The organism is Limnoraphis robusta CS-951 (assembly GCF_000972705.2).
This window is the reverse complement of record NZ_LATL02000068.1, coordinates 1-57671: the sequence shown is the minus strand read 5'-3', so window position 1 is coordinate 57671 and position 57671 is coordinate 1. Positions and strand designations below refer to the sequence as shown.

The following is a 57671-nucleotide window of genomic DNA, read 5'->3' as shown; positions in this document are numbered from 1 at the left end:
CCGGAATTCTCATTCCGACTATTATCACCTTAGTGACAGACCGTTGTTCCCCCGATGAACGCGGTCAATTCTTTTCTCTTTGTATTGGGGGATTTGATATCGGAATTGCGATCGCCGGGCCTTTATTTGGTTGGATTGCAGAACAAGTTGGCTACTCGAATATGTATCTTTTTGATGCCGGGTTAGCACTCATCGGCTTCATCATCTTTATCACCCAGTCTAGCCGCAATATTCCCGACTCGATTAAATTTGCACTGGGACAAGTCGAAGATATTTATGTGTTCAAAAATGAATCCTGAAGTGGGGTTTTCCCGACCTTTTTTTCGGAAAACCCTACAGGCTGTAAAATCCGAAATGGATTGTTCGGTTGTTCTCACTAACTTCTCGCTTTCCTTTTCCTACACTAGCAAATAGATAGAAAGTTTAGAGAAAGTCATAGAGGAGAACAAGATGAACCCAGCAGATAACAATAGAAACAATCAGTCCAACTCAACAACCAGTTGGTTAAACGATGAGTCTAGCCGTCAAAATGTCCTGTATGAGTATATTCAATCTCTTGACCCCGAATCAATCACTCAACTCTCTAAACCGAATCCCGAAGTTCGTCAATTAATGGAGTCTCATCTCAACGGCGTATTAGGTCACTTACCCCCCCAACATTTTGATGTCTCTATTACCACCAGTCGTGAAAGTTTAGGGCAATTGTTAGCCGCCGCAATGTTAAATGGTTATTTTCTACATAGCGCTCACCAACGGATGAGTTTAGAACGAGCTTTACCGGGTTCATTTAGTCATCAAGAACAGTCTTCAGAAGCAGAAGAACATTACTAATTTTAAACCTGTTTCAAACATTTTGGGTTTTGAAAGGTTTGTTAAAATCAACCGTCTAGGGTGCAAAATGCGCCCTAGATTTTTTTGTTGTGGAATAGGCCCCTACTGGGAAACAAAGAGCTAATACTTCCTGTGCTATTATATAGTTAATAAAAATTTTAGATTTGCCTTAACAAATCTTGACAAAGTGCCAGACAGAATGTAAATTATTTTGTGAACCTGCCATCGGGCGGGTGAGATAGCTTGGTCTGTTAGTAATATTTCTGGCTGAATCACCTGATTTTGCTTAGGCTTCTCTGTATCTGAAGATCAAGAATGGTGTTTGAATATTTATCCTTAAAAAGGTCAGAATGAAAAAACGACTTTCAGCTAGTATTGTTGGGCTTGCGACTCTCGGAAATTTTTTGATTTTATCGAGTGTAGAAGCGACTTCTAAAAATAATTTGACTGTCGAACTGAATGGTTTAAAAAATCAAACAGGTCAAGTTTGTCTGAGTTTATTTTCCAGTGATCAAGGCTTTCCTGATAGTAAAGAGAATGCTTTGCAAAGCGAATGTGTTCAGCTTGAAAAAGATAGCCCGAAAATTACCTTTGAAAATTTGATTCCGGGAAATTATGCTGTTGCTGTTTTTCACGATGCCAATAGTGATCGTACCCTGAACGTGAACAGTTTGGGTATTCCCACCGAAGGCTTTGGCTTTTCTCGCAACCCCACCATTCTCGCAGGCCCCCCTAAGTTTGGGGATACTTTCGTTGTGGTTGCCACACCGCAAAATAATATTCAGATTAAGTTACAATATTTTTGGAATCTTAAGTAAAAATCAAAGAGCTAGGGGTGTATTGTCTGACCTCTAGCTGAATTAATTGTATTAACTTTTTACGGATGTTGAACGGGCTAGGAGGGATTCGAACCCCCGACACCGTGGTCCGTAGCCACGTGCTCTAGTCCACTGAGCTACAAGCCCTTACCAGCTTTGAGTTTGCAGGTGAAACTTCACCTCAACTCGTTGCCTGAGTTATCATCATAACACATTTTTAGAAAATGACAAACAAAAATGACTTTTTCTTCGCCGCAAGAGCCACAACGCTTAACCCATCTCAATGACACCGGAGAAGCCAATATGGTCGATGTCTCTGCCAAGCTTCCCACTCGTCGAGAAGCAGTTGCAGCCGCTCAGGTGCGAATGTCTCGCTCTACCTTTGAGACGATTGTAGCGGGCAATGCCCCCAAGGGAGATGTGATCACAACTGCCAAACTCGCTGGAATTATGGCTGCCAAACAAACCGCCCAGTTAATCCCCTTGTGTCATCCCTTACCGTTGAGTAAAATTGAAGTTCAACTGACCCCTGATCCTGAACTGCCAGGGTATCAAATTCGCGCTCAAGTGATCACAAAGGCAGAAACCGGGGTAGAAATGGAAGCCTTAACTGCCGTCTCAGTGGCGGCGTTAACCCTCTATGACATGGCAAAAGCCCTGGAAAAATCAATACAAATTGAATTCATTCGACTGTTAAGTAAAACCGGGGGGAAGTCCGGAGACTATGAGCGATCACTAGAAGAAAAACAACAAAAATAGTTCTCAGCTAACATTTGCTGGGAATTCTTTGTGAATAAATAAATAATGTAGTAAATGTTCTGCCCGAACTTCTCGCTCTAGAATAGACATAGAACTGCTAAGGAGCCAAAGAAATGCCACCGCGTTGGCCTCGAGAACCTGACCGTAAAGATCCCGCCTATCGCCGCTTGGATGACCGGATGAATTTTGCCGTTCATGTCGCCACTTTTGCGGCGTGTAATTCCGGTATATGGTTTTTTCAGAAAATACAAGCAGCAACTTGGCCTTGGGCTGTTTGGGTAACGGGAGCTTGGGTGTTGATCCTGGGGGTTCATGGGATTTACATTTTTGCGATCGCCGATTATTCTTCGACCACACCTCAACGACCCGGTTAGAGATGGATTGTCTAGAATAAAAGGATTAACAATAGATTGCTCTGAAAATTTCACGCTTATTGTGTCAGTCACCCTAAAAATTAGAGTTATGCCTACTACACAAGACATCGAAAAATTAGCCTCTGCAATTGGTGAAAGCGTTTATATTGATGTTGCCAAATGGCATCTTTACTTATCAGATGCTCATCTGCATACCCAAGTCGCAGAACAGCTATATCCTCTACTCGAAGAGGGGAATATAGAAGCGGATAAAATTGCTCAAGTTTTGCAAGACATTTCTGTAAAATTAGGGGGAGGGAAATTGACCGCTTCACTGGCGGATTTAATCCCGACTCCAGTGCAGAACGATCTAGTAAGACTGTTAGAAGAATATCAGCGTCAGATGTAAGCTTAGAGTTTATCCATCAAACAATATCAGTATTAACAGCAAAAAATATGGCAAACGACAGACAGGCTTGGCAGAATCCAATCAAAGGAAGCTTAGGACTTATCAGTTTGATGGCGATCGCTAGTGTCCTGAGTATGATTTCACCGACAACGGCTCAATATCGTCCTGATCGCCCGACCTTTTTCAGCGATGGCGATCGAAAACTCGATCAAGAAATTCAGCGTCTTGATCACCCCTCAAAACAGCAGCAGGAACCGATTCTCCGGTTTGAACAAGCCCAGAACCCCGGACAACCCCTCACCCAACTGCCCGGAAATGTGATCGTGGCAATGCCCGGTGCTTCCCCCAGTGAGAGAAGGGAAATTCTTGATACTTTGGGCGGAAAGCTAGAATTTACCGTATTGGCAACTCGTCAAAGTAATTCTCAGTTTACAGTCGCTTATTCGCTACCTTTGACCTCCACTCGTTTAGGTGAACCTCAAACTTTATTTAACCAAATTCGAGACAGTTATATAAAAGGTAGACCTGTACAGTTAGTCGGAGAACGAAATATATCTCTGCAACGTTATCCAGGTCGAGAAGTGAATTTATCAAGCAGTCGTGGAACCCATCAATTTAGACTCTATCTCGTGCAGCAACGAGTCTACATTTTAGGAGTCAGTAAAGCCAAAGATGGAGGAGCAGCGACCCCGGATATTAGTCAATTCTTTAACTCCTTTCAATTGCGCTCTTAACGAAGGTCAACAAAACGGAACTAAATTAAGGTAAGCTAGACTCGGTTAAAATCTAGCTCGGTCTGAATCGGACACCAATGAGAAGAAAACTGACTCAAATTTCACTGAGTTTAGCCTTATCTATTTTATTTCCTTTACCTAGTTTAGCGGCAACGGTCTTAGAAGACATCAAGACAACAGGAGTTCTCAAAGCCGGAGTCAGGCAAGATGCAGCGCCTTTAGGGCATCTATCTTCCAAAGGAGAATGGGAAGGATATTGCATTGAATTAATGGAGTTACTGGCAACCCGGCTGCAAAAACAATTGAATTTGAGTCAACCCATTAAAATAGAATATATTCAGTCTACCCTGGAAAATCGCGAACAAATTGTTAGAGATAAAACCGTACATCTCGAATGCGGCCCCAACACGGTAACTCGCACACCGCAAGCGGGAATTGTTTACTCAGATCGATTTTTAGCGACTGGGGTGTATCTATTAGTCCGACCGGATAATAAAGCTTATATTAACCCATCAGGTGCGTTAGAAAATATCTCCATCGGTGTGCTTCCGGCTTCTCTAACTGAAAGGTTTATTACCAGTCGATATTCCCTCGCTCAACCCGTTGAATATTCGGGAAACTCAGGCCGAGAAACCGCCGTTCAAGATGTTCTCAGTGGCAAAATCAACGCCTTCGCCAGTGACGGACTTTTATTAGTCGGAGAAGTGTTGAGACAACCGGAAGTGAGCAAAACAGATTATGCTTTAGTTCCCGATGAACCACTTACCTGTGAATTTTATGGAATGATTTTACCAGAAGGAGATATCGCTTGGCTGAATACGATTAACTCCCTAATTCTCGTTCAGGAAAGTGTCGAGATTCTCCGCCAATTGTATGGAAGTGATTCGGCCTATGTTCAAACGACAGAAGCCGCCGTAAATAAGTGTATGCCCTAGACACTGAACAGTCGAGAAACTGAAAACTGGTAGGGGGAATTCATCAATTCCCCCTGCAACTGTTCACTGTAAAGACTTCCTCCTGAATTGAGGATAGGGAAGATGTAGAGGCAATTTAGGGAATAAATTAGATAAATTCGCTAATCTGGATATGGGAGCCAATCCTGTCTTCTGTCTTTTGTCAGAACTTTTAACTTAACCCAGTGTGGCATCGAAATATGGCTTCCCCTCCCTCAGCCTAAACACAAATAGCGGATTGGACATGATGACTCAGGAGTTCCATATCTCTGTTACCCCCGTTGGGAACGATGAATACCTCGTGCGAACTGAAGAAGTCGCATCCGGTGTACCATTAGCAGAAGAACAGGTGAGCTGGCCAGTGGAAGCATGGCTCGGCTACGCTCGTCAATTGATGCAAGACCCCTTGTTGGGGGTTCTAGAAGGGCAAACTCTATCTCGATATCGCAGTCGAGGCGTTAACACCGCTTCCAAGTCGGCGGTATCCCCAGAATCAAGCCTAATTAGTCTAGTCGAACTCGGACGCCAACTGTATAACGGTCTGTTTCAAGGGACAATGCGCGAAAGTTGGACTTGCGCCCAAGCTATTGCTCAAAATAGACGCGAGTTTCTACATTTGCGCTTAGGAGTCAAGGGAAAACGTTTAACCAGTTTACCTTGGGAAGTGCTGTATGCAGGCGATCGCCCGATTGGAACCGGGCCTGATGTCGGATTTTCTCGTTACCAACCAGGAGGGAGTTCTCATTTCCACTCTCGCCTCTTAACCTCGAATCAACCTCTAAAAATTTTAGTTGCGATTTCCGCGCCCAACGATCAAGAAAGCCTACAACTGAAGCGAGAAGTTCTACATCTGCAAGAAGAACTGCAACGCGATACCCAACGCAGTTCAGAGCGCATCGGATCACGCCCAGAAATTCAACTGACAATTCTCGAACAACCCGATGGTGAACAACTCACCCAAGCCCTCGAACAAGGTCAATATCAAGTCTTTCACTACGCCGGACACAGTAATTTGGGCGTATCGGGGGGTGAACTTTATCTGGTGAGCAGTCGTACCGGATTAACTGAAACCCTCAGTGGTGACGATTTAGCGGGGTTACTCGTTAATAATGGGGTTCAAATGGCGGTGTTGAACTCCTGTCGGGGGGCTTACGCTCAGGGTTTGCATTCTGACGAAGACACCGCCCAACTCAACCTCGCCGAAAGCCTCGTTAGACGCGGAATTCCGGGTGTATTGGCGATGGCTGAACGCATCCCGGATGAAGTCGCACTGACGCTGACTCGCTTACTGTACCGCAATCTTAATCAAGGTCATCCGGTTGATATTAGTTTGAGTCGGGCGCGACAGGGGTTGATTTCAGCTTATGGGTCTCACCAACTTTACTGGGGTTTACCCATTCTTTATCTACATCGCAAGTTTGACGGGTATTTGACGGCTGATTCTTCGGAAAGTCAAACTGACTTGTTTGCTCCGATTTCGACTCAAAATTGTGGAGAATCTAGTCTTCCTCCGGTGGAGAAAGAAACTGAAAAACAGGAACAAGTTCCTGTCGAAGAAGAAATAGACTTGTTTCTTGATGAGATTGAGTATGGGGATGATTTAGCCGAAGATGGCGAGGATTTGGAATTTATTGGTGATGCTTTGCGTCAACTCAAAAGTTCTCCATCTTCTAGCGAAACGATCAATAATATTTTTGTTGAGAAACCCGAGCATATTTATCCTGTAAAAACGTCTACAGTTTCTCCAACTACAGCCGTTAAAACTTCAAATTTTCCGACTCGAAAGCAACCTAACTTTAATACTTTAAAATCTTGGCTACCTTTAGCGTTGCTGTTAATTCCGATGAGTTTAGGGATGGGATTATTTTACAGTAGTATTCTTCAGTTCGGGAAATCTCAGCCGGAAATTTCCCTTTCTAAACCGACAAAACCTCACTCTACAGAAGCGAACTCGACGAACGAACAACCGCTTGACTTGAATACTGCTAAGAGCGATTATGTATTAGGAATTGCGGTTGAACAGTTTCATAAAGGCAATCTTTTAGCAGGTGTACAAGCCACGACAGAACTGCTGAATCGTGGTGCAATTACCGAAGCAAAATCCGCTTTAGCTGCTGTACCTGTTGAAGATAGTGATCAACCCGAAATTAACTTTCTTTGGGGTCGGTTGATGTGGCAAGCGATTAATCAAGGCAGTGCTGATTATATGATGGATGATGTCCGACGCTATTGGGAAAGAGCAGTACAGCAACGTCCTGATGCTTTAGAATATCGCAATGCTTTGGGATTTGCTTATTATTCAGAGGGAAGTTTTGATAAAGCTTATCAAACTTGGTTGCAAGTTTTAGATTTAGAAGAACCCGCGTTTAATGAAAAAGCCGTCCAACAACAGCTTTCTAAAGTTCAAGGTGAAAATAAACCGCAAATTTTAACGGCTTATGCAGGGTTAGGATTAGTTTTGATGAAATCTACCGCTCAGTTACCTCCCGCAGAACAAGCTGTGCGTTTGAGTAAAGCGGTGAAATTTTGTGATAAAGTCTTGAGTGAAGCACCGGAAGAATTTAAACCTCATTTATTGAGTCAAAATTGGCTCTGGACAAATGCAATTATTCGAGATTGGCGTCTGTTGATGCGACAACAAAACTAATACTCGGAGTATTCCTGAGTCATGCTTTAAGACTCTTGGAGAGCAACTAACGAGGCCAGGACTGAATCTTTTTAAAATTTAATATTAGATGAATATTAGAAAATGAATTGTCAAATCGCATCTTCCGAGCGACAGAGTTTATCTTTGAATAAGAGTGAAAATCTTTTCGCAACGAGCAGCAAAAATTTAAAATCTACCTCGGGGAGTATAAAAGAAATTAAACTGAGATGATATTGTAAAGCGTAAGCCAGAGGAATCAAAGGATGTCGGCATGAATAAAACTGACTTAAAAACCTTACTACATACCCTACAGCAGTTACGCCAGTCTATCGAACAAGAAGGTCAAGAACTCTATGAAAAGTGGCGACCTAATATTAATCGACGAGTGTTTACAATCAGTGGCTTAAATCTCGCTCATTATCTGATTTTAAGACACCATGACTTACGACCCCTTCAACGCGCATTAATGCCTTTAGGACTGTCTTCATTGGGACGTTGTGAAAGTCGAGTGATGGAAAATATAGATGCAACAATTGCTGCTTTGGGAGCGATTTGTCAAGCTGACCCTGGGAGTTTACCTCAACGTCCTTCTAAGCGTGCATTTTTTCGCGGAGAACGCTTGCTTGAGCGTCAAACTCAAGAACTTTTAGGAGAGTCATCATCGGAACGTCGGGTGCGAATTATGGTGACTTTACCAACAGAAGCCGCAGAAAATTATGAATTTTTTGTCAAACTTTTACAACGGGGAGTTAATTGTGTACGAATTAACTGCGCCCATGATAGCCCCAAAGAATGGGAAGCAATGATTGATAACTTGCGTTGGGCTGAGTCAGAAACCGGAAAGTCTTGCAAATTATTAATGGATTTGGGCGGAATTCAACCTCGAACGGTGGATGTGATTACTCCAGAAAATGAAAAAAGTTTATATTTAGGTGATCGGTTATTTCTGAGTAAAAATAAACCTCAGCCCAATGCAGAATTTCCCTTTCAAACCTGCTGCACAATTCCTGAAATTCTCGATCAAGTTCAAGAAGGAGATACTGTTTGGATCGATGATGGTAAACTGGGAACTCGGGTTGAGTCTGTTCAGGAAGACGGTATAATATTAGAGGTCATTCAAGCTCGACCGGAAAAGGGAGAAAAGCTCAAAAATGATAAAGGAATGAATTTTCCAAATACGGAAGTTCATTTTGATGCTTTGACTGAAAAAGATTTAGAAGATCTCGATTTTATTGCGGCTCATACGGATATTATTGGATATTCGTTTGTACAAGAAGCCTCAGATATTAAGCGATTACAGGAGGAACTCGAAGCGAGAAATCCCAGTCACCAAATAGGTTTAATTGCTAAAATTGAAACTCAAGCTGCGATTAAAAATTTACCCGAATTGATTGTTCAAGCCGCAGGTCGTCAACCGTTTGGGGTAATGATTGCTCGGGGGGATTTAGCGGTTCAAATTGGCTATCAACGTTTAGCTGAAATACAAGAAGAAATTATGTGGATGTGTGAAGCGGCGCATATTCCAGTAATTTGGGCGACTCAGGTTTTAGAGAATTTGGCGAAAACAGGAATTCCTTCACGCTCAGAAGTTACAGATGCGGCGATGGCGCAACGTTCTGAATGTGTGATGTTGAATAAAGGGCCGTTTATTGAAGAAGCGGTGACGATTTTAGATGATGTTTTGCTGCGAATGCAAGCCCATCAGATGAAAAAGACTCCCCAGTTGCGAGCTTTACATTCTTGGGAATAATGAATAGCTTTAGACGATAAATTCAGTGAAATGGAGAGTATCCTCATCGATTGCTCATTGATAGAACTTAAGATAGATGACAGAGTTCGGGGAATCGTAGATACTCTCTAGAGTAGTAGAGTCGAAGTTGATCAAGCTATGATTTTTTTAGAAAATAAACAAACCGGAAACTTAGTAAAAGTTCAGGATGTAACAGCATTAGCTGACCCAAATAAGAGTCAGATTTCAGGGAGAGTTCAAGCCGGAGAAGAAGAACAACCCCCCGAGTTTATGGAAAAAGAAGAACTTATTTTTCCTTCTGGTGAAAGTTTACCTCGTTGCTGGGTAGATGCCGATTATCGTCATTCTAATTAGAGCTTTTCAAACCCACAGAAAAACGCCTTAAATCGGGTAGAGAATAAATTGAATTGGAGGTTGTAGTTCGATTCCCTGGTCGTCTACTTCCTCCAGGTGTTTAAAGAGAATTTTCCGCTTCTTCTATGGCTTCATAAAGTTGCGACTTATCCATTTTACTGCGTCCTTCTATCTCCAATTCTTGCGCTTTTTGGTAAAGTTCTCGCTTGGTGAGTTCAGATTCATCAGACTGTTGAATTTCGCGCATCACTCGCTTGACTGCGGTCGTCCATTCTGCATATTGTTCTCCTTGTTGAGAAGCCGACTGCTTTTTTTCCTCAACTTCTTGCTTTTCTTCCTCACTCAAACGTTCCCAAACTTCTTGGGGTAAATACCGTTTGGTTTTATTGTTTTTACGAGCGTTTTCATCCCCTTCTTGAGTTTGCCAATTTTGCTCTGTCCAGTCTTCTAAAGAACGTGCAGCCTCATCTTTTTCGCCTTGATAACCTCCTCCTCGTTTTTCATATTCCTGTACGAGTAACTGACTTTTTCGCGCTGACCATTGCCCCGGTTTTCCCCCTTTGTCAGACTCCATTATTTCTTGTTTGATTTGACGCCGTAACTCCGGCTTAGTATATTTTTCTGCGTAATTTTTATGACTCATCTCTGTAAATAGATTGCGGTTCTGAAATCTAGCATGAAGCAAAAATGCGATGGAAAAATCTGACTGCGGATAGATTGATTTACAATGCAAACCATCTCTGAGGAATGATTGCTTTGAGTATTTGTCCAATGACTAACGGAATTAAACTTCCTGCTAAAATGAATCCCCATCCTTGCCAGCCAGGATTAACTAATTGTAACACATTTGCTAAGGGTGAAATGTAAACCGCCATCGACAGTAAACCTGTACAAACTAATAACGCTAACCACACATAACGGTTCTGGGTGACTTCATTTCTCAACAATCCCGAGTTGGAATCTCGCATATTAAAAACGTGCCACAATCGACCAAAAGCTAAGGTTAAAAATGAAATAGTAACTGCTTGTTCTTCCTCCATTCCCAAACGAGTTAAACAGAGCCAAAATACCCCCAAAACGGTGAGCGAAATAATCACGCCATACAGCACAATTGCCATCCAATGACGGCGGGGTAAAATCGGTTCACTGCGATCGCGGGGCTTTTGTTTCATCAGGTTAGGACTTCCTTCTCCCACGCCCAAAGCTAACGCAGGAAAGACATCATTAATAGCGTTTAGAAATAAAATTTGTAAGGGTAATAAGGGTAAGGGTGCTTGGACTAACGAAGCCCCAGCCACCGCAATAATTTCACCCATATTTCCCGAGAGCAAATACAGGGTAAACTTGCGAATATTCCCAAAGATTGCCCGCCCCTGTTCAACCGCAGCAACAATGCTCGAAAAGGCATCATCTTGTAATACCATATCTGCCGCTTCTTGCGCCACTTGAGTTCCTCGCTTTCCCATTGCAATACCAATATCTGCTTTCTTTAATGCGGGTGCATCGTTAACACCATCGCCTGTCATGGCAACAATAGCATTATGCTCTTGATGTAGGGTGACTAAATTCAGTTTTTGTTCAGGACTAACGCGAGCAAAAATAGAAACTTGTTGTAATTCTTGCTTTTGTTGTTTAGATAAATTATCGAGAGATTGCAGTTCATTGCCTTGTCTTGCTTCGGCTTCTTGTTCAGTGATTAAGCCTACAGCCAAGGCAATATTACGAGCGGTAACGGGTTGATCTCCTGTCACCATGATCACTCGAATTCCTGCATCATGGCAAGCTTTTAGGGAAGATTTCACTTGTTCTCGGGGGGGATCGAGTAATCCAACTACGCCTAAAAGGGTAAGATTTTCGTAGGGTTCTGCTTCTGAATTGTCTGTATTTTTAGAGGCAAAGGCAAGAATTCTTAATCCTTCTTTGGCGAGTTTATTACAGCGTTCTTGCCAAGCATTGCGTTCATCTTCGCTTAAATCTTGAACACCTTCTGCGGTTAATTGTTGAGTACAAACGTCGATAACTGACTCCGGTGCGCCTTTAACAGCAAAACGATAACCTTGTTCGTCTTCGTGAATAGTTGTCATCATTTTAGTGTCGGAATCAAACGCAATTTCTTTAACTTCTGGATAGGTTTCTAATAGGTTTTTGCGGCGAATATCTCCTTTGGCTCCGGCAACTAATAAGGCGACTTCCATCGGATCACCAAGGGGTTTATCTTTTTCTTTGTTAAGTTCGGGTAAGGTGGCTTTATTACACAAAACTCCCACTTCTAAGAGGGAGCGCAAACACTCGTTTTGTTGGGGATCTATTTTTTCTTCATCTTGGGTGAATTCTCCCTCAATTTTTAACGCTTCTCCACTCACTTTTAATATTCCAGAATATAAGGCAATTTGCGCCACACTCATTCGATTTTCGGTTAAGGTTCCGGTTTTATCGGTACAGATAATATTGGTGGCTCCCAGAGTTTCTACCGCCGACAAACGGTTGATTAAAGCATTACGTTTTGCCATGCGCCACATTCCTCGCGCTAAGGCGACAGTCGCCACAATTGGAAGTCCTTCGGGAACCGCAGCCACAGCTAACGCGATGGCGGTTTGAATCATCAAAAATAATTCTTCCCCCCCAATTATTCCCGCCCCGGCTACTAAGGCTACAATTACTAATGTTACCCAAATTAAATTTTGACCGAGTTTATCAAGTCGTTGTTCTAAGGGGGTAGATTCTTGTTTAGCTTGCGCCGTCATTGAGGAAATATGACCGAGTTCGGTATTCATTCCAGTTGCAATTACAACTCCTTCGCCCGAACCTCGTGTAATTGCTGTTCCTTTAAACAGCATATTTGTACGTTCAGCAAGGGAAAGATCGCCTTCTAAAGCTTCTGTTGTTTTACTCACAGGAAGGGATTCTCCGGTTAAAGCAGATTCATCAGCTTGCAGCTTAGATGCTTCCAAAACTCGCACATCTGCCGGAACTAAATCACCACTTTCTAGGATAACAATATCACCCGGAACAAGTTCTTCAGCCGAAATTTCTTTAACTTTTCCCTCTCGTCTAACTTTTGCTTTTGTGTGGCTGAGTTCTTGTAGAGACTCCATCGAATTGACGGCTTTTAGTTCAGTAAAAAAGCCAATCACTGCATTTAAAAGAATTGCAATAATAATAGCAACCCCTTCGACCCAATCTTGAAAAGAAAAGGAAAGAACTGCCGCAATTGCTAATAGTCCAATGATTGGACTTTTGAACTGATCGATAAAGATTTGCCAGTTACTACGACGCTTGATTTCTTGTAAACTGTTAGGGCCGTACTTTTCTTGTCTTTTTTTGACGGTAGAAGCGGAGAGTCCCTGGTTGGTTTCAACGGAAAGTTTATTCAGGTTTTCTTCTGCTGAATGGGAGCTTGTCCAGCGAAGATCGAACTGTTCTTGCTGTTCTTTAGTTTGGGTCATAGGAGGTTAACCTAAAAGGGATAAAATGTGAAACTTTTAACTTTTATGAGGCTAACTTTTTAGTGGGATAGGAACGGTTGTTTTTTGGGGAGTGATGGAATTTAGACTGACTTTGGCGATCGCAGCTAAACCTAAAGACTGATAGTTGTATCGTCCTACTAAAAAGTCTGATAAGGTTTGCCGACAGTCCGAGCAAAACCAACAGATTTTGTGCTGACAAACATGACGAGTTAATTCTCCTGAACAGAGAGGACAGATAATCATTTTTTAAAATGGTTTAATGAAAGGGTTTCAGATTGAAGCTGATGGGAGATTAAAAATCACTCCCTTTTCGAGAATCTATTAATGGGGTTAATTTTGTCTTCTACATCCCGGTTTTTTAACAAAATTTCATTTTTTTAAAACAACTTTTAATATAAACTTATTCAAATAAAAATTCCTCTATCTTCAGACAGAGGTTCAACCAACACTTAAGAGAGATATTTATGTTGAGAAAAGTTAAGATTAATAGTGAGAAAGTATAATCTCGTTGTCAAGTTTACATCTTTCAAGAGGAAGAGTTTATCAAAACAGAGGGTCATTTGAGCAGTCGGGAGATAAATCCATCTTCTGACAGAAGAAGTTACTGGTTTTCGATGTTAAATTTATAAATAATAGATTTTTCACTTTTTTAATAGGTCGATATAGTAAGGTAACACAGGAAAAACAGAGCGAATGACATTATGAGTTACAGTAAAGTATTAGCTGCATTAGATCGATCTTCCCAAGGAGAAGATGTATTTGAACAAGCGTTTGATATCGCTCACACTCAAAAAGCTGAACTCTTGCTGATTTTTTGCTTACCCAGGTTGGAACAAATGCCAACTGTAGCACCAGCAGAAACAACAACCGGAAGGGGTTTACATCCTTTGATGAGAATGTATCCTTCTATGACGGAAAAAGAGGTATTACAAGCTACCGAACAAGAGATTAAAACAGCGAGAGAACAAGCAGAGACGTGGCTGCATAACTATCAAAAAAAGGCTGAGGATAAAGGAGTTAGGACTCAATATAAATGTGTTCTGGCTGGGGGAAATCCCGGTCAACAAATTTGTAAAACAGCGCAGGAATGGAATGCAGATTTAGCTGTTGTGGGTCGTACAGGTCGCACAGGTTTAAAAGAAGCTTTGATCGGAAGTGTGAGTAACCATGTGGTTCACCATGCGCCTTGTTCAGTGTTAGTGGTGCAGAACAAAAACTGACTGGAGTATTGCTTTCTGAAAAGTTAAAAGTTTGTTGAAAATGAGACGAGATTGGAGAAATTAATGATGACAACGAATCAAATCGCTAAAATTCGCCAGTATGATCAAAGCATTTGGATGGATTATCTAAATCGCAGTTTGATTGAATCAGGAGAACTCGAAGATTTAATCAAAAATCTAAACATCCGAGGAGTCACTTCAAATCCGGCTATTTTTAAGGCTTCTATCATTGGAAATAAAAGCTATGATGCTGATATCAAAGCGGGAATTGAGAAAAAGCAGTCGGTAGAAGATATTTGCGCTAACTTAATTTTTGATGATATTCGCAAAGCCTGTGATATCTTTCGTCCAATTTACGAGGAATCACAGAAATTAGATGGTTATGTCAGCATCGAAATTCCACCCTCTCTGGCGCGAGATACTCAAAAAACAATTTCTGAAACTCAACGTTTCTTTAAGGAAATTAATCGTCCGAATGTGATGATTAAAATCCCAGGAACTCCTGATGGAATGGCGGCTATTGAACAGGCGATTTCTGAAGGAATTAACGTTAATATTACCCTGTTATTTTCAGTTGACAGTTATCTAGCCGCCGCTCAAGCTTATATTCGCGGACTAGAAACGCGAGTCCAGAATAATCAACCCATTGATTCAATAGCTTCGGTTGCTAGCTTCTTTATCAGTCGGATTGATGTAAAAGTTGATGAATTGATTGATCAAAGAATGAAAAAAATCGGCACTGAAAACTTGAATGAAGAGGCGCGTTTGAGTCAAATAAAAGGGAAAGTCGCCATTGCTAATGCTAAAATCGCCTATCAAAAATATAAGGAAATTTTCGGGAGCGAGCGCTGGAAAGCATTAGAGGAAAAAGGCGCAAATGTTCAACGGTTACTCTGGGCGAGTACGAGTACCAAAAATCCTGAATACAGCGATGTTATGTATGTCGATGAATTAATCGGGAAAAATACAGTGAATACCTTACCACTAAAAACTCTTGAAGTTTGCGCCGATCACTGTCATCCTTCAGCCGATAAAATAGAAACAAATGTGGATCATGCTTATCAATTGATGGAAAGTCTGCAAGCTCCTGATATTCAGATTGATTTAGATCAGGTGATGGCTGAATTGTTGGAAGAAGGAATTGATCAGTTTACTCAGCCTTATGATGAATTGATGCAGTCTCTCACAGATAAAGCGCAACAACTCACCACCGTCTAGAAACAAATTTCGTTTAACTGAAATATCTTAAATCGGGGAGGTTATCAACAACCTCTTTGTTTTTTTGTAAGGTATTTAGATTAGAGCTTCGTCTGTTTGCTGGACTTGTTCATAAAGCTTAATGTTTGAGAAGATCAGGATTTGAGAAAGAATACTGAGTGGTTGAACGGTTCACCGGGGTCGGAGGTTGAAACTCTGATTTGAACATTAGTCTTATAAAAATTATAATAAAATGCACCCACACCATTCAATCACCTTTTTAAAATGCAAGATATTAACTTTATTTATTCCGAACCGATTGATCTGACGAACTGTGATCGCGAACCTATCCATATTCCGGGAAAAATTCAACCTCATGGAGTTCTCCTCACATTCCAAGACATTGATCTGAGCATTTTACAAGCCAGTCAAAATACTGTTCGTTTTTTAGGCATTGAAGCTCAGTCGCTACTCGGAAAAAAATTAAATGAGATTTTTTTAGATGAGGATATTCAGTTTCTAACCCAAGCAGCTTCCAACGTTGATCTCGATTATTTTAACCCCTTTGAAATTAGAACAAAAATTCCCTCTCCTTATTCTAAATTTGAAGGGGTGATTCATCGAACAGATGGTGTTTTATGTTTGGAGTTAGAAATCCAATCCGATTCTCAAAGAAGTTATCCCCTCAGCTTTTATCATTTACTCAAAGCTTCCCTCAAAAGTATTGTCAATGTTTCCAGTTTTCAAGAGTCTACAGATCGGCTAGTTTGGGAAGTTTTTAAACTCACAGGTTATGATCGCGTAATGATTTACCAGTTTGAAGAAGATGGTAGTGGAGTTGTGATTGCGGAAGCAAAAAAAGAGGATATAGAATCTTATTTAGGTTTGCATTATCCGGCTTCTGATATCCCTTTGCAAGCGAGAAAGTTATACTGTAAAAGTTGGTTACGTCTGATTATCGATATCAACTATAAACCTGTAGATATCGTTCCGGTTCTTAATCCCCTCACCAATGAACCTTTAGATTTAAGTGATTCCATGCTCAGGAGTGTTTCTCCGATCCATGTAGAATATCTCCAAAATATGGGTGTTGCAGCTTCTTTATGTATTTCCTTGATTCAAGATGATCAACTGTGGGGAATGATTGTTTGTCATCATTATCAACCTAAATCCGTCAATTATGAAACTCGCAAAGCCTGTGATTTTTTAGGACAGTTTATGTCTATTAAACTCTTTAAAAAGCAGTATAAAGAATCAGAAAAATACCAAAAAACAGTTAGAAATTTACAAAAAGAATTCAAGAAAAACTTATCAACAAAGCCTGCAAATATTATTGCTTTTCTTCATAAAAATGGCAACCGTTTATCGTCTCTCGTGAATGCCAGTGGGATTCTGATTGCTCTCCAAGATGAATTGCTCGTTTTTGGAGATACACCCCCAACTGAAGCGGTAAAAAAGTTGTTAGATTGGTTAAAACTTAATCATCAAGTCGAACTCTTTCATACCAATAATCTCAGTGAGATTTATCCCGAGTTTTCGGCTTATCAAAAGATCGCCAGTGGAATTTTAGTCATCTCTATTTTCTCCCTGAATACTTCCTATCAAATTGTCTGGTTAAGACCTGAAAGAACTCAAACCGTCACTTGGGCTGGAAATCCCAATAAACCCGTTATTTTAGCAGAGGATGGAACGATGCAACTCTCTCCGCGTCGCTCCTTTGAAGCTTGGAAAGAGACGATTAAAGGCTGTTCGCTTCCCTGGAAAAAAATAGAACTTGATGCAGCTTTAGAATTAAGAAATATACTCATGCTCACGGCTTTACAGTCTTCTCAGCTTGCCCTCGAACAAGCGGCTCAACGGGCGGAAATTGCCAATCAAGCCAAAAGCGAATTTTTAGCGAATATGAGCCATGAAATTCGCACTCCCATGAACGCCATTTTAGGCTTTTGTGACTTGCTTCAAGGATTAGTCACTGAACCCCGCCAACGTTCTTATCTAGAGTTAATTGCTGCCAGTGGGCAGTCATTACTTGATCTGATTAATGATATTCTCGATCTCTCTAAAATCGAAGCTGGAAAGTTTAAAGTCCACTACGAACCTTTAAATTTACGACAGTTAATTTCCGAAGTTAAAAAGATTTTCACCCATCGAGCTAAAGAAAAGGGATTGTCTCTGATTAGCCAAATTGATGACACGGTTCCTCAAGGCATTTTTTTTGATGGTATACGTCTGCGTCAAATTCTCTTTAATGTCTTAGGAAATGCAATTAAATTTACGGAGCAGGGTTTTATTCAAATTTCAATTCGCGCTCAAGCTTATACTCAAGAAAATCTCCCGAAAGTCTGGCTAGAAATTGCGATAACAGATACAGGAATTGGTATTGCTAAAGATCAGCAAGACGATATTTTTGAAGCCTTTGTTCAAAGTGAAGGTCAAAGTACGCGCAAATACGGAGGAACGGGTTTAGGATTAGCAATTACTCGCCGCCTCACCACTTTATTAGGGGGAACTCTAATGCTGCAAAGTGAATTAGGTCACGGGAGTAGCTTCATTTTTATCTTTCCTGAAATCGAGGTGAGTCATACACCTTTGGACTCGGAGACTGTCTCATTTGTTGATGAAGACTTAAAGCAATTTAACAGTTCAACAATATTAGCCGTAGATGACGTATACTCAAATTTACAACTGATTCAAGGTTATTTTGAAGGAACTCAACATCGTTTGCTGTTGGTACAGGATGGTCAAAGTGCAATTCAACTTGCTCAAACCGAACAACCTGATGTAATTTTGCTAGATTGGCGAATGCCAAATCTGGATGGACGAGGTGTATTTAATGCCCTCAAACAAAATGATAAAACTCAAAATATTCCTATATTTATTGTCACAGCTTCTGTTCTGCGACAAGACTATCTCGATGTACAATTTCTGTGTCAAGGCGTGCTTCACAAACCGATTAATCGCGCTCAACTGGTTAGTGCCTTAAAAACGGTTCTTCCCTCTACCCAGAGGCAATTAACTACTGCTTCGGAGACTCTAGGATCTCAACCTAATCAAACTGAAGAAATACAACAACTCCCTCAATTGATTGAAAAATTGAATCAAGAAAAAACGGTTTGGGAGCAGTTAATAATTACCCTGAAAAGGCGTGAAGTTAAGGCTTTTTATGAACGCTTACAAGCCTATGGAACGGAGCATAAATGTCAGCTTTTGCTCGATTATGCTCAAGAAATATCAGCCCAACTTGATGCTTTTGAATGGCAGATAATCCCCGACACAATTGAAAAATTTTCTCTAATTTTAGCCGAAATAGAGCGTAAAAATAATGAGTTTTAATCCCGATAAATTTCTCATATTAGTGGTTGATGATATCACTCTAAATCTGCAAGTGCTTGCTGATATGTTAGAGCAAGTGGGCTATGAAGTCACATTTGCGACTAACGGACAACAAGCCCTAGAACGCGCCAAACTTGCTCAACCCGATTTAATTTTACTGGACTTGATGATGCCGATTATGAGCGGTTTAGAAGTTTGTAAACAGTTAAAAGCCGATGCCAAATTCTGTGAAATTCCGATTATTTTTCTGACGGCAAGTGAAGAAAGAGAGCATTTATTAGAAGCTTTTCACCAGGGAGCTGTGGATTACATTACTAAACCCTTTTATCCTCCCGAACTGTTGGCTCGGGTGCGAGTTCATCTGGAATTAAAATATACTCAAGATCAACTCAAAAAAACAGCAGCCGCTTTGGAAAAGCTAGCGATTACCGATCCGCTCACTGGAATTTTCAATCGTCGCCATCTGATCTCGATTGCGGAGACCGAATTTCAGGGCGCGATTGATTATAATCGGCTTTTTTCTATCGTCATGCTTGACATCGATCTTTTTAAAAAGATTAATGATACCTACGGACATATTGTTGGCGATCGAGTTCTGAAAACGATGACTCAGGAGGTACAAAGCTTATTGCGAAAGAGGGATAGTTTTGGACGGTTGGGGGGGGAAGAATTTGCCATTGTTTTACCCGACGCTAATCTGAAAACGGCTCTGAAAATAGCGGAACGTTTGCGGCAAGCGATCGCCGATCTCTCGATTCCGATTTCTAACTCTAATTCTGACTTGAATCTTGAGATTAAAATTACAATTAGTTTGGGAGTAACCACTTATCATGTTGATGATGAAAAACTCGATGATCTGTGGATACGATCCGATAATGCTTTATACAAAGCGAAGGCACAAGGACGCAATCAAGTTTGTAGTATTTCTGGGCCTTTCAAGTCCTAAACCGAGTTTTTTTATTCTCTCGAAGTTAAGGCTTCAAATCCCGATGCAATATCGAGTAATTCTCCGGTAATTGAACGGCGATCGCCAACAATTAATTCTCGTTGACCCCGACTCCTGGGAACCAAAGCATCTATCACTTTTAAACCCGTTTGTAGGGGAATTTTGACGGGAGTGCCTACCGAATTCCCAACTCGACCGAGGAAGGCTTCCCCGACGGGTACATCCATCACTCGGCCCGTTCCATGCACCTTTGAGAATTCGGGGTCATTAGTGTTGCTTAAATACACTACTGAACGCGGGTCAGATCGGCTACAACAACGGCTTTATTTTGATATTCAGCTTCAAGTTCTCGTTGGAGATCTAAGTCCCAGGTTAAATTATAATCGCGCTCTAATTCTGACACCACAAACTGACGAACTTCTCCGGTAACTTGCACAGTTTCACCTTCAACAATCGGTTCGGCTTGATTATTCACTGAAATTACAAGCACTTGATCTTCGTCAAATAAGTCTTCTTCGTCTTGCAATACGAAGGAATTTAGACCGACAACTTCTTCAACTTCTCCGGTAATTGTAACCGTTTGACCGACAAGTTCTTCGGTTTCATCTGCAACTTCATCAACAGAGGTTGCCGTTTCCAATTCTTCAGTTTCGTTGGTTGAAGTGAGATCCTCTTGGGTATTTAGAGCGTTATTTTCAAACTGATCGCCGCAAGCAACTAAAGCACCGGATAACAGGAGCATCGCCACTGCCGACCCGCTCTTTTTCCAGTTTTTCGTAATCCGTTTGATTAAACTTTTTTCGTTGTTTTCCGATTTGAAACTGTTAATATTCATCAGAAGGAAATCCTCCCGTATACATTAGAACTAAATCGTCGGGTTAAATTTAATAACCCGATTGACTTTATATTAGTAAAAGAATGATTCAGTTCCATCTATCTAAATTGGTAAATCTTTACCCGAACTCCCGAAAGAGGGGGCGCGATTCTCTTCCTTGAGAAGCAGAGAGAAGCGTTCATCAAGGTTTTGAAAATCGGGGGTAAGGGCGGCAAAATTTTAACGTTAATTACGCTCCCTCGAACAGAAACAACGGTTCCCTGCTGAGATTGTTCGGAAGTTTAATTCATCACCAATTAATCAGGATGATCGGGGTCAGCCAGGGGAGATTTTTCAATCGCTTCTTCCATGCGTTCTGACATGGATTGTTTACGTTTTTCTTCTTTGAGATGCGCTTCACTAACCAGTTCTCGCGCTCTTTCTTGAGTGATGTCCGCTTGTTCGTCTGCATTCTCAGCTTGGGGTTCAGCCCGTTCAACCATTGACTCTTGACGCTGCTGAGAATAATGACGTTCTTCCGTCAATATTTCTCTTGATTGTTCTTTGGTACTCATAAGTTGAGTCCTCCTTTTCTTCGTTTTTTATTGAGTTTAAACTTGGTCGCGTCCGTACATTTCAGCCGGGGGACTCGTGGCTTCTACTGCGGTAAACGGTTCGATGATTTTATAGGTATGACGGGCGCCTTTCGGAACGACCCAAGAATCGCCCGGTTCCAGAATTATTTTCTGTCCTTCTAGGTACAATTCCGCCCGTCCTTTGATTACAAAACCAACCGTTTCATAGTCCCGTTCAACGATGGGTTTTCCTTCGTGGGGCTGTTCATTTTCCCACAACCGCATCGAGATTGTCCGACCGGAAACTAAATATTTCTGATCCATTTCACCTTGGGGTGAATATTCGGCGCTGACTTTTTTTACGGTTTTATCTACCATGATTTTTAACTGTGTTAATTACTGTCGGCTGGCGGCGACTTCAGCTTGCATGGGTTCGGGCCAAAGCTGTTTAATTTCATCCGGCATCATGTTAATCACTTCTTTTACTTCGCCTGCTGAAACCCGACTTGAGATCATGTTAAAAACAGCCCGAACTAAGTTTTCAATGCTAATATTTGTTGATTCCCATGCGGGTAATTGTTCTTCTACGGACTGCAAAAATTGTCCTTGGGAACGGGTCTTATCGGGGTTGGTTGCGGGTTTCCAATCTTCGTAGTAAAATCCCGTCAGCAATACGGGGAGTTGGGCTCCTAAATGGGCGGCTTCTTCTACGGTTAAGCGATCGCGTAATTTATGTAATGTAACTCGCAGTCCTTGAAATACCTGTTCTTTATTTTCGCACTTTAATATTTGGGCGATATCGTTAACCCAAGTGTGAGTTTGTTCTAATGTTCGATCAAATGTTGCTATGCCAGTCATAATAGGAGAGACGTAAATTCCTTCAATTTCTTTGCTGCTGGCTACTCTGCTTGATTTCACCTTCTTTTTTAGATAATACTCGGCTTTCCCCCTCTGTTTTCATCCCTCCTAAGGAAGATATCGACTTATAATTCCAAAAGGCTGGCATTTGGTGGTTTATTTTTGGCAGTACCGGAATGTTGATTGGGAATGTGGGTAATGCTTTTGTAATGGGGGCTAGAAACCATACAAGAAATCATAGAAGAAGATCGAATTAATTCTCCCGACCCCAAAGAGCTAACCCTCCGCCTCGCCCTCGGGCAGCTATCGCTTTTTCTTGGATATAAAAATAGGCGAAAAATGCTTGTTTGTTTATGCGATCGCTGTAAAACTTTTCTTCGCTTTCCGCGCCGCCACGAATATAGCCATCATACAACTTCACTCCGAATAATATCACATTCATGCGGGTAAAGTCAAACGCTAAAATATTCTTTTTTGCTAAAAATTTTACAGGCCCACTGAGGGTTAATTTCAACCCACCCAACTGAACAGAATTTTCTACCTTTCCCGTTTCAAAAGGTTGTTCTAAATTGGCTTGAGGAGAAACAGAAACGGAATAAGATAAATGAATTTTCACCCAGTTGGGAAGATAACGACCGGCGCCTAAAGCGGTGCCAATTTTACGGCGAGTTTTTTGAGTTCCGGTAATAAAACACAGCCGCCAAGTTCCCACAAATTGACTCAAATTTGCTGGTTGTTTCTGTTTGCTGGCGGTTTTTTCTTGTTCAACAAGTGCCTCTACAACCTGATCAGCCGCAGGCTTTTCCAGCGACTTGGTGAAGACCGCTTTGACTGCTTGAGAGAGAAGGATGGAGCTTTGAGTGAATGACGTCATCGGTTATAATAGAAATCAGAAATTCGGTGAACAAACTAACACCAAGTTTAGTGTTGAAAAGCCTCTATAAACTATAAATATAGCGTATCCTGCCGAGATTCAACCGTTAGCGAACAGCAATTCACCAATCTAGATCGAAACTGTAAAGAATTATAAAATATAGATGAAACCCATGACAAGAGGGGATAAATAGTCTTACAATTACTCTATGATTCCATATAAACTAACGCTCAAAAACTTTCTCAGCTATCGAGAAGCTAGCCTTGATTTTAGTGGACTGCACACCGCCTGTATTTGTGGGCCGAATGGGGCGGGAAAATCTTCGCTACTTGAAGCGATCGCCTGGGCAATTTGGGGCAGTAGTCGCGCCGCTACAGAAGATGATATCATTCACTTGGGAGAAACAGAAGCTCAAGTAGACTTTGCCTTCATTGGCGAGGGAAACCTCTATCGGGTGATTCGCAACCGTCGCCGAGGTCAGTCTGGAACGCTCGATTTTCAAGTGGCAACTCAAGCTTATAATGAAATTCAAAACGGAGCAAAAATTGAGTTTCGCGCCATTGGAGAACGGGGAATGCGAGCGACACAGCAGAAGATATTAGATCAGATTAAATTGGATTACGATACGTTTATTAATTCTGCTTATTTGCGTCAAGGACGAGCGGATGAATTCATGCTCAAACGCCCCAATGAACGAAAAGAAATCTTAGCCAGTTTACTCAAACTCAATGAGTACGATAAATTAGCGGATCGCGCTAAAGATTTATCCCGAGAATATAAAGGGAAAATTGAACTGTTGCAACAAACGATAGATAGCATCAAGCAACAGCTTCAACAGCAAAATGAAATGACTCAAAATATTGCGAACCTCGAAACCAGTCTCAACCAACTGAACAGTCAACAAAACACCGAACGGGAACAATTACAACAGCTACAAGCCAGCCAACACCATCGCCAAACCTGGGAAAAATTGCGTCAAGGCGAACAACAACAATATCAAACGCTCTCTCAAGATTATCAACGACTCCAGCAAGACTTTAGCACTACTCAACAACAACAGCAAGAAGTCGAAGCCGTCTTAAAACAAGCGTCTGAAATTCAAGCCGGATACGCTCGATTTCAAACCCTACAAGCGACTGAAGAAGGCTTTTCAGCAAGATTTAAAAGCTATCAAGAAGCTCAACAAAACCGTCAAGAACTCCTTGAACAACAACGGCAAATTTTGCAGAAAATCCAGCAAAAAATTCTAAATATAACGGTGCAGTTAGAAGGGTTAAGTCAACAAGAAAGTGAACAGCTAGAAGTCTTAAACCAGCGTTCAGAAGTAGAAGCCGCCCTGATCGAATTACAAACCGCTCGGAACCATTTAAATCAACTGGATGAATTACAGGTAAAAGTCACCCCTTTATTACAACAACGCCAACAGTTACAAACGCAATTAGATAGGGCATCGGCGAGTTGTAGTGCGCGTTTGGAGGAGTTATTAAAGTCCATTCGTCAACTCCAACAAAATTTGCAAACTCATCCGGAATTACAACGAACTTTACAACAAATTAATGCCCAAATTCAGGAGTTAGAAAAAAAGCAGGTTTATCAACAAAGAGTCAAAGAAAAAGGGCTAGAAAGACACAATTTTATGGAACGGTTGTGTGCTAGACAACGAGATTATGAAGCAAAATTAGCTGAATTAGATCAGAAAATTAGTTTATTAGGGATGCCGTCAAATGGGGATCAAGAAGCTAATTCGGTTCAGCCTTTATGTCCGTTGTGTGATCGCCCTCTAGATGAACATCACTGGGGTTTAGTGGTGGGAAAACATCGCACTCAGCAGCAAGAAATTCGCGATCAAATGTGGGTAGTTAATGAACAGTTAGCCGTAGCTGAACGGGAAATTAAAGGGTTTCGAGAGGAGTATCGCCAGCTAGATCAGGAGTTATCGCAGTATGAGGAATATCGAGAACAACGAGGACAAATTCAAGCGAAATTAGAAGGGATAGAAGAATCTCAGTTAAGGTTTCAACAACTAAAATTAGAAGCGAGAGAAATTGAGCGATCGCTACAAACGGGAGAATTTGCAGCAGAATTGTATCGAGAACAGCAACACCTCGAGCAACAATTACAACAGCTCAATTATAATGAGCAAAGCCACGTTTTAGCTCGGAATGAAGAAAAGCGTTGGCGTTGGGCAGAAATTAAGCAAAGTCAACTGCAAAGTGCCGAAAGTAAGTTAGCGAAAATTCAAGCTCAAAAACCAGAGTTAGAAGCGAAAAAAGCAGCTTTTGAAGAAAAGTTCACCCAACAACAAACTCACTCAGAATTACAGCAACAAATTGTGACGTTAGATCGTTCTATTGCCGAAATCGGGTATAATTTAGAAGAACATAATCAAGTGCGATCGCAATTGCGTCAAGCCCAACAGTGGTTAACTCGGGTGGAGAAGTTAAATTCAGCCCAAAAACAATATCCGCAAGTTCAGCAACGTTTAGAACAATTACAGCAGTTAAAAGCCAGTAAAGCCCAGGATATCAAAACCGTTGAAGCCCAAATATATCTCCTCGAACAAAAGCTTAAAGAAACCCCAGATCTTAGCGAACAAATTCAGCAGTTAGAACGACAAATTCAGCAGCGTCGTCAACAGATGGATCAAACGTTAGGTCAGTTGGGAAGTCTCAAACAGCAGCAAGCCTATTTAGAGAGTTTAAACACCCAACATCGCGAACAAAAACAACAGTTAGAAACCGCTCGGCGTCAATATCGCGTCTATAGTGAACTGGCGCAAGCCTTTGGAAAAAATGGCATTCAAGCCTTAATGATTGAGAATGTATTACCGCAGTTAGAAGCCGAAACCAATCAAATTTTATCGCGATTATCTGCCAATCAGTTACATATTCAGTTTATCACGCAACGGGCGGGACGCAGTAGCAAATCTTCAAAGAAAACGGCAAAATTAATCGATACTTTAGACATTTTAATTGCAGATGCACGCGGAACCAGACCCTATGAAACCTATTCGGGTGGAGAAGCTTTTAGAATTAATTTTGCGATTCGGTTAGCCTTAGCAAAACTACTCGCTCAACGCGCGGGAACAGCCCTCCAAATGCTGATTATTGATGAAGGGTTTGGTACCCAAGACGCTGAAGGATGTAACCGTTTAATTGCGGCTATTAACGCCATATCCTCAGATTTTGCTTGTATTTTAACCGTTACACATATGCCTCATTTAAAAGAAGCCTTTCAAGCCAGAATAGAAGTTGAAAAATCCCCAACAGGTTCTCAACTGAGATTATTAATGTAGTCCACTTTTTAAATTTCTAAAAAAGCCATGTCATTAATGAGATTATTACAAGAAAAACGCGATGAAATTATCAAAATTTCCGCCCAACATGGCGCCTTTAATGTGCGGGTGTTTGGTTCGGTGGCAAGGGGAGAGGAAAAAGAAACAAGCGATATTGATTTTTTGATTGATTATGATTTGGAAAAAACGACTCCTTGGTTTCCGGGTGGGCTACTGATGGACTTGCAGGATTTGTTGGGCTGTCGGGTGGATATTGTGACGGAACAAGGGTTAAGTCCTTTGATTAAAGAACGAGTATTGAGCGAGGCAAAACCGTTATGAACCCGGAACGCGATCGCGTTTATTTGGTGCATATTTTGGAGTGTATCGATCGCATTCGAGATTATACGGGCAACGATCGAGAAAGTTTTATGAATAATTCTTTGGTGCAGGATGCAGTATTAAGAAGGTTGCAAACAATGGCGGAGTCAACACAACAGCTTTCGGATGATTTAAAAGCAGAAGCGCCGGATGTTGATTGGCGGGCATTATCTGGATTTAGAAATGTTTTAGTCCACGATTATTTGAACGGCATTGATTTAGAGCGAGTTTGGGATGCGATCGCCAATTATTTGCCGGGGTTGGAATCTGCGGTTAAGCGACTCTCTGAATATTTGGAACGGAAGTCAAAAAGGAAAGATTAAAAAACAATTGAAGTGGGGTTGAAGTTCTCAGCGAGTCGAAAGAAACATAGTTTTTGCTTCTCCAACTCATACCCATACAACATCGATAACGATCTATAAAAACAAAAATGGGCCTGACGATTAGACCCATTTTTTGAAAGCTGAGGGGGTGAAAATCAATTATTTTTTCCCACCCATTCGTAAAGTTCAAAGCTTTCAGTTTGACAATGGCTACAACCTCCACATTTTTCGACTTTGTGTTGATAAACTCGACTGACTGGACGCGCCATCTTCAGAATGAATAATGTTCCGCCACTGAGGAGAAGCATCGCCATTAACCACAGGACAGAAAAAACCGGATGTTGATTAAACCGAGCAATTTGATAGAAACTCGTGGCAACAATATAAGCCATTCCCGTCGTCCAAACTGCTACAAATACCGTCCAATTTAGATTCGTTTCTCGGTACACCGCAGCCGTTGCCGAAACACAAGGAAAATACAATAATACAAACAGTAAATAAGCAAACGCTCCGACTTTTCCATCAAATCGCTTCGCCATCGCCCCAAAGGTTCCAACGGTAATTCCTTGTTCTGCGGCATCTGTCCTTTCAGGAGGGTATGCTTCATGACTAATCCTGTAAAAATTGCCGCCAAAATCCCTAAAAGATAGAGTCCGAAGACAATATTTTGACCGCCAACGGGGAAAAAAGCCGCAGCAAATAACGCATAAACGGGTAATCTCGCCCCACAAGACATGAACGGATTCATCATAATTGTCATTAAGCGATCGCGAGAATTTTCTAAAGTTCTCGTTGCCATGATCGCCGGAACATTGCAGCCAAAACCAACTAACATTGGCACAAAAGATTTCCCCGGAAGTCCAATAAACCGCATCACCCGATCCATGACAAATGCCGCCCTCGCCATGTAGCCAGAGTCTTCTAATAGAGAGAGAAATAGAAACATAAACCCATTGCAGGAGATTTAAAGCCGTCCAACGGGGTTCAACGATGCGAAGATGGCTATGTTGGGTAATGTAGGGGATGAGTTCATTTAACGCATCTTCAATCACTGCCGGATAGGCGACATAATGAGGCGATCGCGTCAAATGGGGTAACATTTTATCAATGGTTTCGACCAGGTTTTTTACCCCTTTGCTTTCGGCGGCAACAATCGGAATAACGGCTAATCCTAGATGTTCAGCGAGTCGTTCAGGATAGATTTGAATGCCTCTTTTTTCGGCAATATCCATCATGTTTAAAGCGATAATCATCGGTAAGCGCATTTCCATTAACTGAGTCGTTAGATAGAGGTTGCGCTCTAGGTTAGAACCATCGACAATATTAATTACCAGTTCGGCTTCTCCTGAGAGGAGATAATCTCGGGCGACTAATTCATCCATCCCGGTGGCGGTGTCTTCCGCATCGAGAGAATAAACGCCCGGTAAGTCAACAACGGTAATAGTCGTGTCTTGATATTTAAACTGTCCTTCTTTGCGATCAACGGTCACTCCAGGCCAGTTTCCCGTGCGTTGATTTGATCCCGTTAGGGCATTAAATAGCGTTGTTTTCCCACAGTTAGGATTGCCAATTAAGGCAATAATCGGTTTCCGAGTTGCCATCTTGAATTCCCTTTAAATGAACGATTGATTTAACAAATATTTCGCCTCTTACCTCTTGCATGATTGCCTTATCTCAAAACTTCCACAACTAAAGCATCAGCTTCTTGCTTCCGCAAACTGAGGTTAAATCCTCGCACGTTAATTTCAATTGGATCACCAAAAGGTGCCACCCGAATCACCGTAAATTCAGTACCGGGCGTGAGTCCCATTGACAGCAATTTGCTTTTGTAGGCTCGATAGGATTTTTCATAGCCGAGTATGCGCCCGACGCTTCCAGAGGGCATTTGCCGCAGGTAAATAGATGTGTCCTGAGTTTCCATTGTTGTTTGTTCCTGTTGACGGTTGAGGGGTTCGTCTGTCACCATGATTTTTTCAGCCATTCCCGCCCCTAAGCCTAAGCGGTTATCTGCAATGGCGACGACGACAGAGCCACTGTGTTGGGTACTTAAAACCTGAAGTTCTCTGCTATGATTGTTTCATCGTTAACACAACTGCCTGTTTTTTGATCGCTATGGATGGGCAAAAGTTGAAAGACTAGCCTATTCCTGTATTTTGCTACTAGCATTTTTGGGTTCCAAATTTCAATCCATATTAAAAATGATTGAAGTTAATTTAAGCTCTTTTTAAATAAGCTTTTAATCTTTGTCATTGATCATTTTTGTCCTCAAAATTAAAATTTAAAATGCAATTAGTTAATTCTTTTTACACATTTATTTCTGTCCTTTGGCAAAATAGCTTCTTTCATGTTTGCACCTTAATATTATTTATAATTGCTGTTTGGGGTGAGCATAGATTTGTGAGGCAATACCAACGCTATCTAAAGGCTAAAAGTCAGATTACTCAAGAAGCTATCACCTATTTATCACTTCAGCTAGAACGTCAACCTGAAGGTCGAATCGAATTAAAATCAACCGAAATTTTTCATTCTAACTGGGGATTACTATTGGACTGGTTTAGCAGCTACCTCATCGGTGAAATTTCCTATCAAGGTAACACCTACGAAACTGAAATTAAAGGTAGAAAATTTATTTTATTTCAATATCCCGCCTTTTTAACCCGATCAATTCCGCGAAGTCAATGGCAATTTGTACCGAGTTTGTTGATTGCAATTGGAGTGCTAGGAACCTTTTATGGTATTCAGAGTGGATTACAAGATATAAGTTTAGGAAACTTAGAAAATACCACAGAATTACTCCCTTCAATCCGACTACTTCTAGAAGGAATGAAAACTGCTTTTTCTAGCTCACTTATGGGTTTAGGTTCTGCAAGTTTAATGACGCTGGTACTGGCTTGGGGAGAGCGAAAACGGCAAAATTTTAGAGATAATTTGCGAGAAAAACTCGATCAAATTTCTCAAATTAAACTCTCAAACTCTGCTAACTCTCAAGGTAATTTGAATATTGCAGAGATTATGAAAGCAGGTTTTTCTCAACTGATAGAAGCTCAAAATCGAGTAGATTCTCACGCCATTGGAACTCAAGTCGGATTAGCAATGACACCGATTTTTCAAGATATTCGGGAGGAATTAACTACCTTAAAACAAATTAAAGCGGATCAAGGTGAAGTGATCTTAAATAACTTACTGCGAGAACTGCGAATACAAGTGATTGAACCTGTTGTGGAACGACTCGATCAAAGCGCACAATTGACTCAAGAAGCGTCTCAAGCAGTGCGAGAATTAAAAAGTGAATTAGGGGGAATTTCGGCGAGTTTAGCCCAATCGATTTTAACGATTCAAACGTTTCAGGAAGATACCTTAACTCAGTTACAAGCTTTTGCAGGTTCATTGCAAAGTATTTTAGGAGAATTTCAAAGCGATACTCAAGGAGTTTTACAGCAAGTTTCTCTGGAAATTCGATCAGGAGTTGCAGAAAGTATTGAGGGAATGAAAGCACAAAGAATTGCGTTTCAAGCTAGTGCTGAAGATGCGGCGAATACGTTTAGAGGAATTAAAGAAAACCTGCAATTCGCTTTGCAAACTCAAGCTGAACAAGAACAACAAATGCTTGAACAAGTGCAGCAACGCATGACGAAAATTTTAACAGCAACTCACAATGCGTTTCAAACTCAATCGAATACGATTAAAGCCGTCGGAGAAGAAGCATCTCAACTGATGAACCAAGCTCAAGAAAATTTAGTCGGGAGTTTGCAAAATGTAGATACAATGCTACAAAATACGCGCTTAACGGTACAGGAAGAATTAGAAAGGTTTCGCATTGGTTATCAGGTTTCTCTGCAACATTTCTTTGAAGAACAAAATAACTTATTAGAGGGAACACTTGGAAAGCAACAAAAAGGTCTAGCTCAAGTTGTCGTTGCATTGCAACGGGTATTTCAAGAGGAGTCAGAAAAGCGACAATTGATGTCGCAACAAGTTGATGAAAGCATGGCAATTGTTTTAAAAACGGCAAAAGAAGTGAGTGAATATGCTAATTCTGTTGGGTTAAATGCGAGCGATCGCATGGCTCAATTACAAGAACTGGCGAAGATCACTGCTGAGGAAGTAAAACGGGTAGAAACTGTTTATGAAAAGTTAGTTGAACAGTTAAATACTGAAGGAAAACGACTCGAAAATACTTATACAAACTTAGTTGAACAATTGCACATTTCTTTGCAAGCTGAACAAGAACAAGTACAGCAAGTTGAGAGTGTTTATCAGAATCTAGTTAGTCAATTTAATCTGGCTTTGGAGTCGGGAAATCAACAATTAATTCACTATTTAGAACAAGCTAGTGCATCCCAAAATAAGTTTTTTACAGATGCCGATAGTTCGATGGCAAAAGTCTGTCAAGGGTTGCAAGCAAGTTCTGATGGGTTGATGCAAGTGGCTCAATATTTAGTCGCCTCTGCTGACAATTTAAGTCTCAAACAAACCAAAAATTAATTTTAAAAATGAACATCAATCGCTTTGATTTTGAAACCAATGAAGATTTAGAAGATAACCAAGATTCTAGTGTTTGGCTATCAATTGGGGATTTAATGTCAGGTTTGCTACTGTTTTTTGCGCTATTGTTTATTACTGTACAAGTTCAACTGAATGATTATGTAAAAAAGCTTGATGAAAAAATGGCTCAGGTCGAAAAACTTTCAAAAGAGTTAGAACAATATCAACAGGCGTTTAAAGCCTTACCGCAGATTATTATTAATGCGCTAGAAGGGAAAGTTGGAACTGAAGATACTTTTACAGTTGATCCAGCGACGGGAGATGTGAGTATTCGCGATCGCATTTTATTTGATGATAATAGTTCGGTACTGAAAGCAGAAGGAAAAGAGTTTTTAAAAGCATTTATCCCAGTTTATAGCGAGGTAGTTTTTTCTAATTCTGAATTTTCTGAACAAATTGCTCGGATTATTATCGAAGGTCATACCAGTTCAGCCGGAACTCCAACTCGCAATATGCAATTGAGTTTAGAGCGTGCTTTAGCTGTTTCTAATTATATCTTATCGAATGAGCTATCTTTTACTCAAAAACCACAATTTCAAAATAAAATTTTAGTTTCAGGTCGGGGGGAAATTGATGCTGATCAAACTCAAGATAATTCAGGCGATCGCAAAGTGACGTTCCGTTTTCAATTCCGTCGTGAGAGTTTAAGTCTGGATTCAAAGTAAAAAGGAAATAAATCGATGACTGTTGAATTTAGCTCCATCAAAATTCCATCAAATCAACCTGATGAAACCCCGAATAAACTGCATTTAGTGAGTAAAATTTCACCTAAATTTTCTCTGAATTTACCTCGTTTTGAAACTTCATTACTTCGTTTTATAGATGAGATTATTGCTGATCTAGAAAGTCAAAATATAGATAAACTCACAAAAATAGAATGGATTTATTATCTCTGGATACAAACTCAATGGGAACATGAGTATCCAGAAAAAAGTAAAAAAATATCACAAATTATTTGGCAAGGGATTAGTGAAGATTTCTTGTTAGCAGATTGGTTAAAACAGCTACTTTTTTGGCGAATTGGACTTTATTACCAAAGCAAAAAAGAGTTAGTAACATCACAAAATATCCCGTTTCCAGTGATTGCTGAAAGTTTAATTACAGCATTTCTAGACTGGAGTTTAACTGCGACGTCTGGAGATGCTTTATCCATACAAATCCTCAAAACCATTTCTCAAGGTGAAATTGATTATGAGATCGCAAACTTAAGCTGGAAATATGGAAAAACACCTCAAGAACTCCTTGAAAAAGCGCAATTACCTGTTTCCCTTCCTGTCATTGAACTCACGCTGAATTGTGTGGGTCAAATTTTTGTTAAAAATAATGTTTCTGATCGTTCGGGTGTGGAATGGATGCTGCGATGTCTCCAACAGATGTCGCCTCAACAAAAACTTGCAACTGTTGAAATATTACTCACACAAATTTCAGATGACGTTTTAAAAAATCACCGTCCCAAGTTGATTGAATGGCTAAAAGATGAATATTCAACTCAACTCGATCAACTGTCTGAACCCGCTCAAAATAGTCTCAACCGTTGGATCGGTGCGCTGAATTATCATTATATTCAGAGATTGATTGACTTAATTTTAAGATTTTTACAACCGACAGAATTTGACAGAAAACAGTTAGAAGAACGACAGAATTTTTGGGGAAATTATAGTGACAGTATTCGGCGAGTTCGTCTACTCTTACCCCAAAGTTCTTTTGATCGCCTGGGTTATCAACGGGGTGATTTATCTTGTGATATTTTCAAAACCTGTCCCAACGAAACTGAAGTGATCATCTTAGATTTCGGGATATTTTGTGATAGAATTTTTGCAGGGAGTTGGCTGTGAAGCTCGGTTAATTCCTAAAAATAAAGAACATGAACGAGTGCTTTTTAACTTAAAACAACCGACGATTCAACACCTGCGAAAACTAGGGGGTGACATTCACGATCATGTTGTTTTTTGGCAAAGTTCCTGTGAAAGGTGGTTAGCCGCAAAGAAAATTTATCCGAATGCAGATGTTCAATGTTTTCAAGGAATGTTGCAATACTATGGGAAATATGACCGGAAAACAGGACTGCGCCCCCCCGAACCCAATAAACAAAAAGAACGAGATTTACAGTTAAAACAGTGGCAAAAAGACTTGAAAACGTTAGCGTAATTGTGAGATACTATTAGATAGTATTAAGGTTTAAATTGCAGAAATTGAGTGTTAATTTGTCGATGAACTTCGGTTTGATTGGGGTTATAACCCACAAGAATAACATTTCCCTGTTCATCTCGTATCTAACCTCTAGCGGGAACGATCTCTAAACTGGAAATCGGTACCAAACAGCAGTTTAGCCACAAAAGATTGAAGCTAGAGATCTTCCCAATAACAATCAATAATATTTAAGCTGATCAAACATCTACAATCAAGCCAAAAATATGGAATGGCTCAAGATATCGTCTTATTTTCCATTCAAAGCACCCCAAAAAGTAGTTGGAAAACTGACTTTAGTTAATGACTTGAAAATCAGCGATCTTCCAAATTCCATCCCAACACTCTAATTTATAGCGGATGCGCTTTGTATTAAAGCTACTATCTTGAACTTTCCCATTCTGATAAAAGGTTGTATCTTCAGTAACTTGAACTTCAAGAGTTGCTTTGTTTCCAGATACAGCAAACTGTTCTACTGTTTCTAGTTTCTGTACACCATATTCATAATAACCATCATTTGTGATCAAAAAATTAATCGCTTTTAACGTGTCTCGATACAATGCGCCTGTGGTAAATTGTTCTAAAGTTCTACGGTCAAAAGGGGGAGCAAAAATGCGGGATTTTGCCTCTAACCATCGACTCACTAAATCTGCCGCTCCTCCCAAACTTAGAGAGGGATTTTGAGCAATTAAAATCGAGTTTTGGGGGGTAGAATCATCCGGTTGTTGCATCGGTGAAATTTCGGCAACAATCGGTTCAGTCCAAGCCAACGGTAGCAACAAGGTTAGGGTTAAAATTCTCAGTTTCATCGCTTTTCACCAATCAGTAGTCATTCCCAAGCTGAAAACCAGTTAAAGTTTACTACAAATCCCCACGACAAATTTCGGCAATTCATGCTAAGAATAAATCAGCCCTAGATTGTAGAGGTTTAACATGGCTGGAAAACAAATTTTAATGCTAGTCGGTGACTTCGTTGAAGACTACGAGTGTATGGTTCCCTTCCAGGCGTTACAGATGGTCGGTCATACAGTTCATGCGGTTTGTCCCAAGAAGAAAGAAGGGGAAACGGTTCGGACAGCAGTTCACGACTTTGAAGGGGATCAAACCTACAGCGAAAAACCGGGTCATAACTTCACATTAAACGCAACTTTTGATCAAATTAATGTTGAGAATTACGATGCTTTGGTGATTCCGGGTGGACGCGCCCCCGAATATATTCGCCTCAATCAACAAGTAATAGAAATGGTACAACATTTTGCCAATAAAAATAAACCGATTGCAGCAATTTGTCATGGCGCTCAACTGTTAGCCGCAGCCAATGTCATTCAAGGAAAACGTTGTTCAGCTTATCCGGCTTGTAGTCCTGATGTCAAATTAGCAGGCGGAGAATATGTTGAGATTCCAGTGGATGAAGCAATTGTTGATGGTAATTTAGTTACCGCACCTGCATGGCCGGCTCATCCCCGTTGGTTGGCGGAATTTCTGAAAGTATTAGGCACAAAAATAGAACATCGAGAATTAACAACTGTGTAATGATTTGACTTCATGTAGGGTGCATCAGAAAATAGAATAAATTAGCCTATGATTAACTTTCTAATCTGATGTACCCTACCAAAATCTATCAAATCTAAACTAAGTTTAATGGTCGTTCAACCTAACCTACAGTGTTTATTTATCATTGAGTGACCAGTCATAATCAAGGTATTTAATTTGATATTTGCCGTTGATTAAATACTTGTTTTCTGATTCCTCTAGATATTGACTGACAAAGTTTAAAACAGCACGTTCTTTATCGCTTCCAGTAAACTTGTCTTGAGCCTTGAAACTCGGGATAAAATCTTCACCAAACCATTTAAAGATAGAGGAAAGGTAAACTTGATTGTTTTGTTTGTCGATTTGAAAATTTTGGTTGAGAGCGATAAATTTACGGGTTTGTTCGTCGAGTTGTTCGTCTAGTTTGTCTCCGGTGTAGGGTTCTTGAAGTAATAACGGACAACCAATAGAAGCACAAACTAATCCCATGTGTATGCGGGGTTCGTTAAATTGGACGCGCAATATTTTATGTTCAATTTCGTCTAATGTCACCTCTTTTCCCATGACGTTAAACTGAAGTTTTGTCCAAACTCCTGGAATGTCACGAATACTTTTCGTAGGATAGTTTTCAATAATAGCTAGTAAAGTTAATGAGTTATAAGCATTAATCCAAAACGCAATTTTTTCTTTTTCTGTCCAGTTTTCAAAGCTTTGGGGAGAAAGAGTCGCTAAAGACGCATTAAATTTATCCAAATTTTGACGATTTTCTTTTAATGCTTTGTAGTTAACATTTCCATTCTCATCGACATAGGTAGAGAGAATTTGTTGATAATTTTGATAACTAAAGGGTTCAGTTGCAGCTAAAGTTACGTTAGACTCGGTTGAGTTTTCACTGTTGAGATTTAACGGTGTGGTTTCAGTCGCACAACTGGAGATTAAAAAGAGGACTGGAATGAGTAGAGTTAAAGCTTTAAAGTTATTCATGGTTTTGAGTCGATGTTAAATTGGATTGAGATGATTTGGATTGAATAGATGTATTTTGTTTGAACAGATGAGGTTTAAACACCATCCACAAACAGCCAAAAACAAAAGGAAGCCACATAAAAAGTCGTTCGTTTAATGTTAAGTACCAACTCAAGTCTCCTAATGCTTTACGGTGTTGTAAGATAAAATAAACAAATGCTGAAATACTCACTAAACGAGTCCCTAAGTTACGGCTGACAACCGCAAAGGGAACCAGCCAGGTAAAGTACCAAGCATGAATAATAGGAGAGAAAATCAGTAAAGAAATCAGATAAAATTCCGAGAGATAGAGGAAGTTTTCAGACGGAGAGGATAAGCAGGAAGTTAGCTTATATTTTTGATTCTTAAAGTACCACAGTCCCCCAATTATTGCTAAAGTTAGCGGGATTAAATAAATGGAGTTTGTTTGAGTTTCTGGTTGCCAAACTAAATGGAGAAGAAAGGGAAAAAATTCAGCACTGCGTCCATTATTCACAAAACTTGAACCGAGGGGAATGACAGGACAGCCAGAAGTTGAACAGAAAGAAATTGCACTGAAGATAAAGGGTAAACTTCCTAAGAATAAAACCATTACAGCAGATTTAAACCGAGGAAACTGTAACCCAGCTAATAAACCCAAAAGGGGTAAAGACATCCATTTTATGGCAATACTAATCCCAATTAAAACAGAACTCCAACTACGGTTTTTGTAGTCATACATCAAACAGCCTGCTACTAAAGGAAGAATAAACAAACTATCATAGTGAGCGCCTCCCGCAAATGAATAAATAATTAAAGGATTCCAAGCATACAGCAGTGTTTTTGCATAGCCAAACCGACGACTGAGAAGCCAACAGATGGCTAAATCTGCGCCAATAAATGCTAGTTGAAATAGAATAACAGAAGGAGAAATGGCTGCTAATATCCGAAATCCTAACTGAGTTAAAGGGGGATAAATTGCCGCATGATCAAGATGATTAATTAGTGACCACCAAGCGGTATGATAGGGAATAAGTTCGGGTGCGTTGGGTGGCAAAAGATAGGGATTAAATCCGAGGTTTTGAATGTAGCCTTCCCAAAGATATCGCCAGACATCATCACCGGGATACATCGGTAATAATAACAGTCGAGAAAGAATTGCGATCGCCCAAAACCAAATTCTAGAAATATGTTCAATTCCCCAACTGAAAATAAACCCCAGACTCATTATTATAATCCCAATCCAAAATTGAGGAACCGCCCCAACTTCGCGAAAGTCTCCATGAGGAATAATCCAAATACTACCGAGTATTAACAGTAGAGAACTTAAGCCCGTCATCAACGGAGTATTTACTTTTAATTGTTCATTATTTGCATTTTTAAACAGATGTTTAAGATATAATTTTCCCAGGGTTGTAAGAATAATTGTTCCGGCTTTAAAACTTCCTGAGAATGTCCCCGAAATTTTAGATCTTCCCCCTTGACGACGGTGATAATTAACCGGAATTTCCCGAATCGTCAAACCCAATTCTACCGCCCTCGCTTGCATTTCTACCGTCCAACCAAAGCCCCGATCTTGCATTTGAATAGATTCTAAAGCGGAACGACGAATTAATCGCAAGGGGCCTAAATCATAATAACGATAACCCCAACCGAAATGAATCAGAAATGTCGCCAGTCCATTTCCAAAGTTTTGAACCGGAGTCATCGCCGCCCGTCCTTGAGAGGTAGCCCGACGGTTTCCTAAAAGAAAATCAGTGGTTTTATCCGTAAAAAATAGGGATAACTCGCTGAGATCATCGCTACCATCGCCATCACAAAATAGAATCCATTCAATGTGAGAAGGAAGCTGTTGGAGTCCTCGCCAACAAGCACGACCATAACCCGCTTGAGGTTCAATCACAACCTCTGCACCAGCCTGTTTCGCTTCTGCTACACTGTTATCAATACTGCCATTATCAACCACTCGAATCTGAGTTAAATTCAACTGTTTCAAGGACTTAATAACCATTGCAATTGTGGCTTCTTCATTCAGAACCGGGATAATCACGAGAACCTGATCTAAATCCAGCGAATTGTGATGATCTTCAGGTAAGTTAAGAGGTTGATTCACAGTGAGTCTAAGCTGCACAAATTTATGCTAAATTAAAATGAATTACAGTTTTCATTTAAGATGAGTCAGATGAGTTTTACCTGAGAAACAGTTTAACTTTAACTGAGTCAGCTAGTTGACAAATTCATTTTTTTATGTAGTGCCTTAACAATCAAGCGACTGTATCACTTAATTTTAATCACAAATTCTTAAAGTTTATGGGACAAGGAAATTACGAACGTCTGCGCCAATATTTTCACAATCCGAATGTGAATAAACCTCTTGAAGAAATTTATGCCGATTTGGATGCTTACACCTATGAAATTTTTGAAAATCAACCCGAACGCTTCAATACCATCAGTTTTTTTGTGGTTTTACCTCCCGTTCGATACGAAGGACGGTTAATTAAAGGTTTTTATTTGAGTGAATCCGTCGATTTGTTGAATAAAGTCTTACCGCAACTGTCAGAATATTTTTTTGCTCATGCTTATTCAATGTATGCGGCTTTTCCCTGGTCAAATACTGCTGATTCCTACTCTTCTCTTTATGATAATCCTCATCGCAATGCTTGGTTTTGTAAAACCTATCCTGAACGAGCTAAAAAAATTATGATTTCTTGTTATGACTCAGATTTTATCAATGAATATGTGATCGCTCCTAAACCTGTTGCTCAAAAAGATATTGATGTGTTGTGTGTTTCTCGATTATCAGCAGAAAAAAATCTTCCGATGATCGCTAAAGCGTTGAAAATTTATCATCAGAAGTATGGAAAAAAAATCAAGATGACTTTGATTCCGGGTTTTCAAAATTTTCAAGGAATTGATAAACTGGATTCTCATGCTCGCCATGAATGGCAACAAATTGAAGCGATATTAGGTGATCCATTTGAATATATTGATTTAGTTCCTCGGGCTGAGTATTATAAAGAAATGCCTGTTTATTATTCTCGGTCAAAAGTTGGTGTTTTAGGTTCTCTTTTAGAAGGAAAAAATCGCTTTCTCAGTGAGGCGATGAGTTGTAATGTTCCGGTAATTTGTTTTCAGGAGTTTAACCAATATGTGCGGGGTCAAGATGGCGCATTTCCTGAAGGAGCGGGTCTATATGCGAAGTTCGAGCCTGAATCTTTAGCGGATACGATTCATACAGTCCTAGAACATCCAACCGCCTTTAAACCTCGCCTAGCCTATCTTAAACATCGGGGACGTAAGAATTTTATGAACACCTGTTTAGATAGCTATTCCTACTATCAAGAAAACGTTCCTGATTATCTTTCTGGACAAGTGTTTAACAATCTATGGCTAGATTTAGCAGTTCAACAAAATTATCAGATTAGTTTGTCTGATTTTCTCTACGGACGTTCCGATAAATCCCACATCCGGGGATTAGTCAGCATCTATAAAATACTCAATCAATGGCTAAATTTATAAGAGTTTTATCTTCACAAAGCTCTCGTAAAAATTAGCCTAATACAATTATTAAACATTCCACTTTTAGACCTGATAAATTTTTTCGATATGGTCACTCCTAGAATTTTGTCTCTCAACTCTCTCATTAGTAAACTGTTCGGTCAAGTTTCCTTACGAACGCTTTTGACCGTTCCATTTGTATTGCAAATGTTAGCCATTGTCGGACTGACGGGATATCTTTCCTGGCTGAATGGAGAAAAAGCAGTGAATAAACTGGTGAATCAGTTACAGGATGAAGTCAGCGATCGCATTGAACAAAAGCTTTATTCTTTTCTAGAAACGCCTAAACTGGTGACTGAAATTAATGAAAAAGCTGTTCTATCTGGAGAGTTAGATTTACAAAATACTTCAGAACTACAGCGTCGAATTTTGCAACAAATACAGATTTTTGATACCGTTAATTTTATTCAGTTTGGAACAGCTCAGGGAAATTATATGGGAATTGCTCGTCATCAAGATAAATTTTTAAGCATTGATATTAAAGATCAAACTACAAAGGGATTAATCTACACTTATGCTATAGACGAGCAAGGAAAGTTAGGAAAACGGTTAAAAGCATCGACAATTCCCTACAATCCTGTCGTTCGTCCTTGGTATCAAGCCGCTCTTAAAGCAGGTAAACAGACCTGGACAGAGATCTATAATGGGTTTGATAATACGGGTTTAAGTTTAACGTTTGTGCATCCAATTAAGAATAATCAAAATCAAATTATTGGCGTCACGGGTGCTGATGTCAGCTTTCAAGAGTTTAATGAATTTCTCCGTCAACAAAAAATTGGCAAATATGGAAAAATCTTTATTATTGATCGTCAGGGATTTTTAATTGCTTCTTCGACTTTAGAAGACGTTTTTACCCTCCAGGATAATAAAGCTGTACAAATGAAAGCAGCGAATAGTGGTGACTCTTTGATTACCGCTACAGTTGAACATTTAGTTAAAAACTTTAATGATTTCAATAAGATTAAAAGTCCTCATCAACTGAAGTTTATTCACAAAGGAAAAGAAGAATTTCTTCAAGTTGTTCCCTTTACCGATGAGTTTGGTTTGAATTGGTTGATTGTTGTCGTAGTTCCTGAAGCGGATTTTATGGAACAAATTCAGGCTAATACTCGAACCACAATTTTACTGTGTTTGGGTGCATTAGGAATTGCGATTACTCTTGGAATGATCACCAGTCGTCAACTGACTCAACCGATTATTCAACTGAGTAAAGTCGCTCAGGGGTTATCCGGTGGAAACTGGAATCAAACTCTTGAAAATAATCCGGTTAAAGAATTTAATATTTTAGCGACTGCATTTAACCAAATGAGTCAACAGCTTCAGAAATCTTATCATAAACTTGAACAATATTCTCACAATTTAGAACAAAAAGTAACTGAAAACACTCACCAACTTAAGCAGTCTGAACAAAAATTTTCAAAAGCTTTTCGCAATACACCAAATCCGATTATTATCAATCGCCTGAGTGATCGCAGTTATTTTGATGTCAATGAAAGCTTTTGTCAGTTAACAGGTTATAGTCACGAAGAAATATTAGGTAAAAACTCGTTAAATCTCAATCTCTGGGTGAGTCAAGAAGACTATGATAAATTTTATCAAACTCTAGCAGAACAGGGCGAACTTCGCAACTATGAACTTGATTTTCGCACGAAATCTGGAGAGATCAGAACGGCATTATTATCGGCGGATTTTATTGAGATAAATGGCGAACAATATCTTCTATCTACCAGTAATGATATCACGGATCGCAAACAGGTTGAAGCTCAGTTACAAGCTCAAAACATCGAGTTAGAAACCGCTCGAAAAAATGCCGATGCAGCAAACCGAGCCAAAAGTACATTTCTCGCCAATATGAGTCACGAATTGAGAACCCCCCTGAATGCCATTTTAGGGTTCAGTCAACTGATGGCTAAAAATCCCATCTTTGCGACAGCCTCTAAAGAATTAGAAATTATTAACCGCAGTGGAGAACATCTTCTGAGTTTAATTAATGATCTTCTCGATTTATCTAAAATAGAAGCCGGAAAAATTGCTCTTGATGAAAAATCCTTTGATTTATACTTCCTGCTAGAGACTTTAGAAGAAATGCTCAAAATCAGAGCCGAGGCTAAACAGATTAAACTATTTTTTGAACGTTATGATATTCCTCAATATATCAAAGCAGATGAAAAAAAATTGCGACAAGTTCTAATTAATCTGATCGGAAATGCGATTAAATTCACCGACAAAGGAAGTGTAACACTGCGAGTGAGAAGTCAGAATTTCCAACAACCCAACACCCTAATTTTTGAAGTCGAAGATACGGGAGCCGGAATCGCACCGGAAGAAATTGATCAATTATTTGATGCTTTTGTACAAACGTCTGCCGGAAGACAATCTCAACAAGGAACAGGCTTAGGCTTATCTATTAGTCGAAAATTTATTCAACTGATGGGAGGCGATATTTCAGTCAGTAGCCAGTTAGGAAAAGGAAGCCTATTTCAATTTAATATTCAACTCAAAACCGTTAAAGCCGATGAAGTTGTCATCCCAAAACCCAAAAACAAAGTGATTGCTCTTGCAGCAGATCAACCCCAATATCGAATTTTAGTCGTTGATGAAATCCCCGAAAATCGCTTATTAGTTCGTCAACTTTTACAACCTTTAGGATTTAACGTTTTTGAAGCGGAAAATGGTTTAGAAGCCATCACCCAATGGGAACAATATTCTCCCCATTTAATCTGGATGGATATCCGAATGCCTGTCATGGATGGTTATCAAGCCACTCAACATATTAAAGCTAAACCCGCAGGAAAAAATACGATTATTATTGCTTTAACGGCGAGTGCTTTATCTCAGGATGAACAGGCAATATTTGCCGCCGGATGTGATGATATTCTTCACAAACCCTTTCAACCCCTAGAACTGTTAGAAAAAATCGCTACTCATTTAGGTGTTCGATATATTTATGAAACGCCTGATATTACCTCTCAGTCGTCTGTTTCTCTAGTGGAGATCACACCCGAAACCTTAAAGATTATGCCTCTAGAATGGCTCGAACAATTGCATCAAGCAGCAGTCCGAGGGGATGACGCTTGGATGAATAATTTGATCACTCAAATCCCTGAATCTCATGCTGAACTCGCCGCAACTTTAACAACAATAATTGAAGATTTTAGGTTTGATAAAATTACGGCGATCACTGAACATTTAGTCTAAAAATTCAGTTCTTGCAACATCCAAAGTCCGGCAAAAGACTCAGAATTGGGGTCAGACTGAACTGCTAGAAAATGAACATTTTTAGCATTCCGTTTCGCTTCTTCAAACTGTTCAGCTTCCCCTTGAGTTGCCGCATCAGTTAAATTCGCTAAAATCCAACTGTCATTTTCTCCCGTTTCCAACAACAAACTGGGACGATCACTTTTATCCAATCGTAAATAAGCCAATTCTAAACCCGACATCCAAGCCGCTAACGGTGTCGCCCGTGACGAATACACAATTAAACCCGGAATTAGTGTTTCTTCGCTCAAACCCACCATCGGCAAACCAAACGCTTCACCAAAACCAATATCCCATTCCGACATATCTTTAAACGCACTGGCTTCTAAACTCACAAATGCCCATTTATCTCCCTGCAAAGCATCCGGTAAACGCTGCGGTGGAGAGGGCGAAAATTGCACCGAAGGACTACTCGTTTCCTGATAGTTGGGTAAGCTTGGATAAAATTGATCCATGCGTTCTTGTAACCATTGAAACAAGGCATAAGTACGCCGACTCGCCGCCGCCGGAATCGACAATTCTTTACAGGCTTTTAAAATCATATTCGCCATCGGACGCCGAAAAAAACGAATTCGTTGCGGAGGTTCAGAGGCTTTTTCTATTGCTTCTTGAATGGCTCCCTGCAACCAAATTGAATTCACTTCGGTACTGGGGCAAAATTGAGTATAGCGAAATAATGACTCGGCGCGATCGCTAATTTCTAAGGGAGTCTGACAAATTACAACTTCCCAAACCTTTTTACCTTCTTCATCGCGCAGTGGACGGCTATAAAAGTCCAGTTCCCAAATCGTTCCCATTTTGGCTTACAGTGCTTGCTTGCGATCAGACTACCGTGTTATTATATCGGTCTTCGTTACCGTCAGGCTTGAAGAAATGGGTTTTGGTATCGGTTAAGGTATCGGCGCGGGAACAGGTTGCGGTATCGGCGCGGGAACAGGTTGCGGTATCGGCGCGGGAACGGGTTGCGGTATCGGCGCGGGAACGGGTTGCGGTATCGGCGCGGGAACGGGTTGGGGCGCAGGTGCCGGAACAGGTGGGGGTGTGGGTATCTGAATTAAATGAATCATTATGCTAAAAATGTAGATGAAATTTTCAATGAAACTCTACTTTTTAGTAGAGATATAAAAGAGGGCTAGCATCTTAACGACTAAGGGCAAAAACCTCTTGTAATAGCCAACTGGGATAAGCACGAGAATGAGCAAGATTAAAGGCGGTTTCGGGATAGGTTTTCGTGACTTGGCTGACCATTTCTTCAAAATGAGTTTTTCCCTGGGTCGGGGTTTCTTCCATTTCAAACCCTAAACTCCACCAAAATTGATGCTCATCAAATTGGAGTTGAGTCAGTTCACAAGCCACACCGTTATAATCACGTTGGGAACGCTTTTTCCTAACAGGAACCACAGGTTGATCAGCCGCTTCTAAAGCTTGAATAAAATTTGAGGGAATCGATTCTTGATAACTCCATTTTTGCCAGCGTTCGACTCGACCTTGCCAACCCTTCTCCGCAAACGAATAAATTCCCAGTTCAGTTTGACGCCATTTTAATTCAAGCTTGCCTTGACGCAGTTTTAGATTTAGGCTTTCACACCCTGGCGTATAAAAATATTGATCTTGACGCTCCTCGGGAGGGCTGGAAAGTTCGCCCGGACAAGCCGTTGTAAACCATTTTTCGATCACTTGTGGAATTTTACCCGACTCAAACCAGCGAACTTCCAGCGTTAAAAGCGTTTGCATTCTTTCTATCCCCGTCTAAAAATTCGATTCATTAGTACGCAAAAATAGTACCGTCTTCTTGAATACGAATTGTTAGCTGACTTGCGCTTGAGTTGCCTTCTTCTTCCAAAGAAAAACTGACTTCTCCATCTTCAGAAACCTGGTTTTTAATATCGATAAGTCCACTATCTTCTCGTTGAACTGTAATGGTTATAGGTAAAGGTAAATTCAAAAGTTCTGCTTCATTTCCTCCGGAAAGCAATCGATCATTTGTCTGTCCGATGACTTGATAAGTAATGTTGGCATTGGTATCATTATTTAAAGTAACATTAACCGTACTACCATTGACGTTAATATTGCCCATCGTTCTCATTTGATCAGCAGGCATTGGCGGTTGAATGACACCGACTCGACCCGGACGGTTATATTGTCGATTATCTTGTCGAGTGTTAGTATTCATCTCCCTCTGGCGACTATTGGTTTCTGTCTCTAATTCTTCCTCGATATCAACTTCTTGAGTGTAATCATTTGCAGGACATCCAGGCGGAACTCTAACCATGCTATTCAAAGGCTCTTGATAAAAGTCATCAAAGCAATAATCAGGTTTTTCCGCAGGTTGAGCAGAGGCTACTTTAGGGATAAAAGGCAAACCTAACAGTAAACTTCCGCAGATTGCACCCAGCAGTTTTGTATTTTTAAGATATTGTAATTGTTCGTGAATCATAAATCCTCCTAATATTGCCTTTGACCAAGCCGATTCTCTATTCTTTTGATTTAATCCTGCCTGAATCGCTGTAAACGCTATACTTATAAGATAGAAGTATTACGTGATTGATTTCATCCCCTCTTAGAGAGAATTTGGGTATCGTCGCTAATATTTTCTAGACAAAGGTTGTAGTTCTCTCGGAGGGTACCACTCTCTGGAGATAGATTTGAAGAATTGATCTAAGATTAAGGTGTGATTGATATGAGTAAAAATGACAGTGAAGGGCGTAAAATTATCATCGATAACCGCAAAGCCCGCCATCTCTATGAACTGTTAGAATTCTACCAAGCTGGAATCGAACTTCAAGGAACAGAAGTGAAATCGATTCGTGGAGGGCGGGTGAATATGCAGGATGGTTTTGCTTTAATTCGCAATGGGGAAGCCTGGCTGCTTAATATTCACATTTCACCCTATGAAACGAGCGCTTATTTTAACCACGAACCTCGCCGGACTCGTAAGTTATTATTACATCGTCGAGAAATTAATAAGCTTGTCGGTTTAGTTGAACAAAAAGGATTGACTTTAGTTCCGACTAAAATGTACTTTAAAAACGGATTAGTTAAAGTCGAGATTGCGGTTGGACGCGGTAAGAAACTGCACGATAAACGAGAATCCATTAAAGAACGCGATGATCAACGAACAATGGCACGAGCAATGAAACAATATTAAAATCCCAAATTTAGTAGGGGCAATTGATAAATTGCCCTGTTGAATGCAGCATTTCTAGATTTCAGATTCTCTTAATCGTCTCTTGACCCCGTTTTATGATAAAAAATAAAACTAGCCATTATTAAGCACGTCTTCGGAGCAATAGGAATAATGAACCCTGAAAACGCTACAAATTCAATTCGAGTCGAACGGGATAGCATGGGAGAAATCGAAGTTCCTGCGACTCGTTACTGGGGGGCGCAAACACAGCGATCGCTTCGTTATTTTTCCATCGGAAATGATTATATTCCATCCGAAGTTATTAATGCTTTTTGTATCCTCAAAAAAGCGGCGGCTTTAGCCAACCAAAACTTAGGAAAACTTCCAGAAGATAAAGCAAAACTAATCCAACAAGCCGCCCAAGATGTGATCGAAGGAAAATTAGAGGGGAATTTTCCCTTGCGGGTTTGGATGACTGGAAGCGGGACTCAATGTAATATGAACGTTAACGAAGTGATTGCCAACCGTGCGATAGAAATTGCCGGAGGAATAATGGGAAGTAAAACCCCAATTCATCCCAATGATCATGTGAATATGTCGCAATCTTCTAATGATACTTTCCCCACAGCAATGCACATCGCCGCCGCCATTGCCATTCATCAACGCCTCATTCCCAACGTTCAAAAAATGCGGGATGAACTGCAAGCAAAATCAGAAGAATTTGCCGATATTGTCAAAATTGGTCGTACCCATTTACAAGATGCAGTTCCCCTAACGTTAGGACAAGAATTCTCCGGTTATGTGGCACAACTTGATGCCAACTTAAAGCGAATAGAGAGTATTTTACCCGATTTATATGAATTAGCCATAGGAGGAACCGCAGTCGGAACGGGGTTAAATGCTGGGAAAGGATTTGCGGAAAAAACCGCTCAATATATTAGTGAAATCACCGAATTACCCTTTGTTTCTGCACCCAATAAATTTGCAGCAATGGCAGCCCATGATGCAATTGTGATGGCAAGCGGGGCGTTAAAAACCTTAGCCTGTTCACTGATGAAAATTGCTAACGATATTCGCTTTTTAGGGAGTGGGCCGCGTTGTGGTTTAGGAGAATTAATCTTACCCGAAAATGAACCCGGTTCCTCGATTATGCCCGGAAAAGTGAACCCCACCCAATGCGAAGCCATGACGATGGTAGCCGCTCAAGTCATGGGGTATGATACCGCGATTGGAATTGCTGGATCTCAAGGACATTTTGAGTTAAATGTCTTTAAACCGATGATGATTTTTAATCTCATTCAATCGATTAATATTTTAGCCGATAGCTGCAACAATTTTACCGATTTTCTGCTGGTAGATTTGCAACCTAATACCGAAAGAATCAATCAATATGTCGAACAATCGTTGATGTTAGTCACCGCATTAAACCCCAAAATAGGCTATGATAAAGCCGCAGAAGTTGCCCATATCGCCCACGAAAAAAACCTAACGTTAAAACAAGCTTGTTTGGAATTAGGTTATATTACAGCCGAAGAATTCGATCAAATTGTCGTTCCTCGTCAGATGGCTTATCCCGATGTTTAGTCCTTTTTAACCCGAGTTAAAATCTGTGAGAACAGACGTTTCAACCTTGCCCAAATCTTTTCAATATTGAGTACCAATACAGCCGCTACAATTAAAGCGGCTCCTTGAATCAGTTGTTTTTGTGTTTCCGAGAGTTGAACCTGTGCAAACCAAGTTTGAAAGATCAAGTCTAATTGTACACTTACAAAAGCAATAGCACCCCCCACAAACCACAAAGTTAGTAAGCCGATGAATAGAAAGATAATTTCAGAAAATGCTTCTTCTTTTCGGCCAGTCAAAATTTTTACCAACCAAGGAATTGTTATCATAAAAATCACAACCCAAAACAAGACAATTACGGAATTAGACATAAGATCATCATCAAAACGTTAATTTTTAGGGTTCTAAATCGGCTCACCTCATCTGTAACTCAAAATTTTGAGATTTTCCAAGCTCACCGATGTCATTCATTCTAGCGAGACTTTACCCCTTGCAATTAAGCCGAGCAAAAATATAATAAAGTAGGATAAAAAATTTCAACAATTGGGGGGGAAAGTTGATGACCGCAGAAACCCAAACACAAGGGAGTTCATCTACAGCAGTGAACAAGAACGTCAGCGAGCCGAACGACTCGCCGCACGATTACGAGAATTAGGGGAAAATCTAGATAAGATTTTCAGGGTTTATTTGTCTTCAGGATTGGGTTTTTGCAAAGATAGATTTTGAGGTTTTTCTTTTTGTTTGACGGGATAAGATTTAAATTTTTCTAACGCCACTGTTGCGGCTCGAACAACAGCATAGTTAGAATCCCGTAAAGCACGCTGTAAAAAGGGAATCACCTTTTCAGATTTAATCTCTCCTAACGCTTTTACCGCATCTTGACGAACTTGGGGATTAGAATCTTGACTCAGTTTTGCTAAAGTCGGAATAGCTTGTTGAATCTCCGTTCTTAAACCATTTGTAGAGGCAATTTTACCCAATGCAAGCGCTAACTGTTCACGAACTTGATCATTTTGGTGTTGAGCATAATTTAATAATTGCGGTACAGTTGAAAGTAAACCAGAATTTCCCCAATGATTAATCGTTTCAATGATATAAGTATTAACTGCTTCATTATTAGGTAAAGATGACGTTGGCACGTTTGCAGACATCGCCACAGATGTTGCTTCCTCGACTGTAGAAACATCCTCAATCGCTTCAGGTTCAACAATAGGATCAGCCATCACCATTTGTTGCGGTTGTTCTTCTACAATCGGTTCAGGCGCTGTTTCAACCGAAGGAATAACAGTCGATAACTCTGGGTTTGTTTGGGGATTCTCCTGCATCGAACGCACCAATTGATCCGTTCCCCGACGAATATTAACTCGATATTCCTGTTCTAAATTGGCGATCGCATTTTGAATTTGACTTTCTTGAGACGCTTCTAAATCCTGTCGCAATTGTGAAAGATCAGCCTGATGTTGTTCTTCTATAAAACCCATGCGACTTTGAATTTCTGCTTGAGTTGTTTCGTTTTCTTCGTTGAGTTGCTGAAGTTGAGTTCCGTATAAATTGATCGCTTCACCGATACCCTGAACTTGAGCCTTATTGACTTCTAACTGTTGGCTCATTTGTCCGAGTTGTGCTTCATAGACTTTGAGAGATTGGTTCATTTGTTGAACTTGCTGTTCACTGTCAGCTAACTGTTGATTCACTTCTCCCAGTTGCGTTTCATAGACGCTGAGAGATTGATTAACCTCATCGAGTTCTACATTTTGGACTTGAATTTGTTCAGTCAGTTGACGCCGCTCTGTTACTAATCTATCTCGCCAAGATTCATTCACCTCGTTGAGTTTTTGCTGATAATACTGTTCGGTTTCTTCACTCTGTTTTCTCAGGTTAGCTTCATACTCCAGTCGCAGAGATTGTACCGTTTCTTTGATCCGATTTTGATGATCTTTCTCTAGCTGTTCAACTTGTTGGCGAATTTGACTTTCATAGGCTCGTTTTTGAGTTTTTAGCCGTTTATCCCACCACCAAAAGCCAGCCCCTAAGCCAGCAAAAGCCGCAGCAATTAACATAAAAGCTAGATTGAGAATTTCCATATTTGCCTCCCGGTTTACAATAAGTCATTATAGTAATAATCTGGCATTCCTTTTGCATCAATTTATTCACCTAAACCGTTTTAACCCAAATAGAAGCAGCCATCCCCCTTCAAACCGCTAACTGATTGACAAATTATAAAAACTGTGATCTAATAAACTCTTAGGTTCCATTCTCTTGGGTTGGGTCAACTCAAGCAGGGTGAAGCTGTCTGAACAGGCAGAATTATCAGGAGACCCCAAACAATGAAAGATTCAAATCAGGGTGCGTCCCTACAGGCTTCACAGCAGCAAGCTTCCCTCGATCTTGCGCTTTTAGTTAGTTTGCTCGAAAAAGCGATCGCCGTCAATTCCCAGACGTCAAAACTTTCTGACAATCCTCAACAACGGCCTCTATTTTACTACGATCAAGACAAAAAACGATTGAGAATCTGCACGTCGGGCGTATTGTTGCGGCTATTCTCCCTAACAGAATTTAAAACCCAAGCGAGTAATTTTGTCAAGGATTTCGATCCCCCCGGATATGGCTTTGAGAGTCGCATTGGGGGTCAACTCAGCGAAGGAAATGAACAACAACTTCCCGACGCAGTTGATCGACTGCGAGAGAGCATTTTAGAAGCTTTAAAAAATGCTATTCCCCCTGATGTGAAGTTAGAAGATTTTCTAATAGATCAGGTGAAAGGGGAGTTAGAAAAACTAGCGAAACGGGTTAATGGATTTTTTCCGTCGGGAATTAATCAGGCTCATTTAATTCCTTTAGCTTTTGACGATCGCAGCCAAGCCAAAAGCGATCGCGGTGTTGAAGTTGCAAAAATTATTTCGGCGATAGAACGGATTGATAGTAGTAATTATTTTAAGCGAATGTGCGACGCGATAGCCCACGAACTCGAAACCAATCGAGATGCAGAAGAAGATGAAATCGAGGAAGCGATCGCCAGTTTAGAAGCCGAACATAAGCGAGTTCAAAGTCAAATTAAACGCTTTATCGAATTTCTCGATGATGAGGCTTTATCGCGGGTTCGTTTAAATATTACCATGAGAATTATGGAAGCGATCGCGAACAAAGCTAAAGACAGTAAAGATCCGAATAAACAACTTTTAGCAGAATATATTCAACGAATCAAGCACTTTGTTGAAATTGTCAAAAACCAAGGATTAACACTCAATCTCACCGCCAATTATGGCTCGATAGCGGAAATCAATTTTCTCGATTATATTAACAGTGCTAGATTCTTCTCTTGTCTGGCTGTTTGGCCAGAATGGAAAACCCAAATTTTTGAAAATAGACAGGCTAACTCAGACTCGACAGATAGTAATATTATTCGCGAAATTAGCTATCGTTTTCGGATAAATGGAAACAATCCAGAGCGAGGACAATCAGCCTTTATCGCCCGCTTAGAGAAAATCCAAGAAGATTTATTACAAGCGGAGAATCCCTCACGCTATCGGCTCAGAAATTGCTTCGCGGAACTCTTTTTTCTGTCCGTTGTTGTTCCGAGTAATAACAATAGATTGCCCCAAGAAGTCGTGCTTCGAGGAATGGAAGCACTGGTCAATAAAATTGAAGATATCCCCCGAGAAAAAATCGATGACTTTATTCAAGAACTGATTGCTCGTGAGAGTTCAATGAATAAAATAGCAACGGCTTTAATCAGCATTCTCAAAAGCAAAGGGGAGCAAATTATCTCAGAGGTTTACCGTCAAACCGCCACGCAATTTATTTGTTTAAAAAAGGGAATTGTAGATTGGAATAGACTGGAAGGAGCAGAACCCGGAATCCCTGATTTCTTAGTCAGGTCAAGCTCACCAGAGCAGGATAAAATCGCTTGGTTACAACAAATCGAAATCGCCGAAAATCCGTCATCGATTCCCAATCTTCTGTTTTCAATTAAAGTAGAGACTCAATTATTAGAACGAAATTTAGTGACCATCAAAGATAAGGAAACATCTCTAAAGATTCAACGGTGTTTACCGGAAAAGTTATTACAGGTGATTTTTGTTCCTTATGAATGGGAAGCCGAGGAACCAGACAAAAAAGATCAGAGTAAACCGGAAACAGCGAAGCAAAATCAACTCAAAAAATACAAACCTTGTCCAATTGCTATTGCAGCCCGTGACTGGGCTTTACCCAAAGCCATTCAAATTGAATACGAAACCCGAACATTACAGAGAAGCAATAAAAAGCAACAACAACAGGATGAAGCAAAGCAACGACATTCAGCAGCAGTAACCGCCTTTGCCGTTTTGGTTTATACTTGTTTGTGGTGTATCGTTAAACAACTCAAAGACATCGAAAACTTATCCTTTACAACCTCAATTCTCAGACTCCAACAAAGCCAAGAAGATGATGAGAAAAGCGGTGAACAATATATCTATGCTGCGACTCAAGCCCTAGAGTCCTTATTAGCTCAAGATAATCCCACACGAATGCAGGGGCTAGTCTTACAAAACTTGGAAAAAGACAATGCAACCTATGTAAAAAAAGGAGTATTCACCGCCTTATTGAGTGCATTTCCCATCGCCATTTCTACCCCAGAAAAACCCGCAGTCTCAAAACTGGGTTTAATTTCCTATAAAAGCCGTCCGTGCGATGAAAGCCCAAAAAATCCGCAGAAAAATGATATAATTTTAAGTCAAAGTTACATCGCCACCGCTATCGAAAACCCCCTGATTGGCTACGAACTCAAAGCCGGACGAACCCAATCTGATATTGTTTCTACAGAAGAAGAACTCCGGGAACAACGACTCATTAAAGAAGAAGTCGCCTATCTAGAAAAACAAGGCTGTGAACATATTATTTTATTAGGTCACAGTTACCGCAGTCGTCGGATTAACAAAACAGCCGATTATAACACCCCTTTAGCGGATAAAAACTTCCTGCAAACACTTTACCAAGAGTTCCCAAATTTAACCATATATACCCTGCTGCGAGATGTGTTTCCCGGAACAAGAATGCGACCACGCCAGAAGAATAGCGAAGCCGCTTTTGAAATTTTACGAGCCAGCGATCACACTTATTTTTCTGAGCAGATTGGAGAAATGGGATTGCGAGATATTATTCCGGTTTATAGCTTTGCAACGCTATTCGCGATAGAAACCACAGCTCAACAAAGACCACAATCGGGATTTTGTGTTTATTTTCTGCTCTCCGATTCTCGCCTGAGTAATATTAATTGGACGGAAAAATCGCGTCAACATTTAATCGATCCCGAACAAAATTCAACCGTTCATCCTTGCTTATTAACTGTACTGCGAGGACTCCATTTTATTGAAGCAGAACGGGGTGTACAGAATCAACAATTTATTCCCGTTCTTGACCCCTTTAGTTGGATTTCTCCGAATACCGTTGAAGCCGCAGGAGAAGTCAAAATTTTACACTCTCGTCGCCAAGGAAAAGTATTATTAAGTTATCCAGCGATACTCACTCGAATGGCTCAGGTACTTCGTCGGAGGACAAACCCATGAATAGTAATTTAGAACAAGCTTCAATTTGGGGGCGAGTTTTTGAAATCGCAGTTCAACGGGGTGTTATCGCCTATTTATTGGATTGTAAATTCTTAAACGAAGAACATCCCCAACTCGAACCTTGGCGAAAAGTTAAAATTAGTCAACTCAGCAAACACCTCATTCAAGCTTTAAAAGAAACACAAACTTTACCTGTTCACGATATTTATGTTGAAGAACGGATTCAAGAATATTTACGTCATTTATTGGTTTTAGGGTACGGTTTAGGCTGGACTAGCTTAAGAGAATGTCTGAATCATTATAAACCCTCTCGAACGATGAAATTAGAGGCGTTTTGGTGTCCTTTAACGTTACCGGGAGAAACGGATAACAGAGAGTTGGAACCCAAGAAAACGGCTGAGGAATTTCATCAAGCCTTTAACATTTTGGATTTGTTTGATCCGTTTTTAGTGACTCAGGGACAGCCAGGAAGAGCAGACTTTTTACTCTGGCTATCTCCCACAGAAGAACAACTCAAAAAACGTCAACCCCCACAGGATTTTATTCTCTGTTTTGAGTTTTCTTTTAACGCTCCTTTAGAATTAAAAGACTTTCGTTTAGAAACGGCTCATTGTCAAGAAATTAACCGTTATGCTCGTTATCTAGATGCGAGAGGAAGTTTTTCGCGGATCTGTGCAGAAGTTCAAGGCGATCAACTGCAAGTAAGTTCTAAATTAGAAAAACATCTTTTTGTATTTAGTGGGAAAGATAAACCCCTTTATAAATTATCTCAAGCGTCTTCCTATACCTATCAATTAGTTGATTTGCTGAAAAAGAAAAAACGGTTACAAAACTCTTGTCTGACGAGAGCAATGGCGATTACATCAAACGGGGTTGAAAGTTTATCTGCTCATTTTAATTCTGAGAATAATCCCCAAGTGAAGTTAATGAAATCTTTGGGAGAAGCTTATGAACATCTAATCAAGCATAAAGATCCAGAAAATTTTAACGCTGAAATTAAAGTCGTTTTTAATACACTTTTAAACTCTTTACCGCCTGCTTTAAAAAAGCAAGCAAAAAGATATTTTAAGCCAACTCACAGCTTTGATAAACATTTAAGCATGGATTTTAGTGAGACAGTTGAAGACTTCTTTAAACCCATGCAAACCTTTGACAGACAAGATATTTTAGAAGCGATTGAAGAAACAGAAAAGCTGCAAGCTTACTTTGAAACTTCTCCTCGTTCTGCGATTGAACCCTATTTAACTCAACCCAGTTTAACGCTTAGAGATGCTCATAAATCGGCGATCAAAGCGGGTTTAGATTCGGCAATATCTGGGCGATTAAATGTTATCGCTTTGGAAGGCAATCCGGGGATTGGGAAAACGGCTTCGGTTGTCTCTTTTCTGAAAGAACAAAGGGACGGATTTTTATTTTTATATGCGAGTCCCCGCGTGGTGATTAACCAAAATGTTACCCAAGATTTAGCCCAAGAACGGGGAGAAAAAACGGGAATATTAACAGTTACAACTAACTCTTTACTCATTAGTTCGGCTAAAACCTACTACGAGGAAAAAATAGCCCCTCAAGAACAAAAACCGAAAAAGATTGATGGTCTTGTTGTTGTCAATGGGGTTGATCATTTACAACATCCAGTCAAAAGTAGTATTCTTTTTATTAATCCCCAACAAGAAGAAGAGATTAATAATGATCTCGCCAGCATTCAACGCTATAAAAAATCAATTAATGAACGGGATGAGCTAGTGAATACGAAAATAAATCCTGGAGTTTTACGAACTCTAGCAACTGGAACTCGTCATTTATTAGAAAAAAATCCCCAAGTTCAACAGGTTGTTTTAACCGTAGCGACACAAGGTTATCGAAATTTAAGTCAAGGGACGACAATTGAAGCGTTAGGCAAGTTATTTCGCAACCGTGTTAATACTCAACCCGGAATTAATGAACGCCTAGAATTTGCCAAACGGGTTCCGACAATTATTGTAATGATCGATGAAGTGGCGGGGGATGGAGCCGGAGCATTATTTGTTGATGAAATCGCAAAATGGTTACAAGAACAGTTTATTCTACCTTTTAAAGATTCACCGTTTCGGGTTATTTTAATTGTTGCCGATGCGTCTTTAAGTAATGAAATTGTTCTCACGAATTTTCTGGAAGCCGGTAAGCGTGTTCCCGATAAAGTTTTGATTAGTCCCAGTCGGGGTAAAGAGGCGTTTCGGGTAACGGAAACTGAATTAAAAATTGGGGGAAATAAACACTCTGCCCTACATATTATGACCAACAGTTATCCGGCGACAGAATTAACGATTGATTATAGTATTCGTTTGTCGTTAATTACTCCCGAATTAACTTCCGATGGCAAGCCGCAAAGTATTAAATCAGCCATTCGTCAACAAAGTGAATCGGTTCTTTTAAATAATGCTTGGCAAGAAATCAACAAAGGGTTAAAAAATAACGCCCAACAAATTATATTTTTTGCTCAAGATAAGGCATTTTTACGCAAACTCAAGGGAATGTTAACCGAGGGAGATCAACAGTTATTTTCAAAAGATGATGTTCAAGTTATAGACCAAAGTGTTTTACCCCGTGAACGCCTGCGGTTAGTCACCGAACCCCAACGGGATAACGTGAAAGTCTTTTTAATGACATCTTCCGGGGCGAGGGGGGTTTCTTTTCCGAAAGCTGATTGGATTATTGCCTCTTTTCCCCGTTTTAGTGTAGAAGCTTCGCTGATGGAAATTGCCCAGTTAATTTATCGGGGGCGGGGACAATATACCCATCCAGAAACGGGTGAAAAATGCTCCGGTGAAAATATTCCTCGGCGGCTCGTTTTGCTGATTAATGACTTTTTTATTCCCAGTGAAACCGTCGATCAAGAGCGTCAATGGTTGCGGCAATCGAGCGATTTATTAACGTTATTATTAATGCTGCGTTCGACTATTTTGACTCGAATTAAAGGGGATGCGGGGCTGCGAAAACAACGGTTAGCTTTTGTTCCGGTTGGTCGCATTGGCGATGAGGAGTTAATTCAGTTAATCTCTGATGATATTCAACAGTTTTTGCAAGAAGCCAATGTTTTTGTGAACGATAGTAGTTATTCTTCTGAATTTAAGGGACTGGTGAAAAAGGGTCAACAGTTCGTAGAAGACTTGTTTAAAGATTTTAGATTATCAGGACGAACGACTAAAAAAGATCGGGTTTCCTACGCCAATTATCCGACGCTTGAAGCCTTAGTTAAAACAATTTCTCGCCCCTCAAGTCCCCTTTTACCGAAAGTCAATGATCCAACCCTTCAGATTCCCGATTATCTCACTTGTTTGGGGGCGTTTTGGTGGGAAGATTGGGGCGATCGCCAAATTCAAGAAAAATACAGTTTCTCCGAGTCTCAAGCCAAAATTCGCGAAGCAAGAAAGCAATTAATGGGGATATTACATCAAATAGGAGAGTGTCAAAAAATCCCGCGAAAACTGCGTGACCCCGCTCGCGATATCCATAAAATTTTACTTCGCGAAAATAACGCAGAGTGGCGGGAATATTCTATAATAGAAGAGATTAAATCCAACGATGTGATGATTGCCTTACCCCTGGATTATCCCCAATTTTGGAAACCCCCTTTCAATAGTGATGGGGTTGAAAGAAAACAGGAATTCGTTGACCCGGAAACCTGGCGAAATGCTTTGGGACGGACATTAACTCCCCAGGGATCTGTAATACCTATAATTGCCAAATACCAGGATTTTCCTTGGGCGGCTGTAGCTAGCCGACATTCGATTTCTTCGTTAGAATTAGCGTTTAATAACCGCTATTTTATGGCGTCTTCGGAGTTGAATTTACTCAACACCATTTTATTAGAAGATCCCGAATAAAGCGAATTAATTATGTCATTTATGCCAAACTCATCACCCTCATCAACTCAGCGTGTTCGTGTTTTCATCTCAGGGCGAGTTCAAGGGGTTGGCTTTCGCTATTCCACTCGCGAAGCGGCGATACAACGCAACGTTAAAGGTTGGGTAAGGAATTTATCAGATGGTCGGGTTGAAGCGGTGTTAGAAGGCTCACAAACCGATGTAGAATCAATGATTGAATGGTGTCATCAGGGGCCGCCCGGGGCCGTTGTCAAAGAGGTGAATGTCAGTCAGGAGTCTCCCGAAGGTTTACAACATTTTGAGATTTCCCGCTAACCAACCTTTGTAGGGGCGGGTTCCGAATAAATGTCTGTCTGTTATCAATAACCTGCATAAACCCGCCCTTTCCTCCTCACCAATGTTGTAGGGGCGGGTTCCGAATAAATGTCTGTCTGTTATCAATAACCTGCATAAACCCGCCCTTTCCTCCTCACCAATGTTGTAGGGGCGGGTTCCGAATAAATGTCTGTCTGTTATCAATAACCTGCATAAACCCGCCCTTTCCTCCTCACCAATGTTGTAGGGGCGGGTTCCGAATAAATGTCTGTCTGTTATCAATAACCTGCATAAACCCGCCCTTTCCTCCTCACCAATGTTGTAG

General features: G+C 40.4%; 50 protein-coding genes, 1 tRNA gene and 1 pseudogene (1 of these 52 running past the window's edge). 30 read left to right on the top strand and 22 right to left on the bottom strand.

Annotation, left to right across the window (positions count from 1 at the left end; translation table 11 throughout):
* From WN50_RS05785 to WN50_RS05775, 3 genes are all read left to right on the top strand, one after another.
* On the top strand, positions 1-299 hold the end of the coding sequence (locus tag WN50_RS05785; protein WP_049558356.1) for an MFS transporter. 973 nt of this gene lie to the left of the window's left edge; only the last 299 of its 1272 coding nucleotides appear in the window; the start codon falls outside the window, past its left edge; its stop codon occupies positions 297-299.
* 151 nt (positions 300-450) lie between these two features.
* Positions 451-831 (top strand): DUF760 domain-containing protein, encoded by a 381-nt coding sequence (locus WN50_RS05780; RefSeq protein WP_046278291.1) that lies wholly within the window; start codon positions 451-453, stop codon positions 829-831.
* A gap of 350 nt (positions 832-1181) precedes the next feature.
* Positions 1182-1649 carry a DUF2141 domain-containing protein gene (locus WN50_RS05775; protein WP_046278292.1) on the top strand — a complete coding sequence of 156 codons (468 nt, stop codon included), beginning with the start codon at positions 1182-1184 and terminating at the stop codon, positions 1647-1649.
* 73 nt (positions 1650-1722) lie between these two features.
* Here the strand turns inward: WN50_RS05775 and WN50_RS05770 are convergent.
* Positions 1723-1796 (bottom strand) — tRNA-Arg (locus WN50_RS05770).
* A gap of 90 nt (positions 1797-1886) precedes the next feature.
* On the opposite strand from WN50_RS05770, the gene moaC reads away from it, so the two are divergent.
* The 8 genes from moaC to WN50_RS05730 all read left to right on the top strand — a co-directional run bounded on the left by moaC (position 1887) and on the right by WN50_RS05730 (position 9608).
* Entirely contained in the window at positions 1887-2408 is a 522-nt protein-coding gene (gene moaC / locus WN50_RS05765) for a cyclic pyranopterin monophosphate synthase MoaC (RefSeq protein ID WP_046278293.1), read from the top strand.
* Positions 2409-2521: 113 nt separating this feature from the next.
* Complete coding sequence (locus tag WN50_RS05760) at positions 2522-2782, top strand: 2TM domain-containing protein (protein ID WP_046278294.1); 261 nt, start codon at positions 2522-2524, stop codon at positions 2780-2782.
* A gap of 88 nt (positions 2783-2870) precedes the next feature.
* Positions 2871-3170 (top strand): DUF3181 family protein, encoded by a 300-nt coding sequence (locus WN50_RS05755; RefSeq protein WP_046278295.1) that lies wholly within the window; start codon positions 2871-2873, stop codon positions 3168-3170.
* Positions 3171-3217: 47 nt separating this feature from the next.
* A complete protein-coding gene (locus WN50_RS05750) occupies positions 3218-3904 on the top strand; it encodes a hypothetical protein (RefSeq protein WP_046278296.1) in 687 nt (228 codons plus the stop codon).
* A 77-nt stretch (positions 3905-3981) separates the two neighbouring features.
* Positions 3982-4839, top strand: coding sequence for an amino acid ABC transporter substrate-binding protein (locus WN50_RS05745; RefSeq protein ID WP_046278297.1), 858 nt, complete (start codon positions 3982-3984; stop codon positions 4837-4839).
* 262 nt (positions 4840-5101) lie between these two features.
* Positions 5102-7504, top strand: a complete 2403-nt coding sequence (locus WN50_RS05740) for a CHAT domain-containing protein (RefSeq protein WP_342586739.1) — start codon at positions 5102-5104, stop codon at positions 7502-7504.
* A gap of 271 nt (positions 7505-7775) precedes the next feature.
* Positions 7776-9254: a pyruvate kinase gene (locus tag WN50_RS05735; protein ID WP_046278299.1), complete on the top strand. Its 1479-nt coding sequence runs from the start codon at positions 7776-7778 to the stop codon at positions 9252-9254.
* 138 nt (positions 9255-9392) lie between these two features.
* A complete protein-coding gene (locus WN50_RS05730; RefSeq protein ID WP_200906217.1) occupies positions 9393-9608 on the top strand; it encodes an acetyltransferase in 216 nt (71 codons plus the stop codon).
* 100 nt (positions 9609-9708) lie between these two features.
* On the opposite strand, the gene WN50_RS05725 is transcribed toward WN50_RS05730, so the two are convergent.
* The 3 genes from WN50_RS05725 to WN50_RS05715 form a co-directional block, all read right to left on the bottom strand.
* A complete protein-coding gene (locus WN50_RS05725) occupies positions 9709-10251 on the bottom strand; it encodes a Rho termination factor N-terminal domain-containing protein (protein ID WP_046278300.1) in 543 nt (180 codons plus the stop codon).
* A 79-nt stretch (positions 10252-10330) separates the two neighbouring features.
* Positions 10331-13054: a cation-translocating P-type ATPase gene (locus WN50_RS05720; protein WP_049558352.1), complete on the bottom strand. Its 2724-nt coding sequence runs from the start codon at positions 13052-13054 to the stop codon at positions 10331-10333.
* 51 nt (positions 13055-13105) lie between these two features.
* A complete protein-coding gene (locus WN50_RS05715) occupies positions 13106-13318 on the bottom strand; it encodes a hypothetical protein (RefSeq protein WP_046278302.1) in 213 nt (70 codons plus the stop codon).
* 458 nt (positions 13319-13776) lie between these two features.
* On the opposite strand from WN50_RS05715, the gene WN50_RS05710 reads away from it, so the two are divergent.
* From WN50_RS05710 to WN50_RS05695, 4 genes are all read left to right on the top strand, one after another.
* Positions 13777-14295, top strand: a complete 519-nt coding sequence (locus WN50_RS05710; RefSeq protein WP_046276854.1) for a universal stress protein — start codon at positions 13777-13779, stop codon at positions 14293-14295.
* Positions 14296-14361: 66 nt separating this feature from the next.
* A complete protein-coding gene (gene tal, locus WN50_RS05705) occupies positions 14362-15513 on the top strand; it encodes a transaldolase (protein ID WP_046276853.1) in 1152 nt (383 codons plus the stop codon).
* 264 nt (positions 15514-15777) lie between these two features.
* Complete coding sequence (locus WN50_RS05700; protein ID WP_046276852.1) at positions 15778-18825, top strand: ATP-binding protein; 3048 nt, start codon at positions 15778-15780, stop codon at positions 18823-18825.
* Entirely contained in the window at positions 18815-19771 is a 957-nt protein-coding gene (locus WN50_RS05695; RefSeq protein ID WP_200906216.1) for a diguanylate cyclase, read from the top strand. Before WN50_RS05700 ends, WN50_RS05695 begins: the two co-directional genes overlap by 11 nt.
* Before the next feature lie 11 nt (positions 19772-19782).
* Here WN50_RS05695 and WN50_RS35845 read toward each other — a convergent pair whose 3' ends face one another.
* From WN50_RS35845 to WN50_RS05665, 6 genes are all read right to left on the bottom strand, one after another.
* The gene (locus WN50_RS35845) at positions 19783-20058 is read right to left on the bottom strand and encodes a hypothetical protein (RefSeq protein ID WP_082172333.1); all 276 of its coding nucleotides are present in this window, start codon (positions 20056-20058) and stop codon (positions 19783-19785) included.
* Positions 20058-20606 (bottom strand): hypothetical protein, encoded by a 549-nt coding sequence (locus WN50_RS30780; protein ID WP_053221439.1) that lies wholly within the window; start codon positions 20604-20606, stop codon positions 20058-20060. The genes WN50_RS35845 and WN50_RS30780 overlap by 1 nt, the downstream gene beginning before the upstream one ends.
* A gap of 296 nt (positions 20607-20902) precedes the next feature.
* Positions 20903-21160: a hypothetical protein gene (locus tag WN50_RS05680; protein WP_046276849.1), complete on the bottom strand. Its 258-nt coding sequence runs from the start codon at positions 21158-21160 to the stop codon at positions 20903-20905.
* 36 nt (positions 21161-21196) lie between these two features.
* On the bottom strand, positions 21197-21538 hold the full coding sequence (locus tag WN50_RS05675) for a cupin domain-containing protein (RefSeq protein ID WP_046276848.1): 342 nt from the start codon (positions 21536-21538) through the stop codon (positions 21197-21199).
* 18 nt (positions 21539-21556) lie between these two features.
* Entirely contained in the window at positions 21557-22078 is a 522-nt protein-coding gene (locus WN50_RS05670; protein ID WP_200906215.1) for a DUF2267 domain-containing protein, read from the bottom strand.
* Positions 22079-22271: 193 nt separating this feature from the next.
* Positions 22272-22892, bottom strand: coding sequence for a hypothetical protein (locus tag WN50_RS05665; RefSeq protein ID WP_046276847.1), 621 nt, complete (start codon positions 22890-22892; stop codon positions 22272-22274).
* Between the two features lie 208 nt (positions 22893-23100).
* On the opposite strand from WN50_RS05665, the gene sbcC reads away from it, so the two are divergent.
* The 3 genes from sbcC to WN50_RS05650 are packed head-to-tail and all read left to right on the top strand — an operon-like array spanning position 23101 to position 26870.
* A complete protein-coding gene (gene sbcC, locus WN50_RS05660; RefSeq protein ID WP_046276846.1) occupies positions 23101-26187 on the top strand; it encodes an exonuclease subunit SbcC in 3087 nt (1028 codons plus the stop codon).
* 27 nt (positions 26188-26214) lie between these two features.
* Entirely contained in the window at positions 26215-26508 is a 294-nt protein-coding gene (locus WN50_RS05655; RefSeq protein WP_046276845.1) for a nucleotidyltransferase family protein, read from the top strand.
* Positions 26505-26870 (top strand): HepT-like ribonuclease domain-containing protein, encoded by a 366-nt coding sequence (locus WN50_RS05650; protein WP_046276844.1) that lies wholly within the window; start codon positions 26505-26507, stop codon positions 26868-26870. The genes WN50_RS05655 and WN50_RS05650 overlap by 4 nt, the downstream gene beginning before the upstream one ends.
* Positions 26871-27297: 427 nt before the next feature.
* On the opposite strand, the gene WN50_RS37375 is transcribed toward WN50_RS05650, so the two are convergent.
* The 3 genes and pseudogenes from WN50_RS37375 to WN50_RS05640 form a co-directional block, all read right to left on the bottom strand.
* A complete protein-coding gene (locus tag WN50_RS37375; RefSeq protein ID WP_425354782.1) occupies positions 27298-27777 on the bottom strand; it encodes a nucleoside recognition domain-containing protein in 480 nt (159 codons plus the stop codon).
* A 244-nt stretch (positions 27778-28021) separates the two neighbouring features.
* Positions 28022-28471: pseudogene (locus WN50_RS37370) on the bottom strand (FeoB small GTPase domain-containing protein); the annotation flags it as partial.
* Positions 28472-28539: 68 nt separating this feature from the next.
* Positions 28540-28851: a FeoA family protein gene (locus tag WN50_RS05640; RefSeq protein WP_053221438.1), complete on the bottom strand. Its 312-nt coding sequence runs from the start codon at positions 28849-28851 to the stop codon at positions 28540-28542.
* A 302-nt stretch (positions 28852-29153) separates the two neighbouring features.
* Here WN50_RS05640 and WN50_RS05635 point away from each other — a divergent pair, with 302 nt between their 5' ends.
* The 4 genes from WN50_RS05635 to WN50_RS05620 are packed head-to-tail and all read left to right on the top strand — an operon-like array spanning position 29154 to position 33563.
* On the top strand, positions 29154-31355 hold the full coding sequence (locus WN50_RS05635) for a hypothetical protein (protein WP_046276843.1): 2202 nt from the start codon (positions 29154-29156) through the stop codon (positions 31353-31355).
* Positions 31356-31363: 8 nt separating this feature from the next.
* Positions 31364-32080, top strand: a complete 717-nt coding sequence (locus WN50_RS05630) for an OmpA family protein (RefSeq protein WP_046276842.1) — start codon at positions 31364-31366, stop codon at positions 32078-32080.
* 15 nt (positions 32081-32095) lie between these two features.
* Entirely contained in the window at positions 32096-33250 is a 1155-nt protein-coding gene (locus tag WN50_RS05625; RefSeq protein WP_049558346.1) for an EH signature domain-containing protein, read from the top strand.
* Positions 33219-33563 carry a hypothetical protein gene (locus WN50_RS05620; RefSeq protein ID WP_049558343.1) on the top strand — a complete coding sequence of 115 codons (345 nt, stop codon included), beginning with the start codon at positions 33219-33221 and terminating at the stop codon, positions 33561-33563. Before WN50_RS05625 ends, WN50_RS05620 begins: the two co-directional genes overlap by 32 nt.
* Positions 33564-33898: 335 nt before the next feature.
* Here WN50_RS05620 and WN50_RS05615 read toward each other — a convergent pair whose 3' ends face one another.
* Positions 33899-34411 carry an ARC6/PARC6 family protein gene (locus WN50_RS05615; RefSeq protein WP_046276840.1) on the bottom strand — a complete coding sequence of 171 codons (513 nt, stop codon included), beginning with the start codon at positions 34409-34411 and terminating at the stop codon, positions 33899-33901.
* Positions 34412-34535: 124 nt separating this feature from the next.
* On the opposite strand from WN50_RS05615, the gene WN50_RS05610 reads away from it, so the two are divergent.
* Positions 34536-35135, top strand: coding sequence for a DJ-1/PfpI family protein (locus WN50_RS05610; RefSeq protein ID WP_046276839.1), 600 nt, complete (start codon positions 34536-34538; stop codon positions 35133-35135).
* A 135-nt stretch (positions 35136-35270) separates the two neighbouring features.
* Here the strand turns inward: WN50_RS05610 and WN50_RS05605 are convergent, their stop codons facing one another.
* Both WN50_RS05605 and WN50_RS05600 read right to left on the bottom strand, forming a co-directional pair.
* Complete coding sequence (locus WN50_RS05605; RefSeq protein WP_046276838.1) at positions 35271-36119, bottom strand: DUF547 domain-containing protein; 849 nt, start codon at positions 36117-36119, stop codon at positions 35271-35273.
* Positions 36112-38229 (bottom strand): glycosyltransferase family 2 protein, encoded by a 2118-nt coding sequence (locus tag WN50_RS05600; protein WP_049558364.1) that lies wholly within the window; start codon positions 38227-38229, stop codon positions 36112-36114. Before WN50_RS05600 ends, WN50_RS05605 begins: the two co-directional genes overlap by 8 nt.
* 197 nt (positions 38230-38426) lie before the next feature.
* On the opposite strand from WN50_RS05600, the gene WN50_RS05595 reads away from it, so the two are divergent.
* The gene (locus WN50_RS05595) at positions 38427-39635 is read left to right on the top strand and encodes a glycosyltransferase (protein WP_046276837.1); all 1209 of its coding nucleotides are present in this window, start codon (positions 38427-38429) and stop codon (positions 39633-39635) included.
* Between the two features lie 162 nt (positions 39636-39797).
* Complete coding sequence (locus WN50_RS05590) at positions 39798-42872, top strand: ATP-binding protein (protein WP_235440845.1); 3075 nt, start codon at positions 39798-39800, stop codon at positions 42870-42872.
* On the opposite strand, the gene WN50_RS05585 is transcribed toward WN50_RS05590, so the two are convergent.
* From WN50_RS05585 to WN50_RS05575, 4 genes are all read right to left on the bottom strand, one after another.
* Positions 42869-43729, bottom strand: coding sequence for a Tab2/Atab2 family RNA-binding protein (locus WN50_RS05585; RefSeq protein WP_046276835.1), 861 nt, complete (start codon positions 43727-43729; stop codon positions 42869-42871). The two genes, WN50_RS05590 and WN50_RS05585, sit on opposite strands and share 4 nt — an antisense overlap.
* Positions 43730-43822: 93 nt before the next feature.
* Positions 43823-43999, bottom strand: a complete 177-nt coding sequence (locus WN50_RS35155; protein WP_200906214.1) for a hypothetical protein — start codon at positions 43997-43999, stop codon at positions 43823-43825.
* A 73-nt stretch (positions 44000-44072) separates the two neighbouring features.
* Positions 44073-44666, bottom strand: coding sequence for a hypothetical protein (locus tag WN50_RS05580; protein ID WP_046276834.1), 594 nt, complete (start codon positions 44664-44666; stop codon positions 44073-44075).
* Between the two features lie 31 nt (positions 44667-44697).
* Positions 44698-45369, bottom strand: coding sequence for a hypothetical protein (locus WN50_RS05575; protein WP_046276833.1), 672 nt, complete (start codon positions 45367-45369; stop codon positions 44698-44700).
* Between the two features lie 243 nt (positions 45370-45612).
* Here WN50_RS05575 and smpB point away from each other — a divergent pair, with 243 nt between their 5' ends.
* A complete protein-coding gene (gene smpB / locus WN50_RS05570) occupies positions 45613-46080 on the top strand; it encodes an SsrA-binding protein SmpB (RefSeq protein ID WP_046276832.1) in 468 nt (155 codons plus the stop codon).
* Between the two features lie 150 nt (positions 46081-46230).
* Complete coding sequence (gene fumC, locus WN50_RS05565; protein ID WP_046276831.1) at positions 46231-47643, top strand: class II fumarate hydratase; 1413 nt, start codon at positions 46231-46233, stop codon at positions 47641-47643.
* Here the strand turns inward: fumC and WN50_RS05560 are convergent.
* Together WN50_RS05560 and WN50_RS05555 are read right to left on the bottom strand one after the other, a co-directional pair.
* Positions 47640-47993: a hypothetical protein gene (locus tag WN50_RS05560; protein WP_046276830.1), complete on the bottom strand. Its 354-nt coding sequence runs from the start codon at positions 47991-47993 to the stop codon at positions 47640-47642. The two genes, fumC and WN50_RS05560, sit on opposite strands and share 4 nt — an antisense overlap.
* Before the next feature lie 312 nt (positions 47994-48305).
* On the bottom strand, positions 48306-49706 hold the full coding sequence (locus WN50_RS05555) for a HEAT repeat domain-containing protein (RefSeq protein WP_049558338.1): 1401 nt from the start codon (positions 49704-49706) through the stop codon (positions 48306-48308).
* Between the two features lie 243 nt (positions 49707-49949).
* Here WN50_RS05555 and WN50_RS05550 point away from each other — a divergent pair, with 243 nt between their 5' ends.
* Genes WN50_RS05550 through WN50_RS05540 form a run of 3 tightly spaced genes read left to right on the top strand, consistent with a single transcriptional unit; the run spans position 49950 to position 57346 of the window.
* Entirely contained in the window at positions 49950-53168 is a 3219-nt protein-coding gene (locus WN50_RS05550; protein WP_046276829.1) for a hypothetical protein, read from the top strand.
* Positions 53165-57031, top strand: a complete 3867-nt coding sequence (locus tag WN50_RS05545) for a helicase C-terminal domain-containing protein (protein ID WP_046276828.1) — start codon at positions 53165-53167, stop codon at positions 57029-57031. Before WN50_RS05550 ends, WN50_RS05545 begins: the two co-directional genes overlap by 4 nt.
* Positions 57032-57052: 21 nt before the next feature.
* A complete protein-coding gene (locus WN50_RS05540; RefSeq protein WP_046276827.1) occupies positions 57053-57346 on the top strand; it encodes an acylphosphatase in 294 nt (97 codons plus the stop codon).
* Positions 57347-57671: the final 325 nt, after the last annotated feature.

Bases quoted from the DNA above. Each gene is read 5' to 3' on its own strand.
- WN50_RS05780 (WP_046278291.1), top strand. From the start codon at position 451: ATGAACCCAGCAGATAACAATAGAAACAATCAGTCCAACTCAACAACC.
- WN50_RS05775 (WP_046278292.1), top strand. From the start codon at position 1,182: ATGAAAAAACGACTTTCAGCTAGTATTGTTGGGCTTGCGACTCTCGGA.
- moaC (WP_046278293.1), top strand. From the start codon at position 1,887: ATGACTTTTTCTTCGCCGCAAGAGCCACAACGCTTAACCCATCTCAAT.
- WN50_RS05760 (WP_046278294.1), top strand. From the start codon at position 2,522: ATGCCACCGCGTTGGCCTCGAGAACCTGACCGTAAAGATCCCGCCTAT.
- WN50_RS05755 (WP_046278295.1), top strand. From the start codon at position 2,871: ATGCCTACTACACAAGACATCGAAAAATTAGCCTCTGCAATTGGTGAA.
- WN50_RS05750 (WP_046278296.1), top strand. From the start codon at position 3,218: ATGGCAAACGACAGACAGGCTTGGCAGAATCCAATCAAAGGAAGCTTA.
- WN50_RS05745 (WP_046278297.1), top strand. From the start codon at position 3,982: ATGAGAAGAAAACTGACTCAAATTTCACTGAGTTTAGCCTTATCTATT.
- WN50_RS05740 (WP_342586739.1), top strand. From the start codon at position 5,102: ATGATGACTCAGGAGTTCCATATCTCTGTTACCCCCGTTGGGAACGAT.
- WN50_RS05735 (WP_046278299.1), top strand. From the start codon at position 7,776: ATGAATAAAACTGACTTAAAAACCTTACTACATACCCTACAGCAGTTA.
- WN50_RS05730 (WP_200906217.1), top strand. From the start codon at position 9,393: ATGATTTTTTTAGAAAATAAACAAACCGGAAACTTAGTAAAAGTTCAG.
- WN50_RS05725 (WP_046278300.1), bottom strand. From the start codon at position 10,251: ATGAGTCATAAAAATTACGCAGAAAAATATACTAAGCCGGAGTTACGG.
- WN50_RS05720 (WP_049558352.1), bottom strand. From the start codon at position 13,054: ATGACCCAAACTAAAGAACAGCAAGAACAGTTCGATCTTCGCTGGACA.
- WN50_RS05715 (WP_046278302.1), bottom strand. From the start codon at position 13,318: ATGATTATCTGTCCTCTCTGTTCAGGAGAATTAACTCGTCATGTTTGT.
- WN50_RS05710 (WP_046276854.1), top strand. From the start codon at position 13,777: ATGAGTTACAGTAAAGTATTAGCTGCATTAGATCGATCTTCCCAAGGA.
- tal (WP_046276853.1), top strand. From the start codon at position 14,362: ATGACAACGAATCAAATCGCTAAAATTCGCCAGTATGATCAAAGCATT.
- WN50_RS05700 (WP_046276852.1), top strand. From the start codon at position 15,778: ATGCAAGATATTAACTTTATTTATTCCGAACCGATTGATCTGACGAAC.
- WN50_RS05695 (WP_200906216.1), top strand. From the start codon at position 18,815: ATGAGTTTTAATCCCGATAAATTTCTCATATTAGTGGTTGATGATATC.
- WN50_RS30780 (WP_053221439.1), bottom strand. From the start codon at position 20,606: ATGAATATTAACAGTTTCAAATCGGAAAACAACGAAAAAAGTTTAATC.
- WN50_RS05680 (WP_046276849.1), bottom strand. From the start codon at position 21,160: ATGAGTACCAAAGAACAATCAAGAGAAATATTGACGGAAGAACGTCAT.
- WN50_RS05675 (WP_046276848.1), bottom strand. From the start codon at position 21,538: ATGGTAGATAAAACCGTAAAAAAAGTCAGCGCCGAATATTCACCCCAA.
- WN50_RS05665 (WP_046276847.1), bottom strand. From the start codon at position 22,892: ATGACGTCATTCACTCAAAGCTCCATCCTTCTCTCTCAAGCAGTCAAA.
- sbcC (WP_046276846.1), top strand. From the start codon at position 23,101: ATGATTCCATATAAACTAACGCTCAAAAACTTTCTCAGCTATCGAGAA.
- WN50_RS05655 (WP_046276845.1), top strand. From the start codon at position 26,215: ATGTCATTAATGAGATTATTACAAGAAAAACGCGATGAAATTATCAAA.
- WN50_RS05650 (WP_046276844.1), top strand. From the start codon at position 26,505: ATGAACCCGGAACGCGATCGCGTTTATTTGGTGCATATTTTGGAGTGT.
- WN50_RS37375 (WP_425354782.1), bottom strand. From the start codon at position 27,777: ATGGCGAGGGCGGCATTTGTCATGGATCGGGTGATGCGGTTTATTGGA.
- WN50_RS05640 (WP_053221438.1), bottom strand. From the start codon at position 28,851: ATGGCTGAAAAAATCATGGTGACAGACGAACCCCTCAACCGTCAACAG.
- WN50_RS05635 (WP_046276843.1), top strand. From the start codon at position 29,154: ATGCAATTAGTTAATTCTTTTTACACATTTATTTCTGTCCTTTGGCAA.
- WN50_RS05630 (WP_046276842.1), top strand. From the start codon at position 31,364: ATGAACATCAATCGCTTTGATTTTGAAACCAATGAAGATTTAGAAGAT.
- WN50_RS05625 (WP_049558346.1), top strand. From the start codon at position 32,096: ATGACTGTTGAATTTAGCTCCATCAAAATTCCATCAAATCAACCTGAT.
- WN50_RS05615 (WP_046276840.1), bottom strand. From the start codon at position 34,411: ATGAAACTGAGAATTTTAACCCTAACCTTGTTGCTACCGTTGGCTTGG.
- WN50_RS05610 (WP_046276839.1), top strand. From the start codon at position 34,536: ATGGCTGGAAAACAAATTTTAATGCTAGTCGGTGACTTCGTTGAAGAC.
- WN50_RS05605 (WP_046276838.1), bottom strand. From the start codon at position 36,119: ATGAATAACTTTAAAGCTTTAACTCTACTCATTCCAGTCCTCTTTTTA.
- WN50_RS05595 (WP_046276837.1), top strand. From the start codon at position 38,427: ATGGGACAAGGAAATTACGAACGTCTGCGCCAATATTTTCACAATCCG.
- WN50_RS05585 (WP_046276835.1), bottom strand. From the start codon at position 43,729: ATGGGAACGATTTGGGAACTGGACTTTTATAGCCGTCCACTGCGCGAT.
- WN50_RS35155 (WP_200906214.1), bottom strand. From the start codon at position 43,999: ATGATTCATTTAATTCAGATACCCACACCCCCACCTGTTCCGGCACCT.
- WN50_RS05580 (WP_046276834.1), bottom strand. From the start codon at position 44,666: ATGCAAACGCTTTTAACGCTGGAAGTTCGCTGGTTTGAGTCGGGTAAA.
- WN50_RS05575 (WP_046276833.1), bottom strand. From the start codon at position 45,369: ATGATTCACGAACAATTACAATATCTTAAAAATACAAAACTGCTGGGT.
- smpB (WP_046276832.1), top strand. From the start codon at position 45,613: ATGAGTAAAAATGACAGTGAAGGGCGTAAAATTATCATCGATAACCGC.
- fumC (WP_046276831.1), top strand. From the start codon at position 46,231: ATGAACCCTGAAAACGCTACAAATTCAATTCGAGTCGAACGGGATAGC.
- WN50_RS05560 (WP_046276830.1), bottom strand. From the start codon at position 47,993: ATGTCTAATTCCGTAATTGTCTTGTTTTGGGTTGTGATTTTTATGATA.
- WN50_RS05555 (WP_049558338.1), bottom strand. From the start codon at position 49,706: ATGGAAATTCTCAATCTAGCTTTTATGTTAATTGCTGCGGCTTTTGCT.
- WN50_RS05550 (WP_046276829.1), top strand. From the start codon at position 49,950: ATGAAAGATTCAAATCAGGGTGCGTCCCTACAGGCTTCACAGCAGCAA.
- WN50_RS05545 (WP_046276828.1), top strand. From the start codon at position 53,165: ATGAATAGTAATTTAGAACAAGCTTCAATTTGGGGGCGAGTTTTTGAA.
- WN50_RS05540 (WP_046276827.1), top strand. From the start codon at position 57,053: ATGCCAAACTCATCACCCTCATCAACTCAGCGTGTTCGTGTTTTCATC.